Here is a 44,710-nt window from a genome sequence, read left to right as displayed (position 1 = left end):
ATAGCCACTCGCTATGCAAAAAATAGTGCGTCTTTTCTTGCCGCTGTGCAAATCCGTTGCTTTGTTCTTTGGCTGAAAATTTCATGACGACAGCATCTAAGGATAATGAAAATGTTTACTACAGAACGGAATATCAAAATTGAAGTTTCCAAAAACAGTATTACCCTTTTCCCTCTGTTGACACCCTCAAAAGTTCACAAACCATATTCACTTAGCCCCTTATGTTCATCAGGGCGACGCCCCAATGGCCAGTAAAAAAACCTTTCCGTTTCTTTGATTAGCATATCATTGATACATGCGAAACGGTGTGTCATTAAACCCTGTCCATTAAACACCCAGTTTTCATTGCCGAAACTACGGAACCAATTATCTGAGTCATCATGCCATTCATAGGCAAAACGTACAGCAATACGATTTGTATCAAATGCCCATAACTCTTTGATAAGACGATAATCAATCTCCCTATCCCATTTGCGCGTCAAAAAGTCGACAACTGCTTCACGCCCTGCCACAAATTCAGTTCGGTTACGCCACAATGTATCTTTTGTATACACTAGCGAAACCTTTTCTGGGTTCCGAGTGTTCCAAGCGTCTTCTGCCAGACGGACTTTCAATTCAGCAGTTTCAAATGTAAATGGAGGTACAGGTTGTCTGATTTCCATAATGTCTCCCTATTTTATGTAGACAGATTTGTCTACACAAGGTAAATTAAGTAGACTTATCTGTCTACAAAAATAATCATTACATAGAAAGAGATTATGAGTAAAAAAGCATCCGAGGCTCGCGAGCGCATACTAAAAACATCCCATATGTTGTTTTATCGTGATGGTATACGAGCTACGGGTATTGACCGCATCATTAAGGAATCTGAGGTAGCGAAAGTAACGTTCTACCGTCACTTTCCATCCAAAAATGACCTGATATTGGCCTTTCTTGATTATCGCCATGAACTGTGGATTCGGTGGTTTAAAGAATCCCTCCAAGCCAACATAAACCGTTATAACTCACCAATTGAAGCTCTGACAGATACGTTAGCTGAGTGGTTTAACTCTAATGAATTCAGAGGTTGTGCATTCATCAATACAGTCATCGAAATAGGAAAAGAGCAACCACAGATTATCCCCTTGATTCAGGAGCATAAAAAGCAAATGGAACAGGTCATTGCATCTTCTCTACCCTCAGAACTTAACGGAAAACGTCTGGCGCAGAAATTTGCCTTACTTATCGAAGGTGCCATCATTATGATGCAACGCACTGAGCATAGTGATGAAGTTTTGTTACTGTTGCGGGAATGCCTGTCAGATATTGCTATGTCTGAATGACTACAAATCAGTATTACAACAACAATATTGGTAGTGTAATCATCGAAGGATGTCTACATTATTTTATTAGAAAAATTCACTACCAATAAAGAAATCAGATTGAGTATCCTTACTGGATTTGGACGACAAACTCTTTAAATATCAGTGGCTGGGTTCCTCAACAAATTCTGGATCTCATTTATCCTGATAAAGCAATCTGTAAGGAAAACTACACGGCTCACGAGTTAACAGTAAAAGCGGGAGAATCTCTGTCTCTGGATCGAGTATTAAATGGTTGGTATTGGGCATATAAAGAATCAGGGGATGCAGGCTGGATACCTCTGGAATATATAAATTCTAATATACCATAATGATACAGTCATCCCAGTATTAGCCACAATATTGTGATTATACTGCCTCCTTATTATCAAGGTATTCAATAAGTTTGATGAGATATGTTACTGCACGAAGGAGGCCAAAGTAATGAAGTTTATTCCCAATTATAATCATATCCATGAAGCCCATTCTCGTATTAAGCCCTATATCAATAAAACGCCTATATTCACATCAACAACGGTCAATGAACTCTTTGATGCTCAAGTCTATTTCAAGTGTGAAAATTATCAAAAAATGGGTGCATTCAAATTCCGTGGAGCCATGAATGCCCTATGTCAGTTTAGTGATGCGCAGAAAAAAGCAGGGGTTATTGCTTTTTCATCAGGCAATCATGCACAAGCAATTGCACTGGCAGCTAAGTTGCTGAATATTTCTGCCACCATTATCATGCCACACGATGCTCCCCAGGCGAAGATAACAGCAACCAAAGGCTATGGTGGTAAAGTCATTTTTTATGATAGATATACTGAAGATCGCGAAGAAATCGGGCGGCAATTAGCAGAAAAACACGGCATGACACTCATCCCACCTTTTGATCATCCACATATCATTGCTGGTCAAGGCACTGCTGCTAAGGAGTTGCTGGAAGAAATCGGCGAGTTGGATGCGCTATTTGTACCCCTTGGTGGTGGTGGTTTATTATCTGGCTCTGCACTGGCCGCTGCTCATTTAGCTCCTAAATGTCAGGTTTTTGGTGTCGAGCCAGCAGCCGGTAATGATGGTCAGCAATCGTTTAAAAAAGGTGTAATAGTCCATATAGATACCCCAAAAACAATTGCCGATGGTGCTCAAACACAGCACTTGGGGCAACTTACTTTTGCTATCATTCGTCACCTTGTCAAAGACATTCTTATTGCGTCAGAAGACCAATTAATTGATGCTATGTACTTTTTGGCAGAGCGAATGAAAACCATTGTCGAACCTACCGGTTGTTTGGGATTTGCTGCGGCAAAAGCCATGCGGGAACAATTGAAAGGGCAACGTATCGGAATTATCTTGAGTGGCGGAAATATCGATATAAAACGATATGCACATTTGTTAGCAAACAAGATCTAATTAGCATGATAAAAACGTGAAAAATGTTTCTACTTAACTTTTTTCTGCTCCTGCTTTAACCTCCGCCATAACGTCGTGCGGCTAATTCCCAGATATTCTGCTGCCGCACGGCGATTACCAGAAAACCGCGCCACAATATCGTGTACTGAAATATCGTGTACTGAAATATCATGCGCTGGAAATGTGTTTTCGATAAAAGAAACTGTCTCAGTCTGGCGTTCAGGCGAAAGTGACAATATCAATGCAGAGGTTAACGCCTGTTCTGGATGTGCACTCAAATAAAGTGCTACCCGTTCCATTAAGTTACGTAGTTCACGCACATTTCCTGGCCAATGATAGGTGTGCAACACATCATGACACCCAGCCAGTTCCTGTATCCTTAATGCAGAAACGGGTAAGTTAAGTACCGCAAAAGCCCGTTGTAAGTACTCTATCGCCAACAAACCAATATCATTTCCCCTCTCCCTTAATGCGGGTATGTTGATCCGCAATACACTTAAACGGTAGAACAAATCTGCCCGAAAACGCCCTTCCCTGACCCAGGTATCCAAATCACAATGTGTAGCACAGATGATCCGCACATCGACGGCAATTGGACGATATCCACCAACCCTGACAACAGATTTTTCTTCCAATACCCTTAATAACCGCGTTTGCAAAGGTAACGGCATTTCACCGATTTCGTCCAGAAATAACGTTCCCCTGTGTGCAATTTCAAATAACCCCGCACGCCCACCACGCCGTGAACCTGTGAAGGCACCTTCCTCATAACCAAATAGTTCGGCCTCCAGCAAAGACTCGGTAATCGCGCCACAGTTAACCGCCACAAACGGCCGTGGATGTTTACCCGCTAACGGCCCATATCGCAAGGTATATTCATGATGAATAGCCTGCGCCACCAGCTCCTTTCCTGTACCACTTTCTCCCTGAATTAAAACCGTAGCCGTCGAGCGGGAGTACAGCATAATGGTATTGCGCACATGTTCTACCGCAGCAGAATTGCCTCTAATATCGTTGATGGTATGCCGTGTGCGTAATTTGTCTTCTGTAGGATAAGGAGAAATCACAGCCTGATTAAGTTTGCTCATTCGAGCCATCTCCAAAGCATCTTGAAATGCCTGTCGAATCGAATCCGCTGAATAGACAAAAACCCCAACTAACTCAGATTCATAAGTAAGATCGGTAATCAATCCTGCCCCTACAATCACTTTGATACCCATTGCCTTCAAGGCATTGACCTGCGTCCTGGCGTCTTCCTCTGTGACATAACTGCGTTGTTCAATGCGCAAATTGAAACGCTGCTGAAATTCTTCTAATACAGGCAGAGTATTCTGATAGGTGATGACACCAATTCGGGAACTGATTTGGCGGGCACGAGCCAGTGCCTGCATAAAATCAAATCCACTGGCTTTAGCAATAATCACCGGCACCGATAAACGGCTTTTTAAATAAGCTCCATTAGACCCCGCACAAATCACAGCATCACAATGTTCGGTTTCTAGCCGCTTGCGAATATGTTGAACCGCACGCTCAAAACCCAACTGAATCGGTGTGATATTAGCTTGGTGATCAAATTCCGGCGTAATATCACGAAAAAGATCAAAAAGCCGGGACACAGAGACTGTCCAAATGACGGGGTTATTGTTAGCACGTTCCCCTGCGAGTGCTGATGCCATATCTCCTCCCTATTTCTTGTAGGTTGTTTCATCACTAAAAAATGAAACAAAAATGAAACACAGTTGATTCAAAATGAAACAAATATACATTATAGCCAATAGCTAAACAGTAACCACTCATCAACCAAAACCTATCTACCAAATTAATTTAGATAATAAAAACAATACACTTGTTATATCCCCACAGGCTCACCTTGCCACTTTTTAAGTATTGGCATAGACCTTGCTATAAACCTTTCCATAGTAACAATAAAACACAAATCGATTTCATTTTAGTAACAACGAGGTTATGTATGGCATTTTCTTCCGCTGGTTTGGCTTTCCGTCAGGCAATAAAGACTGAATTTCCGTTACAAGTTGTCGGAACCATCAATGCAAACCATGCATTGCTGGCAAAACGGGCAGGCTACAAGGCCATTTACCTTTCAGGCGGGGGGGTTGCTGCGGGTTCGCTGGGGTTACCCGATTTGGGGATCTCTACGCTGGATGATGTGTTGATTGATGTCCGCCGCATTACTGACGTCTGTGATTTACCGCTGCTTGTCGATGCCGATATTGGATTCGGTTCCTCAGCGTTTAATGTCGCTCGCACAATTCGTTCTATGATTAAAGCAGGAGCCGCAGGTGTTCATATTGAAGATCAAGTCGGTGCCAAACGTTGTGGTCATCGTCCAAATAAAGAAATTGTTTCCAAACAGGAAATGGCAGACCGCATCAAGGCTGCTGTTGACGCCCGTACCGATGAGAATTTTGTCATTATGGCTCGCACGGACGCACTGGCGGTAGAAGGATTAAATGCTGCACTAGACAGAGCCGCAGCTTACATCGAAGCCGGCGCCGATATGCTGTTCCCTGAAGCGATCACAGAGCTGCCTATGTATCAGGCATTCGCCGCCAAAACGCAAGTTCCTGTTTTAGCGAATATTACCGAGTTCGGTGCGACACCGCTGTTTACAACCGAAGAATTAAGGAGCGTAAACGTCGCCATTGCCCTTTACCCTCTATCGGCATTTCGGGCTATGAATAAAGCTGCCGAACAGGTCTATACCGCTTTGCGCCGAGATGGCACACAGAAAAATGTCATCAATACGATGCAAACCCGTAATGAACTTTATGAAAGCATCAACTACTACGATTTTGAACGAAAACTGGATGCCCTGTTTTCCCAGAAAACTAGCAGAGGTGATACTCATGAGTAAGCAGAATACGGCAACGAGAGTCTCTGAACCTACACCATTTAAACCCAAAAAATCAGTTGCCCTGTCCGGTGTTACAGCAGGCAATACAGCGCTCTGTACCGTTGGCAAAAATGGCAATGATTTACATTACCGTGGCTATGATATTCTCGATTTGGCTGCCCATTGCGAGTTTGAAGAGGTAGCTTATCTTCTCATCTATGGCAAGCTCCCTTCCCACGCAGAACTAGCCTCCTACAAAAACAAATTGAAATCCTTACGTGGCCTGCCCAGCAGTGTCAAAGCCGCGTTGGAATCACTGCCTGCGATAGCGCATCCTATGGATGTCATGCGTACTGGCGTTTCTGTACTGGGTTGTACGTTGCCAGAAAAAGAAGATCATAACCTGGCCGGTGCCCGCGATATTGCTGATCGCTTACTCGCTTCTCTCGGTTCAATACTGCTTTATTGGTATCACTACAGCCATAATGGCCGCCGCATTGAAGTTGAAACTGATGATGATTCCATTGGCGGGCACTTTCTCCATCTCTTGCATGGTCAAAAGCCACGGGGATCATGGGAAAAAGCCATGCAAACTTCCCTGATCCTGTATGCCGAGCATGAATTTAATGCTTCTACCTTTACCAGCCGAGTAATCTCAGGTACGGGATCGGATATTTACTCCGCCATTATCGGAGGGATTGGTGCCTTGCGTGGACCGAAGCATGGTGGTGCCAATGAAGTTTCATTCGAAATCCAGCAACGCTATGACACCCCTGCGCAAGCTGAGGCCGATATTCTGACCCGTTTGGAAAGAAAAGAAGTCATCATTGGTTTTGGTCATCCGGTTTATACCGTCTCCGATCCCCGCCATAAAGTCATTAAAGAAATTGCCCTGCAACTTTCCCAAGAAGCAGGTACAACCCAAATGTATGACATTGCCGATCGAATTGAATCCGTAATGTGGGATAACAAGAAAATGTTCCCGAATCTCGATTGGTTCTCTGCGGTTTCCTATCACATGATGGGAGTACCTACTGCCATGTTTACCCCACTGTTTGTGATTGCCCGTACTTCTGGTTGGGCAGCCCACATTATTGAACAACGCGTTGATAATAAAATTATCCGTCCATCAGCTAACTATATTGGCCCTGAAAATTTGGCATTTATACCGATTGAACAACGTTAATAGTCCGATTTACAAATAACACGATTTAAGGATTGATTATGTCTACCTCTGCTGTTAACAAACGCCCTGATTACGATCAGGTGATTGTAGATATTGTGGATTATGTCATGGACTACACCATAACATCCCCCATTGCCTACGCCACCGCCCACCACTGCCTGATAGATACCTTGGGTTGTGGATTAGAGGCACTCGAATACCCAGCCTGCACAAAACTGTTAGGGCCAATTGTGTCGGGCACAACAGTGCTTAATGGCGCGCGCGTACCAGGAACCCAATTCCAACTCGATCCTGTTCAGGCTGCATTCAACATTGGTGCCATGATTCGCTGGCTTGATTTCAATGACACCTGGCTAGCAGCTGAATGGGGACATCCTTCTGATAATCTTGGCGGAATACTTGCCACCGCCGACTGGTTGTCAAGAAATGCGATTGCCCGCGGAGAAAAACCCCTTCTCATGTGGGATGTTCTGACAGCAATGATTAAGGCACATGAAATTCAGGGCTGTCTGGCATTGGAAAATGCGTTCAATAAAGTTGGTTTGGATCACGTCGTTTTAGTCAAAGTGGCTTCTACAGCGGTTGTTGCCCAACTGTTAGGGCTGAAACGTGAAGAGATATTAAGTGCGGTTTCATTGGCTTGGGTTGACGGACAATCCTTGAGAACTTATCGCCATGCCCCCAATACCGGCTCTCGCAAATCCTGGGCTGCGGGAGATGCAACTTCCCGTGCTGTACGTCTGGCTCTGATAGCCCAGACAGGCGAAATGGGCTATCCCTCCGTATTGACTGCCAAAACCTGGGGATTTTACGACGTCCTGTTCAATGGTCAGCCCTTCAAATTCCAGCGCCCTTATGGTTCTTATGTCATGGAAAATGTGCTGTTCAAAATCTCTTTTCCAGCAGAATTCCATTCACAAACGGCCGTAGAAGCGGCAATGATCTTGCACCAGCAATTAAAAGAGCACGGCAAGCGTATTGAAGATATTGCCCAAATCACTATCCGTACCCACGAAGCCTGTATCAGAATCATTGATAAACAGGGACCATTGAATAATCCCGCAGACAGGGATCACTGCATCCAATATATGGTTGCCATTCCACTGATTTTTGGTCGTCTGACGGCTGCGGATTATGAAGATGATATCGCTGCCGATCCACGCATTGACGCCTTGCGGGAAAAGGTAGTTTGCGTCGAAGATCCCGATTTCACCCGTGACTATCATGACCCCGAAAAACGCGCCATCGCCAATGCGCTGACTTTGACATTCACCGATGGCACTCAATTGGACGAAGTTAAAATCGAATTCCCGATTGGACACACCCGTCGCCGTAAAGATGGCATTCCGCTATTAGAGGATAAATTCAAAATCAATCTGGCGCGTCGCTTCCCGCAAGAGCAACAACAAAAAATTTTAGCAATATCCCTTGACCTGATGTCATTAAGAGACATCCCCGTAAACGAATACCTCGATTTATATGTTATATAATTTGTATACCCTTGAGAGATGAATGTAGGAGAGATTATGTCATTCCAAAATTTCTATCAGCATTCAATTGATGATCCCGATACTTTCTGGGCAAAACAGGCCAAACGCATTCACTGGCAACAGCCTTTTGAACAGATCTTAGATCATCGCAATCCGCCTTTTACCCGTTGGTTCTGTGGGGGAAAAACCAATCTCTGCTACAACGCACTAGACCGCTGGCTGGAAAGCCAACCCGATGCCAAGGCACTGATTGCCATTTCAACGGAAACTAAAACCAATAGCGAGCGAGTTTTCACCTATAAAGCACTACATCGGGAAGTGAATCGAGCCGCCGCTATCATGTTGTCGCTCGGCGTAAAAAAAGGCGATCGGGTTGTTATTTATATGCCAATGGTGGCCGAAGCCCTGTTTATTTTACTGGCCTGCGCCCGTATTGGCGCCATCCATTCCGTCGTATTTGGGGGTTTTGCTTCCCACAGCCTCGCTACCCGACTGGATAACGCTGAACCGGTTTTAGTCGTCTCAGCGGATGCGGGTTCGCGTGGGGGAAAAATCATCCCCTATAAGCCACTGCTTGATGAAGCGATTGGGTTAGCCAAACACAAGCCACGCCATGTTTTAATGGTCGATCGCGGGCTGTCCGATATTAATTGGGTAAATGGCAGGGACGTCGATTTTGCTACATTACGGCAGAAGCATCTTGATGCAGAAGTTCCTGTCACATGGCTCGAATCCAATGAAACTTCTTGTGTGCTCTATACATCAGGCACAACCGGAACCCCGAAAGGGGTTCAACGTGATGTCGGCGGTTATGCCGTGGCGCTGGCGACATCAATGGACGTTATTTTTGGTGGTAAGGCCGGTGGCGTTTTTTTCTGTACATCGGATATTGGCTGGGTTGTCGGACACTCTTATATTGTCTATGCGCCCTTGATCGCCGGCATGGCAACGATCATGTATGAAGGTCTCCCGATACGCCCAGACGCTGGCATTTGGTGGCAAATTGTCGAAAAATACCGTGTCACCAGAATGTTTTCTGCCCCTACGGCAATCCGCGTCTTGAAAAAATATCCTACGGATTGTATCGCCAAATATGATATCTCATCGCTTGAAACACTCTATTTAGCGGGAGAACCCCTTGATGAGCATACAGCCCGTTGGGTTGCCGAAGCCATTCATGTGCCGGTCATTGATAATTACTGGCAAACTGAAACCGGCTGGCCCATTATGGCAATTGCACGTAGTCTGGATGACAGGCCAAGCCGTTTTGGTAGCACAGGCTTTCCCATGTATGGCTTTAACGTCAAACTGCTCAACGAGCTGACCGGCCAGGAATGTGGTGATAATGAAAAGGGCATGTTGGTCATCAAAGGCCCTTTGCCTCCAGGGTGTATCCAGACTATCTATGGTGACGATCACCGTTTCATTAATACTTACTGGCGTCACTTTGACCAGCAAGTCTATTCGACATTTGACTGGGGAATACGTGACAGCGATGGTTATTATTTTATTCTGGGACGTTCGGATGATGTGATTAATGTTTCCGGCCACCGTTTAGGAACGCGGGAGATTGAAGAGTGCATCGCCAGCCACGCAGATGTTGCCGAAGTGGCCGTCATTGGTATCAAAGATGAAGTCAAAGGGCAAGCCGCAGTAGCTTTTGCTGTCCTCAAAGAAGGACGAGAAATTCAGAGTGCTGACCATTTTGCCACACTGGAAAAGGCATTGATGGAATTGGTCGATAAGAAAATCGGCAGCGTTGGACGTCCGGCACGTGTCTATTTTGTGACGCAATTACCGAAAACCCGCTCAGGGAAAATGTTGCGCCGTACTATGCAAGCCATTTGTGAAGGACGTGAGCCAGGCGATATTGCCCTGATTGAAAACCCTGCTTCATTGGAAGCGATTCGAGATGCAATTTCCCATTAAGCAAAATCATATACTCATCTCTTCTTTGTTTAATCCGTATTTAATGTCGCAGAGTTATGATATTCCTGTACTACATTTTTCTCAGCTACTTTTACCCATTCTCGCTCCGTTCCTACACGGAGCTTTTTTTTATCCAAATAAATAGATTAGCGTTTTTGTTTGTTGATTTTTAAAATGCAATGGTCGTTAAATTTGATTAGACAACGGCTAACATGAATGAACAAAAGGTTAACGACTATGATAGATCTATTAATTATTAAATCAGAATAGTAAATCAGCTAATTTATTTAAATCATTTACCCTTATGGGAATTATGGCCATCCATTATAAATCACCATATCATTAGCATAACACCCCATAAAAAAACAAAATAACACACAAAATAAAGAAATTAATTCACTATGCACTTTAAAAACTCTCGCCTATATTGTAAAAACATCTTTATATTAAAAATAGGGATATAATATGCCACTCAAAAACACTTCCACCAGCTTTGGTCATATTTCTATTTTAATTCATTGGCTAGCAGCACTTGCAGTTTATGGAATGTTTGCACTGGGATTATGGATGGTCACATTAAGTTATTATGATAATTGGTATCATCGTGCCCCTGAATTGCATAAAAGTATAGGTAGTTTACTATTTATTGTCATGGTTATTCGGGTAATATGGCGATTTATTTCACCACCACCAAAACCCTTGGCAAGCTACAGCCTTTTTATACACATCAGTTCACAACTGATGCAATTCACTCTCTATATCGCCTTATTTGGTATTCTATTTAGTGGATATCTCATTTCCACAGCCGATGGGCAACCTATCAGCATTTTTGGCTGGTTTGAAATCCCTGCAATTTTAACAGGTCAGGGCATACAGGCTGATACGGCGGGCGTTATTCATCTTTATCTTGCCTGGACTGTTGTTTTGCTCTCCCTATTACATGGGCTTGCTGCACTGAAACACCACTTTATTGATCGTGATACCACCCTAAAAAGAATGCTTGGTTACAAACCAGATTAAAATGACCTTTGGAGAATTATTATGCTGAAAAAGACGCTAATAGCCCTGACCGTAGGGGGATGGCTTATAAGTACAGGAAGCGCACTCGCCGCTGATTATAAATTCGATAAAATAGGCCAACACGCCTTCATTGAATTTCGTATTCAGCATTTGGGATTTAGCTGGCTTTATGGTGGTTTTAGGGATTTCGATGGTAATTTTACTTTTGACCCGCAAAATCCAGCAAACGATAAAGTGAGTGTAGTCATCAAAACCGATAGTGTAGATACCAAACATGCCGAACGAGATAAGCATTTACGTGGTGCTAACTTTTTGAACAGTAATAAATATCCTGAAGCTAAATTCACATCAACGAATGTTAAGAAAGAAGGTGAACATTACGTTATTACCGGAGATCTCACATTAAATGGTGTGACCAAGCCTGTCACACTGGATGCAAAATTAATCAATGCAGGAAACGACCCGTGGGGTGGATACCGTGCTGGTTTCGAAGCTACAGGTAAACTCAAATTAAAAGACTTTAATATCAAAGAAGATCTAGGGCCAAAATCTCAGGAAGTCGAACTTATCATTTCCGTTGAAGGCGTGCGGGAAAAAGCCTAATCATAAAAGAACGCGGTAAAAAAACGTACCGCGTTCCATTTTATGGCCTTATCTGTTTTAAACAGATTTGTATCTATTGAGTAATTAATTCATTAATGTGGCGCGTTATTGATGCCAAAGCATTATGGGCATCATAATCTGCCTTAATGATCTGTGACTGCTGACGCCATATCGGGGAAGATAATATCCTTGTCACTGCCTGATATAGTTGCTGCTCATTTGGTGTATCAGTATGCAAGCTGATACCACAACGTGACCAGATAACGCGGGCGACAGCTTCCAATTTACCATCACCTGTTCCCGCGACCACCAAAGGTACACCGTGACGAATCGCTGAATTCAGAGAGCCGTAACCGCCATTGGTAATAAAAATTGATGCTCTGGGCAGCCAGTCTTCAAAATTAAGATACTCTACTACCCTGGCATTCTCTGGAAGATCTTCACCCAGGATATTGATAGAACGACCGCCTGTAATTGCCAATACCCGAACCGGCAAAGTTGCCAGCCCCCGCAATGTGGGTAATATCAATTGGTTAAAATCAATATTTGCCAGTGTTCCCTGAGTCACCAGGATCAACGGCAGGCTTTCATCTGGCCAACTGATTTGTGCTTTATCATCTTCAACTTTTACCGGCAGCGAGCCGATAAAATCCACCGTCTCAGGTAAATCATCACGAATAAATTCAAATGATTGAGTTGCCAGTTGCAAGAAACGATCAACCCGACTCATCAAAACATCATTGTGATCCCCTGTCAGTGGGGGATAACCCACGGCAGCAAGCGACCGATTGAATGCTTCCCTAACCTGTTCAATTAACTGGTGCGTTTCCTTATCTATCAATTGATCACGGGTTAAATCAGCAGGCAATAATTCAGGTGGAATTCTAGCCCCCCAGAATATGGCATCCTTTGTTGACCACGCCAGTGGAGTAACACCAATAGCAATGACAGGGATACGTTTTTCAGCCGGTTTCTGCAATAACGGCAGTGCCATCTGGGCATTCCCCGGCGGAAGTTCTGCCCGTTCAGGAAAATATTTTTCCAGACAGCGATAATCAATATCCACTTGCTTATCAAAGGGAACAAAATTAGCCCCCAATGTTTCCGCTTGCTGTTGAAACAAAGAACCACTAAATATTGTGACATCATGTCCCTGCCCTATTAAATGTTCCGCAATAGTGAACATGGGAAAAACATGGACAGGAGTTGCAACAGCCGCCAAAACAATACGAGACATTAATCAAGCCTCCTTCAAGGCAACTTCTACTCAATCGGCACTGGAAACAGAAATAGTACGGAAACTGTGATTGTTACACACAGGCACGCCGTGGATATGCACCCGTTGAATATGGCGAGGAGAACGGGAAATAAAAGCTTCACGGCCATGTAATAGAGTGAAATTATCGCAAATCGCAATATCACCAGACTGCCATTGATGAGCGTAGAAATAACGCGGATCATACAATCGGTTATACAGTGTTTCCTCAAGAACTTGTTGCTCTTCCTGCGACATACCTTCTATCTTCAAAGCGTGATGATCAGCATATTTCACATCTTCTTTTCCCATCGGTTCGTTGTAACGCATCACCCATTTTTTGCCGTCTGGGTGAGAACAAACCAATGGTGAAGTCACTTCCCCGCCATAATGTGTCACTCGGCTTGTTCGGTAGGTAATGGTGGTATTTTTCCATGTATTACGCTCTTCATCACTGGCATCGATAATTAATTGTTCCGTGTTGACAAACGTAGTGCGCCCCCCTTGAGCCGCTTCAGGGGCAGAAACACAGTGAAATAGCTGAAATTCAGGGATGGTTTCTCTATACATTCCATCCCAATGCAACGGCAAATGACCACTGTCCATAACATGATCAGACGGTTCTGGGTGCTCCATAACATCCAATACAGCACCAAATGGCCACATCATGATTTCACCCCAACGACCAGAATATTCCGCTAATTTTTCTTTATCGGTAAAACCGGATTGAAAGCCTCGCAATACAACCAGCAGGTGAGTACGAGCTAATTCACGCAAAGCATCAACAGGCAGTGTAGTAATATCCTGATTAGGGTAATTGGGAGTAATAAATACACCAAAAGGTTTCATCACCTCAATATGACAATCAAGTTCATAGGTATTCATGATTTTTCTCTCCAAGATACGTATACCACGTGGTTATTCTGTTTATGCTGTCACCGTCTGGAATTCTGTTTGCGGATTTTTCTCTGATGGTATTTCAATCAAGTAATGGCTTGGAACACCCCGAATTTCGATCAGCTTTCCATTCCTTTTTTTCACTTCATCACTTTTCATCAATACGAACTGACCGTTAATGTTGGCCGCCACACCGTGCCACGGCGTCAGCCAATCATCCCTAGTTGGCATCATATGAATACCAATTTTGATACTGTCCACGGGCTGCGGGTGAATAGAAAGGCGGATCGCCAATGGGAACTGCTCTGCCAGCAAATTACCCCACGCCCAACTACGTTGGATAACCCCAGCCGAGCGCTGGCGGGCATCTTTTTGCAACGCATTTTTCGAACCTGTATATTCGGGCAATAAGCTATCTTCATAAAGAAAACGAGTAATCGCCCGATATAATTGAACACCTTCTTCGGTTTTTTTGAGTTCTTCCTTGATCTCCTCAATTGAAGAGGCATAACGGCTGACCAATAATTCCCGCAGTTGATCATAATCATTGGTATATTGGGTGAGTGATTCAACGTTACCAAGATTAAAAACTGAAAGATGAGTCGCACCCAGTTCATGCAACAACTTTTCAATTTCTAATTGATAATGGGTAATTGTGTCATCATCGACAAGAATAAGATCACTAAAAACATGCCCATCAGAACAAATAACAATATTTGCCCCAGGTGGATAATAAAGCTGAATTCGCTGGCAAAGAGAATTTAGAAAAATCAGTGATAATTTTTCTGCCATATCCGGTATTTTACCCAATACTTTCCTGGGATTGGGGGATTTTGTCGGAAATGCAGGTAAAATACATTCGATAGGTTTCCCCTGTTCCACAAATGCACGAATACGTGGCAATTGAACCTCAGAAACCTTTTTTTCTTCATATTGAACTGTATGTTCAGACTCAGGAAAACGACGTCGATACTGCAATAATTCATGTAGAATTTTGTTAGACACTTCTTCTATGTCAAAACGTTCCATAATTCATTCCTAATCTATTACATTTACATCACAACCAATTAATACAATTAGCAATTTCCAGATATTGCTGAGTATAAAAACATTAACTCACATACTTTTGGATATATAAAAACATTGAAATAAAACTTACAGCAGGAAAGTGACAATATACAACCAAACCCAACTATAAATATACTGAGTTTTTCATTGTATCTTATTTTATTATACATAACACAAAACCCAAAAAAATCATGAACATAAATATACGCCATTATATTCCCACAAAGAAATTAAGTTTTTTTAAAAAAATAATTCAATTTTTTTGATGGTGTTACAAAACCGAAATAAAGTTCAAAGTTTTTAGAAAATATTATCTTTAAAGCTATATTATTTATACATCCAACATTATTTATTACAGAAGAAAAATAATGTATCGGCGAATTTACAAATAAATTCGACAAAAAAGTGATAATAATCTCATATACTCAAAATCAACTCATTAAATCACGATCCGTCATTATTGACGATGAAATTAATCAGCAACTTGCTGAAAATGTCATGACACAACTGATAATTTTGCAAGAAGGAGATATTCAAGGACGCGCTTCTGATATCGAAATCGAAGCCAAAGAAATAATAAAAATTCGCAACCGGATAAACCGGCTGATCAGTCAAGCAACCAATCAATCCCTTGATAAGGTTGCAAAAGATACTAATCGGAATTACTGGATGGAGCCAGAAGAAGCCCATGATTACGGTATTGTTGGGCAGATCATTCATCATTGGGATGAATTGCAATAATTACTCTATAGATTTATTTTTATCAGGTTGCAATATTTTTGACATCAATTAATTTAAGAAGATATTGCAGCCATCGCCGGCTCAATCAAACTCATAAGCTCATCTTTTGACACACCATCACGTGCCTGCAATGAAATAGCCTGCATAATCCCCAAAAAAAATGATGCCAATTTTCCAACATTAGTATCAGTGGGTAATTCACCATCCTTTACTCCCTTTTCTATTCGATTATAAATTAATGCCAGTGTATTTTTGCGTACAGTTTTAAGATAGTCATGAACATCTTTATTTTCTTGCGAATTGTTAACTATTCCTAAAATAAGCAAACATCCACCGGATCGGTTCGAAGTCGCCACATCGACAGAACATGCTAACATTGCTCGCACACCTTCCCTTACATTACTAGCCTCATTAAGCCTGTCCATAGTCTTAACCCCGACTGTTTTAATATAGAGTTCAACCGCCGCATAAAAGGCTTTTTTCTTGCTGCCAAATGCCGAATAAAAACTCGGTGGATTAATATTCATCGCAACCGTGAGATCAACAAGTTGTGTACCTTCATAACCTTTAGCCCAAAACAACTCCATTGCTTGTTGCAGAGCAGTATCACGATCAAAGCTTAAAGGGCGTCCTCGTTGTGCCATCATATGTACCATCGTTATTTTTGTAGTGACTATAACATAAATATATTGATCTATTTTCGCAAGTCAGATAATTTTGTAATCATGACTACAAAAATAATCAGTGAATAAAAGGCACTAATTATGGAAAACTTAAGCACCAATACTGCTAATCATGGCCATACTACGGCAAAGCATAAATCGATTCCCCTGGCCATTTACATACTAACCATCGGTATCTTCGCTATAGTAACTAGTGAATTTCAAGTTACAGGTATGATACCAATTATGGCTTACGATCTAGGCGTATCCATTTCTCAAATTGGTTATCTTGTTTCCTTATATGCTCTGGCTATGGCGTTTGGTGGCCCACTTCTCGCTATAGGATTATTAAAAACACCACCCAAAACGGCACTAATTATCCTATACGTGACTTTCATTACCGGTGAAATCATTGGTGCACTTGCAAATTCATATCCCATGTTAATGATCGCAAGGATTATCACCGGTGCGGTTTCGGGAGCCTTCTTTGGTGTTGCATTGGCTATCTGTGTGGAAATCGTAAAGGAACAGCAGCGAGCATGGGCAATTTCTATTGTGCTTTTCGGCATTATGTTAGGAACGATTTTAGGATTACCTATGGCTAATTTGATAGGCACACATGTCGGTTGGCGAGAAAGTTTTTGGACAACTGGTATATTAGCTACAATAGCGAGTGTTATCAGTATATTTTACCTTCCCTCTATTCCAAAGATCCCTACTATTAGTTTACGTGCGGAACTGGGAGAGCTAAAAAATCTGGAATTATGGCGTGTTTTTTCCACCAGCCTGCTGATTATAGGAGCAACTTTTGCGGCATTTACTTATTTCACACCAATCTTAAAAGAGATAACCGGTTATAGTGATAACATGATCGCCAGTTTACTGATTCTCTATGGTGCCGCCACAATAGTGGGTAATGCCGTAGTCGGCAAACTAGCGGATCGCCATACAATCATAACCTTAACCATTGGCTTAATTTCTCTTACCCTATTTCTCCTGCTCTTTGGCTTGTTTGCAGATAAGAAATTACTTTCTGCCTTATCCCTCATCGGTATCGGATTGGTCGGAGTAACTATGAACCCAGCTATGGTGACTCGAGTTATGCGAACGGCTAACGGTCGTCCACTGGTTAATACGATTCACACCTCCGTAATTACTCTTGGTGTAGTTATAGGCTCTTTTCTTGGTGGATTTTGTATTAATTTAGGCTGGGGATTGCGGGCACCATTATGGGTTGGCGGACTTATGGCTTTCATTGGCTTAATAACTTTACTACCTGATATTTGTACTTTGTATAAAAAAAATAATACTTCTAATAGATAATGATATTTAGTTTCAGCTTGAATTTTTATTTTTCTTTCTAATGAGTAAATATAAACAACGCGGGCGGAATTATCCAAATACTAATAATAACCGCCTGCTTTCTCAGCATTTATTGAGGTACTCTAAGTATTTTCTCTTTGTCTAATGTCCATACAAAATCCTGCTCTACGACAGGTGAAAATCCCAGTTTCTGATAAAACCAGCCTGCATTAGAAGTCACCAACATCACATGTTTTACTTTCCTATTGCAGTTTTGACTTTATCAAACCCAACACCACGCGCCCAAAATAATTGCGTTAATTCACTATGCACAAAATGAATATCAATTTTACTCTTATCCGTTGTAACCCAATATTCACCTCGTTCCCATGTTATATTTTGCTCCATCATTTTTCCTTTTAAGAAGGGATTGAAATGTGAATAAATCTACCATAAAAAGGAGTAAAAAAAGCCATGCTATAACATGGCTTATCAAAATGAGGGAAATATTAATTAACGGATGAATCATCTTTCTGTAAGAGTGTCCGGTATAACAACCCACCGATAGCACCACCAATTAACGGAATCAACCAAAATACCCAAAGCTGCTCCAAGGCCCAGGTCCCCTGGAAAATAGCGACCGCAGTACTTCTTGCTGGGTTAACCGATGTATTGGTTACCGGAATACTGATTAAGTGAATAAGTGTCAATGCCAAACCGATAGCCAATGGTGCAAAACCTGCTGGTGCATTTTTATCTGTTGCGCCAAGAATGACAATCAAGAAAAATCCGGTTAATACTAATTCAATAATAATTGCAGCTCGTAATGAAAAACCACCAGGAGAGTGTTCACCATAGCCATTAGACGCAAAACCACTTGCCGTGGCATCAAAACCACTTTTACCGCTGGCAATGAGGTAAAGTACCGCTGCCGCCGCAATTCCGCCAATCACTTGGGCAATAATATAAGGAATAACCTCTTTAGCAGGAATACGCCCGCCAGCGAACAACCCTAATGTGACTGCCGGATTAAAATGCCCTCCTGAAATATGCCCGACCGCATAGGCCATCGTTACTACAGTTAAACCAAAAGCCAGGGATACCCCCACAAAACCAATCCCTAACTGTGGAAATGCCGCAGCTAAAACAGCACTACCACATCCACCAAATACCAACCAAAAAGTACCCAAAAACTCTGCCGATAATTTTTTAAACATGCTACGATTCCTCAATGATATTTGCATGAATGCAAAAGAATCCAAAAACAGTTTAGTTAATATTTTTAATTATGGGCAAGGAATCATAGACAGAAAATTAAAGAAAAGCTATATCCACCAATATAAACTGGTTTATTACAGATTATTTTATTATTAACTTAACAATAACAACAAAGAAATGATTCCTTAAACAACCTGAGTTTAATATAAAACTCAGGCTGCTGGTTTATTTAACCAATAACTTATTTAATAACTGCTTTATTTACCTCATCCGAAGCTTGCCAAATACGATATTTAACTGTCATCGATTTTGGCGTATATACTACGATAGGTAATTTACTGTTATAACGTATAAAAGCCTCTTTACCTAACTGAACCTGAACAAAACGCACGGTTTCTTCTTGATTTGGACAAGCCATTTTCGTTGAAACGGGACCAGTCACATTATTGAGGACATAATAGTCATATCCCCATCCTTCCAGCGTTTTAGTCTCCAACTTACCGCCAAACCAATGATGGTTGCAATCCACTTTCATATCCTTACCAACCACCAACTCAACCATGTAATTGTTTTCATGTTCTTTCTGAGGCAATTCAATCACGCTACGAGCCATGTTCTCAGAAGGCGCAGGATAAGGCGCAATATCTTCAAGTTTTTTGTCCGCAAAAACCGAAGTCGATACCATCAATGCAGCTAAAGGGAATAAATACTTTTTCATATATCACCTCTGAATATAATTAAAAAGGAGACTAGATAATAACAATAAAAAAATTGGGGTAAATTATGTTTTTTGGCAATGCACTGATTCTTAAAAACATTAGATAGGAAAAAATCTATTCACTCATCATCAATGTTAATTTTTATTAATAGCTCACCATTGAACAGGTTCTACCAGTTCTTTTTTATGTGATATTTCTCAAATCTGATATTAAAATGACCTGCTACACTCACTAAGTGTGGTAGTGAATTTCGTATAGGAGGTCTTATGTTTCCAGAATATCGTGACTTAGTATCCAACCTGAAAGAATCTCATCCCCGCTTCCAATCCCTGTTTGAAAAACATAACCGACTTGACCACGAGATAACCCAACTTGAAGGCCCAAATGGGGCGGGTTACAACGATAAAGTTATACGCCTGAAAAAAGAAAAACTATACATCAAAGATGAAATGCAAAGGATTTTGCAGGAACAATATCAGAACCAGAAGTAAATCAGCCAAATGGTTTTGACGCCTACTTTGTTGACGAGTGGGCGTCACAAGAAGTTCTCAAATAGAGAACCCCCTTCAATTCAACATCCAAAAAAAACCACCATAACGGTGGCAAAAACTGGAGCAATGATTTTCTCGTTATTTATTGTACAGCAGCCACTTTCTGGCGAGGTTGTCTCTTGGTTTTTGCCCTTGGATGTGGCGTCACATTCTGGACTTCACCTGGCTTAGAAATGAAACGGACAAAGGTTTCATGGCTGACGAACGTTGCTCCACAATTGATATTCTGACATTGGTTATAGCGCTCCTTTGTTTGGCTTGAATGCTCAAAGCTGCTGCGAGTATGCGCTGACTGACCACACAGAGGACACTTAATCATATTTTGTTCACCTTTCTGAAATCGTTATCTTGAAATAACTGTCTTGAAATAACATCATCTCGTCTGGTGAACAATATACCAAAGATCTCACATCAAGATCAACAGCTCGTTTAAAATTCGTCGATTTTTATTTCGAGATCTAATGATGTCGTAAAACCACTGTTATTGAGCGTGTGCGTGACTTTGACCAAGGTCCAGTCAGTTTCATCAATTTCTGGCTTAAACCCCTCTAATTGGATGGGAGTTTCAGGATAAATATCAGCACGCCCCAATGCTAATGTGATAGAAAATTGTGCAGCTCCTCGTTGCATTTTTTTCCACACGGCGATAGCAGCACGCTCTGCACTTTCTTTGTTAGAATAAATGCGCGAAAGCGTCAGAATATTCTCCTGAGTTCCCACCAAATAGCTGGCAGATTCTTGCTGTTCCGTAGTTGTTTGATGATGTTCAACCGTTGATTCACGCTGTTCTTCATACGATAAGCTGGCTTCAATATTGAGATCTGCTTCTATCTCGATACTGCCATTACCTTTGTTTTTGTTTTTGTTTTTATTCCCCTTTTTAATATAAGCCGGCTTTCCACGGCCTTTAGTGTTTGGGTTTTTCTTCGCCAAATTAACTTTGCCAGGTGCAGGTGGTTTAGGTTTAAGATCTTTTTCCTTTTTAGAGGATTGTGGTTGCTTTTTCCCGGAAGAAGCATCCTCTTTTTTAGTGGTTTTTTTGTTTGTTTGAGAAGAATTCTTGTCTGATGATTGGCTACTACCACTTTCATATTCAACGGCAAGTTCAACTTTTCCTTCCTCTGATGCCATTCGCTTCAATTTAACTGTCTGTTTAGTTGCTGTACGTGTGTCCATCCATTGAGCAACAACACCAGTATAGGCCTCACGATCGGAAAGAGAGAATCTGTGATTATCCCCTGATTTACGCGTAATCAGTACAGGCGAAATATGCTTACCATTCACCGTCTTATTCTGCCCCTGCTGAACAAACAATAATTCGCCATTTTTGACTGACGCGATTGCGCCTTCTTGTTTTGCCAGTCGGGTCAAAAAGCTGACGTCAGATTCATTTGTTTGATCGATATGCATAGCAATATTTTCTAACTCTGAGCTTATCTTAAACGCCAATTTATTTCTGGCAGCGATGGTACTGACAATACTGCCTAAAGTGCATTTATGGTAAGACGCCTCCCGTTTCACATTCAGATCACCACGAAAATCTGCACTGCGGGCACGAATGGTCAATCGATCTGGCGCACCGACATGTTCAATTTCATCAACAACAAATTTTCCTTTCGGCGTTAGGGAGTGGCCATGCCACCCCAGTTCTAATGTAAGAATATTGCCACGACGGGGCATCACCAGCATGCCATCCGCATCATCCAACTCAATATCGAGCTGGTCTGATTCCAGACCACGATTATCCGTCAATGTTAATGACATCAGGCGTGATTGGATCTTCCCACTGATATCCTTATTGTTGATTTCAAAACGAAAAGCGGGTTTATTGACTTTTCCAATGACCAAATCAAATTGGGGAACCCAATCCGTGTCGGGTATCCACTTTTCAAAATCGCTCATGAGAATACTCCCCTGACTTTACCGACAACATCGTCTTTGATATCAGAAAGCTGATCCTGCAAGTCGCCCAACATTTCGAGTAAATTATTGTCAACCCGTCGCAAAGTCAGCGTGAAACTGATTTTTCTGGCTGCACCGCCTGACATAAATTCTGTTTTAGTTTCATCAATGCTTTCGATAATGAACATACCGTAAATGACACCACTGCCATCAATAAAAGACCATGCCTTGCCACTATCTGCCATCAATTTCAACGCAGTTAATGAAAGTGAACCACCTGTCAATTCAGGGTAAAGCTCCCCTGATAGCGTGATCGTATCATTGTCTGAACCGACAAACTGCCAGGCAGGCCGCGCTCCCACGCGGCTGTTGAAGGCATGTCGCCAACTCTGTTTATATTGAAAAGTCTGATAGGGCGTTGTTTTCAGCCTAAAAACAAACAAACCAAGTGCAGCCATCATGAGAAATCTTCTCCTCTGTCTGAAAGTGAGCTACGCATACGCGCCTGGTGCATACGTTCTCTTTGTTCCAATTCCTGCCTGACCACACGGGCAATATCCTGCGCGGATTGTCCCTGGGCGCCATAGACATAGATGTTATATTGCGGTGCTGCGCCACCGTATTGCTGTGGCTGGCTCCGCTCTCGTTTCGCCTGCACTTCCTCATAAGCGTGGGCAGGTAAACTCTGCGCGTGTAATGGTGCATCCTGCGCCGCAATCGGCAGTGACATTGAGCTAACGGCAAGACCCAAAGCAGCGAATTTCGCGGTATTTTTCCGGCTGGTAACATTAGCTGGGCCATTGATAATTTCAGGGCCATATTCTCCTACAAGGCCTTGTTTTCCAGCAGGAATAAATCCTCCTTTATCATGTTGAGTAATCTGTTTTGCCTGCTGAGATGTGTCACTCTTGGTAATTTCCTGGGATGTTTTTACGGTAACTTCCTTGTTATCATCACCAGACCACCACGATTTAAACCAATCAGTAATAGAGGCGAATTTATTTTTCAGGCTTTCCCATTTTTCCTGAATACCAATTAGCAAACTATCGATCATTGCTGAGCCAGCCGCTTTTAATTTTTCAGGAATAGCCTGAACATCAGCAACAATTTCATTCCATTTATCTGAAATTGATTTTTTTACGCTCTCCCAAATTTCTAAGGTATTCTGTTTAACGGATCCCCAAACTTCACCTATTTTAGCTTTAACGGATTCCCAAGCTTCTGAGGTGCTTTGTTTAATCGTGTCCCAATTTTGGTAAATAAGGCCGATTAATCCCCCATTCATGAAATAACTTTTAATACCTTCCCAAGCAGCACTGACTCGGTCTTTAATTCCCTGCCATGCATTGCTACAAACATTTTTGATGTTTTCCCACAGCGCAGTAAATTTAGGTCCTAATGTTTCCCAATTCTGCCAAATATAAATAGCAGCCATTGCGATAACACCAATAATGGCAAGAATAGGATTCGCCATCATAGCTCGGCCAATAAACAGTATTGCTTTACCTAATACACTAAAAGCACTACTTAAAAAAGACAGGCCTTTTACACCAACACTTGCCAGAATATTTATGCCATTACCCAAAACACCAAAAACTTTTTGACCAATATTCCCTAATGCCCCCAAGCCCTTTCGTTGTCTTCCAAAAGTATCTTTACCTCCTTTATTAGACAGCAAATCAGCTCCATCATTAAGTGAGCCAAAAACCTTGTTTCCGGTTTTACCAAAAAAGTCCATGGCAGCTCTTAGCGCTTCCAAAGCCTCGGTTCCGAATTGTGCAAATGCCTTCAAGCCATCTCTTAAATTCTCCATGGCCTGAATACCCACCTGCGCAAATCTATTCAGATTGGCTCTTAATTCTTCCAGTCCCTGAACTCCAATCTGAGTAAATATATCCAGACTCGATTTTAATTTGTCCAGTGCCTGAACACCCAACTGTGCAAAGAAATTCAGACTGGATTTTAACTCTTCGAAAGCCTGCATACCCAATTTAGCAAATACATCTAGGGGAGATGTTAATTTATTCAGGGCCTGAACACCCAATTGCACAAATGCATCCAGCGTGGACTTTAATTTATCCAATGCCTGAGTTCCCAATTGGGCAAATATATCCAAAGGCGCCGTTAATTTATTCAGGGCCTGAATACCCAATTGTACAAATGCATCCAGCGTGGATTTTAATTTATCCAGTGCCTGAACCCCTATTTGGGCAAAAAAATTCAGGCTGGCTTTTAACTCTTCAAAAGCATTAAGCCCTAATTGCACGAACGCATCCAAGGTGGATTTTAATTTATCTAACGCCTGAATTCCCAATTGGGAAAATATATCCAAAGGTGCCGTTAATTTATTCAGAGCCTGAACACCCAATTGCACAAATGCATCCAAAGTGGATTTTAATTTATCCAGTGCCTGAACCCCTATTTGGGCAAAGAAATTCAGGCTGGCTTTTAACTCTTCAAAAGCATTAAGCCCCAATTGCACAAATGCATCCAAGGTGGATTTTAATTTGTCCAGTGCCTGAACCCCTATTTGGGCAAAGAGACTCAGACTGGATTTTAATTCTTCAAAAGCATTAAGCCCTAATTGCACAAATGCATCCAGGTTGGATTTTAATTTATCCAGCGCCTGAACCCCTATTTGGGCAAAGAAATTCAGACTGGCTTTTAATGCATCCAAAGCTTGAATACCCAACTGTGCAAATGCATTCAGGCTGGATTTTAATGTTTCCAAAGCTCGACGACCCAGCTCAGCAAATGCACCAAAACTGACTTTTAGCTGAATAAAAACTTGGATCCCAACCTGAGCAAAAATATTCAGACTGGCTCTTAGCTCAACAAAAGCCCGAACGCCCAACTGCACAAAGAAGTTCAGGCTGGCTCTCAATTCAACAAAAGCCCGTACGCCCAACTGCACAAAGAAGTTCAGACTGGCTCTTAGCGCTACAAAAGCCCGAACGCCCAACTGCACAAAAAAGTTCAGGCTGGCTCTCAATTCAACAAAAGCTCGAACTCCCAATTGCACAAAGAAGTTCAGGCTGGCTCTTAGCTCAACAAAAGCCCTAACTCCCAATTGCACAAAGAAGTTCAGGCTGGCTCTTAGCTCAACAAAAGCCCTAATTCCCAACTGTACAAAAAAGTTCAGGCTGGCTCTTAGCGCTACAAAAGCTCGAACTCCCAGTTGCACAAAGAAGTTCAGGCTGGCTCTCAATTCAACAAAAGCCCTAATTCCCAATTGCACAAAAAAGTTCAGGCTGGCTCTTAGCTCAATAAAAGCTCGAACTCCCAATTGCACAAAAAAGTTCAGGCTGGCTCTCAATTCAATAAAAGCTTGAATTCCTAATAAGGCAAATATATTTAATTTAACTCTTAAAGAATCAAATGTTTTTATACCAACATTGCCAAATACTTGTGTATGATTAATTAAAGTCTGGAATGTGACTTTTACAAAACCAGCAGTTAAATTCAAAACCCCATTAATTTTATTCAGCATACTAAATAAAATTGTTATCTGAGGATTAATATTAATAACCAATTTATCTAACAATTTAAAATTGTTAGTCATATTACCCGTCACACCAAGATTAAATTCATTCTTTTTACTGGATGAGTTTTCCTGTCTGACATTCTGGTTTATTTGAACAATATTATCTGATTGGCTGGCAGCACCTACCTGCATTATTTTTGAGGGATTCTGCCGCGCAGAGAAAGATTGTTTAATGGTTTGATTATAGGCCTTAAGATCGGCACGCATACGCGCAGTTTCCTGCGCATAACCTACAATGGGTTTTAATCCTTCAACAGTCTTATTAAGTTTTTTAAACTGGTTATAAATTTTATCAACTGAACCTACCAGTTTTTTCTGATGCTGTTGAAAAGATTTAAAGGAACTGGTCAGCTTACCAACAGTACTCAGTACCTTGTTAAGCTGTGACTGTATATTACTCATTTTCTGCACCACTTCTTAAAATGGCCCGATGTCGCCAGTCCAATAATTCCGGCAGTGACATTGCGTCTGTGTCTGCCGGAGTCCAGTGAAAAACGGTGGCGATATCTGCCACCAATTCATCAACGGTTAATCGTTCTGGGAATCGGACTTGACCGACTTCGGCAACAAAAAATTGACCACCTCCACACTGAGATTAATCAGATCACCAGGTGACATCATTATCAGGTCATTTTTGGTCAATGCAGGGGTGGTAACACGCGGCAGGACAAGCAGCATAGAATCCACATCCATTTCCAGCAGTGCCTGTAAACGTGCACCGCGCAACGCACCGCTGTTAGGTTTGCGTACCATCACTTCCGTGATTTCGCCGTTGCCTCGCGCCAGTGGTGCTTCCAATTCAATGGTGCGCAGATCGTCATTTTGAGTATTCAGTGTTTCTGTCATGGTTCAACCTTGTTTATCCGATTAGAGACCTGTCTCAACAGGCACGATTAATACACTGATGAGACAGGAAATAAGTTTTAAAAAAGTTAATTGCTAAAAGAAGCGATTAAAAAAGACCGATAGCGCGGCGATGCTGCTCCAGACGATCTTCCCCACCTACTTTTTCAACCATGTTGATGGTGTCGATTTCAATCAGTTCTTCACCATTCCATGTCAGTTTGAAATAAGTATTTTTGGCAGTGATTTTGGTCTGGGTGTTATCACCTTGTTTATAAGTGCCGTGATCGAACTCCTGGAAACGACCACGCATCACAACTTCGACTGCAACCACTTCACCGTTATCTTCACTCTCAAACGAACCGGCAAAGCGCAGCATGACACCATCGGCTTTCGCGATGCCCCACTGTTTGTACAGTTGAGCTTCAACGCCACCCAGAGTGAATTCAGCATCCAGTGCGCCTTCATCCAGACCTAAATCCACCATTGCGCTGCCATTCATGCCAGCACCGCGATAGGCTTCCAGCTTGCGGCTCAACTTAGGAAGCGTCAGTTCTTCCACGATCCCCTGATAGTTGTTGCCATCATTGAACAAGTTCAGGTATTTAAGTTTGCGAGGTAATGCCATCAGTTAGCCCCTTATTTATTGATACTTTTCGCGAAATCCATCAGGTAACTATCTGTAATGCGCTGGCGTAACATCATGTTTTCCAGTGGCGGTACAGGTGTATAGTCATAATCGATGGTCAGTTTGCCGGCTTTCAAGGTGTCTTTATCGTTGATTTTGTCGTCATACCAACAACGACCATCAATGATGTAACCACCGGCTTTCAGCTCGCGGAACTTGGCATTGATACCTTCAATAATGTCGCGCACCAGTGATGGAGTCAGCGGTTTATCGATAGCCCACATGTGTGCTTCAGCCATAGTGTCAGCCAGAACCTGAGCGGTACGGGTGTAGCTTTCGAACTGGAACAGTGGATCATCAGAACAAGTGCGTGAACCCCAGAAACGGAAGCCGTTTTTACGGATCAGAGTTGTGATGCTTGCTTTGTTCAGCAGATCAGCGTCGGTTCCAGTCGCTTGTAGATCCCAGAAGACATCGGCAGACAGACCCGTTACGCCGTTAACACCCACATTGGACAGGGTTTTGTGCCAGCCGGTTTCTTCGTCGATTTTGGCACGCAAGCCCAGTGCATAAGCAGTTGCGAAAGCAGTCGCTTCGCTGTTGGTGACGGTATCCCAGCTCAGGAAGTCAGGCCAAATCAGCATCAGCTCACGATGCTTGAAGTTTTCACGATATTTGATGACTTCTTCGATTTTTTTACAGCCATAAGCACTGACATACGCCATTGCTTTCAGCTTCTCGGCAATAGAGGCCAATTCAGTAGCCACAGCTTTTGAATCCAGACCCGGAACACCCAGAATACGTGGTTTAACACCGAGCTGGCTTTGTGCAGCGAGCAGTGCCTGCATACCGGTTTTCTTGCCTTCTGGCGTAACCCCACCGATGATGTTGCTACTGGTTTTTTCTTCAGTTTCTCCCTCAGCCACACGAACCACGACAGTGACAGGTTGTGCCTGTGCTGCGATTGCTTTCAGTGATGCGGCCAAAGTACCTTTTTCACCAGCTTTACCAATGGCGCTCATAACGTCAGTCAGTAATACCGGTGTGTCTAATGGAAATGTTTTTTCGTCTGCGTCAGGTGCAGTACAGACCATACCAACGATAGCGGTGCTAACGGTAGTGATGGTACGTGTACCTTCGTTAATTTCCTGTACACGGACTCCGTGATGATAATCTTGTGCCATATTAGCGTTCTCTCCTGTTAAGGTGTGCTGATATATTGGCGGATTAGACGGGGGAAATCATTCGATTGGCGGTGTATGGGGGGTGGTACAAATGTGGTTTTATATTTTCCTTTATAATCAATTTGTTGAATTTGTTTTTAATTGATTTTTGGTTAGGTTGGGGAAATTAGGTAGTTTGGTTGGAGCGAATCCACTTAGGTTAAATAATAAGCCATAACTGATTATTTATCGGGCTTTATTTTGGTTAAAATTTATCCTTTTCGGTATTATTCAGTATGATTCTGGTTTTTGGTTATTTTTTGATATCTTAAAATGGCTTGTTTTTGTCATTGGGTTTTGGTTTTCAGGGTTTAAGGAGTGGGATCCTGACTTGGATCGTAAGGATCCATGTATTGTGAAAAACCTCGGTTTGGTGGGAACCGTAGATCTCGCAAAAAATGCCGTGCCAAAATCCTCTATTACCCAATATTCAGGGAATTCGGATAAGCTGCTCATGAGCCAGCAGGTTGTAACATCTTTGATCGATGAACGAGTTACTAAAACTGAGTTTCAAAAATTACTTAATACAAAAGTTGAAACTGGTTGGATAAACAAAAACTTTTTAGAAAAAAATCCAAAAGAGTTAGAAGACATAAATCTTCAAGATGTTTTGGAACAAGGATGGTACTGTCAAAGGTGGTCTGTAAACTCTACTCCTGAGAGGAACTATCCAATTCAAGAGTTTGGAATGTTAGAAGTTCTGCCCAGTGATAGCTACGACACTTGGTTTGTTCAACGATTTACAGCTGGGCATAGTTTAAATACGTATGTTAGAAAAATTATAAAAAATGATCAGAGCAAAGATCTGGTTGCTGCTACTGAATGGAAACGTTATTTGATGACTTCCGAAAATATCAGCGGGGTTATTTCTGATGTTAACGGAAATTTAAGACAATCTTCACCAATTATTCAAGTATATCCTACAGGTACATTTATCACCAATGACGAATCAGAGGGGGCAAGTGTTTCAAGAATAGATATTGGCCAATACAAAGTTACTGGAATTATGGGATATAATTCTGATGGTGCTTGGGGAATTCATGGTGGTATTTCATCACCAAAGAATAATAATGGATTAGAGTTAATTTACATTTCTGACAAAGTGCAAAAAGATGGTAGTATTATAATTGAAACTTTCCATAGGCAACATTTACATCTACCTGAACAATTCCAAAATAAGCGAATAAAAACCATGTTTGAAGGTAAGTTGATTTATTATGCAGAGGGTGAGCCTTGCGATATTCCTGACGGTTGTCGCTTGGACGTTCGTGTACAGATGCCTAAAGATTCCGTTTGGAATTTAAAACAAAATAAATTGCATAAAAAAATAGAAAATTCTGAGGAATAATCCATTAACTGATATAATAGATTAATATCTGTTTTATAAAAATTGTAAAATATAAATAATTACAGGGGCATAATGCCCCTGATTATTATTCTGGTTTTTGGGGCCAATCATTTTTTTTGATGTCTGAAATATCAAGTTCAACTAACTTAACACTATAGATTTCCCATTCACGTAATAGTGAAACTTCCTCTTTTGAAGCCATCTCAAGCCGAACTTTACGCTCTAATTGAATAATTTTTCGTTCAGCTTCATGTAACAGAGATTGTTTTTGGCTTTCTACTTGTTGTAAATCATATTTTTTTTGTTCATCAAAATCTGTTACCCATTGTTTCCCATCCCATTTATCAAATGAAGTCTTAGGTTCTAATAAAGTCAATTCAGAAGATAATTCACCAATTGATTGTATTTTTCGAGATTCTCGGGTTTTAATATGATAAGCAATTTTTCCACGATAATCTGGTATATGAACCCATGACTTTTCATCCTCACTACGACAAACAGCAATATCAAAAGAATCGGGTAATTCAGGTGCATCTAAATAAGCCCCGGCAGACAGACTAACACCAATAACAGTGCGTTCCATATCTGCACAAATATATTCTCTTGTCTCGGTATTAGCCCGATAAACCATCACCCAACTATTAGAAGTTGCAAAGCCATTTTCATTAAATTTTGGTGTTTTAATATCTGTTGTATATTTCATTATGCTGCTCTCACTATATATAAAAATGCTACGTTACGGGGACGGGCCGATACATAAGCCCACCAGTTATAGCGTTCCGCCATACCCTGGCTATTCCAATATATCCATCTTTTATCTTTAGTATTTTCCCATTGTATATTTGTCATTGGATCACCAAATGCACAGCTTGGTTCGCCAAGAAAGCTTATATCGCCTGTATCGTTATCATCAAATCCCGATATTATTGTTCCCTCTTGATGTGTTAATATTTTCCTATTTGGATCCACTCCGCGCCCGTTATCTAGCCCACGAATAAATTCACCACGTAGATCTGGTATAATACCGGAGGGATACGCCATTGCTAATTTTGGATATTTATATTTATCAAATTTTTGTCCATTACATTCAAAATAACCATCAGGTGGGTTTGAATGGGGCCAAGGTAATGGTACACCTACAGGGATATTTTGTTGATTATGCTGTAGGTAGCGATTGTCGAAATTATTATAATTGTTAGGCAACATTTTTCCATTTACTGCAAAAGATACCTCTCCATTGTCTATCCTTTGGCTATACCACAACCATCCTTGATTGTCCCCAGCTTCCAATACCGTGTATCTATTCCCACCTTGTATAGCATTACCCCATGTTTGAATATGGACTGGTGATACTGCTGATCCATTAGAACTAAATTTCATGACTGAATTATCGTTGTTGCCTACAATAATGTTTTTGTCAAAACGGACATGCTCATGAAATGTTCCTCCATGTAATGAAGAAACAGCATCAACATCAACAGCTGTTGGTCTATTTTTAGTGGTATAAAACTCTGTCCACGGCTCTTCAAATCCATATCTATCTCTGGCTGAACGATAAGCAATGCCATTGTTCCGATACATAGTCTTTAATTGTAAAGCTGGGGTACTACCAGCATCCACATTAAAATGTATGACAAGCTGGGAGTCTCCATTTCTTTGGGCAATATAAGAACCGGATGCTGCATCCCACGGCACGCCATTTTCTCCTTGAACAGAAGTGGTAGCTCCTCTGGAAAATGCGCCAACATCCTCTGAATTTATGGTTACATCCCCCGTTAACACCTTGCCATTAATTTTCCGTGAATTCGGCACGGCATTTTTTGCGAGATCTACGGTTCCCACCAAACCGAGGTTTTTCACAAACTCATCTTTGTTTGGAATATCCGCACCGTTCTTATTTTTCTCCAAACGAGTGTTGGCATTATTATTTGCATTAGCCGCATTTTGGTTCGCAGTGTTAGCTAAGGATCTAACCTCATTCACTTTAGCGTCAGTTTGGGCTGTGTTATACGCACCAACATCACCTGCATTCAGAGCAATATCCGCCGACAGCGCCTTACCATTTACCTTACGCCCTGCTGGAACGCGGCCATTGGCATTATTATCCGCCGCCTTAGCCAAATCATATGCCGTCTTCACCGCCTTCGGTGTTGCCGCATGAATTTCGCTATTGCTGTCCACCGCGCTGCTCAGGATCACAAATCCCTTCTCTTTCAGCGTTGCGTCAGGATGGTTACGGCTATTGGCATGTTTCTTAATAGAATCATCAACATACTCACGCGTCGCCAAAACTACTGACGGGTCAACTTTCAGTGTCACCGCGTTAGCGCTGCTGACAATCAGGATCATACGGATTGTCTGGGTACGGCCGGAACCTTCCTGCAATTGGGGTTTGTAGGTTTCCGCACAGTTACCCACTGCGATCAAAACACCGTCTTTGTCATACAGGCCGATTTCACGGATCCACCAGCCACCTTCGTTTTCAGGAATAACCTGTTCCGCAATGATTTGGTTGGTGTTTTTCGGATCAATGCTCAGCGTGTTAATCGCTGCACGACGCTTTTCATTAATCAATTTGGCTTGTTTAGTGTCCGGTGTCGGCAACTTGCCACCACCATCACCAACGGCCATATGGGTAATTTCAATTTTAGTACCCAATGCCGCAGCATTTGCTAATTTATCTGCGCCTAACTGCGTCAGCAGCGCAAAATATTTGGTACTCATGATCTAATCCTCATGTCATCAATAATATGTATGCCCGCGCCCACAACTTCTGAGCCGGAGATTGTTACTTGTTCCGGGAAATAAGGGTAAACCGTCAGTTCGTCACCACTGTAAGTCGCCGCCGAGTAGTGATATTCGCCACGTGTATCCAAATTGATGTCCAACCCAATCAAATGTCGGCTTACTGGCTTGGCATCAAAGATCAGGTTTTCCAGCTCCTCGAACATTTCATGGGTGATGCCGTTTTCCAGTACACCGATATCCAGCCGGAAAGTGCCTGGGGTATCGTTGGTTTGCCACCACTCTTTTACACGGATGAGATAACCCAATGGTTCGACAACTCGCCGAATCGCACCAATTGTTCCTTTATGTTTATGCAGGAATAGCGAGCTTTTGATCACTTCCCTTTTGGTGCTCTCAGACCAACGTTCGTCCCAGCGATCGACTGACCACGCCCAGGCCAGATAAGGCAGCAGTGATGCCGGACAAGTATCTGGGTTCCACAGCTCGCGTAACGGAACCTTGACCTTCTGTAATTCAGCGCAGGCTTTGGCCGCCGCAAGTTCTAGCTGAGTCGAGCCCATCGGTAGGAGACGATCACTCATCCGAACCTCCCATCGTCAGGGTGGTTTTAGTGCAGTAAGATGCCTGAGTTTTATCCAAAACAACGTCTTTCAACGGCGCTTTCAATTCCACACGCTGGACACCTTCCACATGCAGTGCGGCATAAATTGCTGACAAACGAATGTCACGCCCCAGACGGTGCTGCGCTTCAACATAGTGTTTCAGGCGCTGTTCTGCTGCCTTGCGGATAGGTTCTGATTCTGGTGTTGGGAAGATGTACAGCACCGCATCAATCTCATATTCCACAATGTTCGCAGACTGGACTTTCAGACGATCCGCCACTGGACGCACGTTTTCGTCGTTCAGCGCTTTTTCAACGAGTTCCAGCAACTCTTTGGAAGCAACACCTTTATCTTCCCGCGACATAATGGTCACGGTAACGTTAGCTGGCGACGGGCTGATTGCCGAAGCGTCAGCGACACGACCATCCGCACTGCGGGCATGGTATTCATACGCACCGACTGGACCGGCAACACTCAAGCCTTCAAAAGCCTGTGGAATGCGCACGCGGTAGTCGTTGTCAGATTCCATCACCGCCGGTGTCGGTGGCACGGTAGAATTATCCGCAGGATGTAGAACCATACGGGATACGTTGTTGTTCGCTCCCAACTGATCCAAATCTCTGCCTGTTGAATAGGCTACCATCACCGCCCGTGCAGCTTCGTTAACCCGTTGACGTAAGAGCAATTCGCGATAAACATTCTCTTCCAGCAACTTGACCAAAGGTTCAGATTCCAGTTGCAAAGTACGGGCAATGGCTTCTTGTTGATCTTCTGGATAGAGCGATATCAGACCTTTTTTGCGCTCTTCCAGCAGTTGTTCATAATCCAGTAACTCAACCACATCCGGTGGCGGCAACTGGCTTAAATCGATTGTTGGCATGACTTATTACCTCACCGGGAATGGCTCACCGGAATAGAAAGTGAAAATTCCTTGGCGGATTGATGATAAGCACCCGTAATATCCACCACCATCTTGCCATCCGGTAGGGTATCCATCGTGATGGCGATCAGCGTCACACGTGGCTCCCAACGGCTGATGGCGGTATAGCAGGCCGCCATGACCTGAAGCCGAAGCGCTGAGTTTTGTGGCCAATCAATCAGTTCTGGCAGTAAAGAGCCGTAGGTACGACGCGCGATACGGCTGCCCACGGGGGTTAACAAAATATCGCTGACGGATTGCCGGATATGCGCCAAATCTGTCAACTCTCGTCCCGTTTGCCGATTCATTCCCAGATATATCATACGGGGCCTCCTGATGTGTCACCGCCTGACCTGATGCCGGTGTGTTTATGGGAATCCACGACCACGCCGTTGGAACTGAATGTGCCTCCGGTGTGTTCAATATTGCCCGTCATTTTGCCGCCGTTGCGCACAATTAAGTTGCCTGTGCTCATTAGCTGCGTACAGATGACTTCCGGTGTATCCAGCGTAATTCGGGTACTGGCGACACAGGTGATTTCCGGCGCGGTAATATGGACGAAATCCGAAGCAGTCACTGTCGCGGTTTTGATGCCAGTCACAGTTAATGCGCCAGATTGCGGTTCATACTCCATCACAGCACCATCCGAAAACGTAATATGTGTTGCTTCTGGTGATGTTGATGGCGCCGGAAACTCATCTGAAAAAATCGCAGGCAATACAAAGGCGGTGGTCAGCTCTCCGCCTATGGACAGTAATAAAACCTGCTCACCGACACTGGGCGCCCACCATGTGCGGGAATTTCCCGCTCTGGATGTCAACCAGTGCAGCCAGTTGGTTTCAAGATTGCCTGTCGCGACCCGACACATTCCTTTTGTGGTATCCACTTGGGTAATGACGCCTGTTCGGATCAGGTTGCGCAATAAGCGCATCAGTTCAGTGAGTTGTATGTTCATGCCGTAAGAATGCCATGAAACAGCAGGCCGGACATTAAACGGGGTTTGTAGGAAACAGTATACAAATCCAGAATAAAAATCCTTTTTAATCAAAGAAATAAAAAGGCCTTCTCAGGAATAAAAGAAGGCCTTTGATGGTTTTTTGTATCGTGTTAAACAGCATTGCAATAACAAGCCATTATTCTGATTTACACTGCCGAACCACACCACGGACATAGTGTTGTAAATAGTCTAATTTGGCTTGATCTTTGATGATGCCGGTTCGGATATCGTAAATAGCGCGTCCAGCTTTTGCAGTGAGTTCGATTTGGGTTCCATTGCCCATGCGGCGGGGGGCGGTATCTCGGTTTTGGGTGAGCTGACAGGTAGCAAGGTTGGCGGCGGCGATTTGCACCCGCCGATGACCAGCAATAATGTCAGTACGCAAAGCTGCATTTTCTTCGGTGACATGAGCTAATTTTCCTGAATAGTATTCATCTAATTGTGCAGCCCGATTTTGTGCATCTTTCATTTGCTGAATAGTCGCCAACATTTCTGAACGGGCTTTTTGGTTGATGACAACAAGCTGTGCAGCATGTTGCTGTTTCAAACTCGCCACTTCGCTGAGAGACAGAGAACGATGTCCCCACCAACCAAGGCTTCCGCCAACGACCAAGCTCACAATTAACGACATCTTTTTTATTGCATTAATTCCCAACAATCCCGCTCAGCCTCCCTTTAATCCCACAGTTGGATAATAGGTTTGCTGGCGGCAGGCATAAATTCAGGCATTTCAACTTTCGTTCCATGAGGCAGTACCGCGCCAAAATCAGCTAATCCAGGGTTTGCCTGCAACACACGCTCAGTCATTCCCAATGTACGGCCATAATGACGCCAGCAAATAGCATCTACGGTCTCATTTTGTTGTGTGATAATTTGCATACACTCTCCTTTTTCTTTGCAAAAGTCAGTTAATAAATTGGAGAGTTATGATCAAATAATTAGCGAAATGCCTCAATGGGGTGAGATTGTGAGGTAAGTAGTACAAATGAAGAACAATTTAATCCAAATAAGCCAAGGGCAGGAAACCATTTCCTGCCCTTGGCTATTATCTCTTATTACAATGAAATGCTACTACTAATTCCAATGCTAAAATTTGTATCAGGATAGTGTGGTAATATTCTTTTTTTTAGTTCACTTTCTAATGAAGATATGACTGATTCAGAAACCTTAGCTTGTTTATCGAAAAGTATCTCTACTCGCATCCTTTTCCCCCGCCAAACCTATTCTTCTATTGAACCCGAATTCCCTAATATTTTGTTGCCGCTCACCTCATTACCTAACAGATTGCTCTCCTGTTTACTCTGGTAACTGTTAAACCTTTTTTCATAAGGTGCAGATAGCTCTGCTATCCAAACCAGTGCCAGCTCTTTGTCTTCTGCATGATTGCATTCGCAACTTGTTGCCATCCGAGCAATGAAATTGATACGTTGCGCTACCAATGATTCTATAAGAGATTCCACTGATCTATCTGCCTCCATATAAGAAACTGTATATATATACAGTACACGTAATAAGACTAAAATTAAAGTAGTTTTTACCTGTTTTAGTCATTAAATTTGCTAGTTAGTCACTATTGCCTGTTGTTTTAGCAGAAATATTTGCTAATTTGATTGATTTTCATGCTATGGCAATTCTACAGTCTGTAGAATACGGTATCTTGCTACTTTCCTGTTCATCCGTACAGTTATTGACAGAACTCCAAGAGGGAAATTTCCTGCTCATTTTATAAGCAATTTGTTCGGATGTAATAGCGGGGTCTGATTTCGGCACAATGCTCCACTGATGGATTCGTGTACAAATAAATTCCGCATAGGGCAAAAATGGTGAAGTCACGCCTTGTATGGATTGAACATCTTCGCCATAAGGGCTGCCAAAAGGGATATTTTTGTAAGATAAGCGAATAACTAAATCACAACGTGAAACCCAAGGTCCGCCCTGTGCTTGGGTATAAGCAGCCCAATTTCCCTCATCTGCCGCCTGCAACACTGCGTTTATTTTTTGGTCAGACAGGCGTGTTTGCCTGAGCCGACGCAATTCGCGCCAAACCGAAACGGGAGCGCCACCAATTTGTTGAAACTGACGAATACGCCAGCGACTCGCCCAAGCAGTTACTGATTTTGCCATATCGCGCAGGGATTCACCGGTTTCATGGTCTTTTTCCTCTTCCAGCGCATATCCATCAATATTTTTGGAAATGTACTTGGCAATATAACCGGTTGCACTGCCTTTATTGGGATCGATCGCCCGATAATGAAAACGCGCTTTTTTGGCTTCATCATCCTGCAATTCTCCCTGCTCTTCCTGACAGGCATAATGCCCAAGGATTTTTCTGACTTGCTGCAAATGCTCCGGCAACATAAACAGCACCAGATGCCAATGAGGAGTGCCATCATGATGTGGTTCCACCACACGGAAACCAAATAGGTCAATTTCCGCCCGTGCCAACGCAGCCCTGGCTTTTGCCCAAACACGACATAAATAACGCTGGGTATCACGTGGCGTTGCGCCATTCCAGGATTTGACAAACCCACCCTTGTGCTGGACAGCATGATATTTTGCAGGAGCCGTGATGGTATAAAATTCCCCAACACAACCCATCTTGTCGGCAATATCTTCGAAACCGCGCATTCTGACCATCAATTCACAACGTCGGATCGCTGGATTCGCGTTGCTATGAATCACGGTCTCTGCCAGTGAAATTCGTTCCCCTTTTTCATTTTCCAACTCGAAATGCTTGAAAAATTCACGATTGCGCCGTTTTTGTTCCAGCCATTCCCGCAATGCCTGACGTGAAACATAAGGAGAAGCAACTTGCTGTACCTGCCCAACGGCAATGGCCATATGTTCAGATTGGATATCCCGTAAATGCTTTAAACGAAAATACCACCAACGGGCAGACATCATGCGCAACATACCCGAACAGAGTTGATCAACAGATAGCATTTTGCGGCCACGATTAAAACGCTGCCAATAAGGGGGATGAGTGCCACATTGCAAAGTCAGCTTTGCCAGTAATTGGTACAATTTAGCGACACGGGAAAATGACTCATCTTTGCAACCAACAGAAGTTGATGAATGTTTTTGGGAAACTTGCAAAGAATAGTGCTCATAATTATCAGAAATAAAAACGGAAATGTCGTGGGCAAGTTGCAAAAGTTGTTTGCGATCATACGTTGCCATATTTTCCAATTGTTCAATAAAAGGAAAAGGCGTCATACCAGAAATATAATGACTAAACTGATATCTTTCTTTTACTAACTGCAATCTTGGCAAGACATTCCGTCCAACCGTTTTTCTTAAAAAAGAATTTGCATCACGGCGACCTGAGCGATTAAAGATATCGATATAACGTCGGCTAAAGTATTTCGCCAGAAAATCCGGCATTTGTCCTATATATTGGTGACGCCATTGATGATCTTCCGCATTAACTTTCCATAACAGGCGTTCCGCCATTGAAACACCTTGCGGCATGTTTTGTTCATAAGTAATAACGTTACTATTCATCAATTTCACCATATAAAAGACGAGCAAGAGCCTGGCGTATTCATGCCATTTATTCAAAAAAAGAGATAACGTGTTTAGAAAACTACCATTAATTAGGCAGTGTCAGGTACTTCGGAAATTGGCTAACAACAACCTTGATATGATTCATCGCCTTGATCAGCGCCTGTTTTTCCTCTTGGGTAAAATGGTTGAATTCACTATCGTGGCGCGCACGCGGGATATTCGCCAAATAAAAAATGGCAGATAACGCTCGTTTATTCTCTTCGTAGTAAGCATCTCTTTTATCACGCATATCAGCAAAAAACCGATTTAACTCCTTTTCATTGTCACCCCAATATGTCGCCCTAATCTTCGACAGGTGATTCAATCCTGCCAGCCGCTGACCGAGGTTAATTTGGGCAAACTTTTCGTTCTCAGTATTCGCCATATTTTCCCTCAATAGTATTCTTGAAATATTTCGATATCAGGCATAAAGATTGAAATCTGGGCGTTCATGATGCAATATCTCTCAATGGTTTTCAGCTTAACCAGTTCGGGCTCATCAGTGATCTCACATCGAGAACTTTGATGGGATACTAATAGCTCTTATCTGTACTGTCAATGAAAAATACCAATATTGAGATCAAAATGGGGGCCGATAGTGGGGGAAGACCTGCTATTGAACGTCTTGTCCGCGCATATGGATTTAAATCACGTCAGGCCCTAAGTGACCATTTGGGCGTTTCCAAAAGCACGATGGCAAACCGCTACCTTCGTGATAGCTTTCCAGCGGATTGGATCATCCAGTGCAATCTCGAAACTGGTGCTTCACTGCTGTGGCTGAGCACGGGTCAGGGAGAAATATTTCCAGATGGAGAAAGCAGCAAAAAAGCGGAACGGTTGGCAGATATCATTGCCCCATCCATCTCTCGTGTAAAACTGTCGGGTGGTAAGCTCAATGAAGCTAACCCTGTGATTTTGGACAGTGAATTGGTTTCCAAAGAACTGAAAAATCCGCTGATTATTGATGATGGTGCTTCATGGTATCTGCTGGATACTCAGGAAGGTAATATTCAAGATGGCTTATGGCTGGTGGATATTGAAGGTATGCACAGTATCAAAAAGATTGCCAAAATCCCAATCAGCAAGATTCGGGTCAGCGATAGCGACGTCACTTTTGATTGTGCTATCAGTGACATCAGGTTTATCGGCCGCGTTGCTCTGGTCATATCCAGACAATAGTAATTCGGCATAAAACAGTTTCCATCAAGGTTATCTCCATCCATTAGGATAACCTTGATGGTGTTTAACCATTATCATACAAAATCTGAACGCTTAAGCCGGTACAGAACATGTTCCCTTAATGGGTGATCTGCTTCCAGCCCAGGATGGAGAAATGTTTTTTCATCCCTGACCATATCCAATTTTTTCATGACCCTTTCAGAGCGGTAATTAGAAACCGTAGTAAAAGCGACAATCTCCTCCAACCCGATTTCTGTAAATGCGCAGTCAAAAATTCTGTGGGCGGCTTCACAAGTATAGCCTTGTCCCCAAAATGGCTTATCCAAACGCCAGCCAATTTCAACAAAAGGCGAGAATGGAAGGCACGGAGCCACAACCTTTCTGTTTCCAATTCGATAACCACAACGCCTCCTTGATTCTCAAGCGTTGCTTTTCACTTTTGGTTTATCACCCTGATTTTCTTTAATGGAAACAACGCGTTCCATTTCTGACTTTTTCTTATTATCAACCTGTTCAGACTGACCAAAAAACAATCCACCACGTCGAATTGACATACTGCCGCAACGGCTAATGCCCCGTAACTCACCATGTTCCAGGATATCTAGTGTTTCCGCACAGCACGTGCCTTCAACATGGCCATCAATGATAATTTCAGGTGCATTCAGCTCACCTTCCACTTTTCCAGCATGCATAATCCGAATGGCACCACCTTTTACACGGATATTGCCAATGACTTTCCCCCAGATTTGGATATCCCCTTCCATTTCGACATCCCCCTTAAAGACAGAGTTTTTTGCAATAATAGTATTAGGGCGGATCTCAGCTTCAGGTAATTTTTTCTCTTCAGGCTTGACACTCATAGCAGGTATCGTAGAGCTGGCAATAGCTGCCTCGGTTGTTTTTTTTCCAAACATAGCGTTGATTCTCAATTTCATTTTCATAAAGTAAAACACTAAAGCTAAAAGAGATAAAATTGCTGTTATGGTGCAACTAAAATGAGCACCATACAGATATAGTCCCAATGCAATTCCCCAAAGGAGCCATACACTGCATAAAAAAGTGTTGTCTGAAAAACGATACATTTTCATATGTGTTCTCGTTTTTGTGGTTTTTTCTTATATATCATCAGCAAAATATATCTATACATATGCCTTAGCAGGTAATAGAAACAGGCAGTGGAAACACATCCTACCATTGTACAAGTATAAAAAACAATCTACGAAGCTATAACGAAGGGATTTATAGCGTTATTACACGGATAAAGCATTTCATATTATACCAATCACGCAAATTCACAATCCATTAACAATAAGAAAAATCTATAAACAAAAATACATTATATTTAGAATCATGAAAACACATTATGCTTCATAGCTATTTGAATTATGGATATTTAATCTATAAGTTATGTAATAACCAAAACTAAATGGGTTAATCTCACATTATTTAAATTATATAGATCAACCGGAATTGATATTTTTTAATACGGAATTTCTATTTCAATAGCAGTATTCATTTGCATAATGAGTCAACGTTTCATCTCTCATTAATGAACAATGATTCCATCATATTATAATACAAACAATTAAATAAAATGACATTTGCAAATAAAAATAATAAAAAACAAACCTATAGTATTGTTGATATTTTTAATAACAAGTACTTTAATAAATACAATCATAGATAAATATAAATCACTTCAATATTAACAAAACCTTAAAAACAATCATACAAATATCAATCAAATTAAGGTAAAAAACAGACAAATAATTTTCAGTCGTAAAAAAAACACACTTAAATCTAACACAAATATTTATTTAGCTATATAATGCCAGCGGTTATTTAATAATAAAAACACTTCATGCACTCATCAAAAAATGATTACTCACGATACGGAAAATTAGGAGTATTAAATGAAAAGGACGACGGGCTTAAATCAAAAGAATATTTGCACGATCCCATTAACTATGCCGGATTTCAATATTCTGGAACATAAACAAAGAGGGCTATATATTTTACTCGATGGCGAAATGGTGTGGAAAGATTGTATAAACACTCATCACATTAAATCGAATCAGATCCTTTTTACCCACCCCGGAAGTTATGCAGCTAAAACCAATACGGAAAATTGTCAGCTATTATGGTTACCCTTACACATGGAGTTTTTACGTAGTTTTTTACAGCGTTTCGGATCATTATTAAGTCAGTTAGAGCGACAGGCATTTCCTGCTTATCGGTTGATTCCATTTGACCAGTTTCCCTTGTTAACAGAAAGCATTCGCGGGCTGGCGAACTTACTGGCGCATGATTCCCCGCCTGCGTTGGTTCAACTAAGGGTTGAGGAGTTACTATTGCTGCTTTCCTTGGGTAAACAGGGAACATTGTTAATGTCTATTCTACGAAAATTAAGTAACCGTCAGGTAGAACGCCTGCAAACATTTATGGAGGCTCACTACCTCAAAGAATGGAAATTGAATGACTTCGCCCGTGAATTCGGTATGGGATTAACTTCTTTTAAGGAGCTTTTTAGCAGTGTCTATGGCACTTCACCCAAAGCCTGGATCAGTGAACAGCGTATTCTTTATGCACATCAATTATTACTAAATAGCGAAATGAATATCGCCGATATTTCATTGGAATCGGGTTTTTCCAGCCAATCCTATTTCACCCAAAGCTATCGCCGACGCTTTGGCTGTACACCGAACCGCTCCAGATACGGCAAAGATTAATCATTCATTTAATAACTAATAGTTAGTACTATATCCCATAAATCAAGGCTTTCCAGTTTTAAATCAAACTGAAAAGCCGCAACCACAATTAGCCTAAGATATCACCCAAATCATGTATGATCGTTTTTATCGATCAATCTCTCCTTATTGATCTGTGCAATCCATTGGACGGCGGTATCTCATCTCACTTATAGTCATGGTGACTCATCACTGTTTAGAGCTAATCCGACTAAGCTCTAAGTCACCACCAGGGATTTTTATATTTGCCGTATCTTTAGCCTGCCTTCCGTGCAGGCTTTTTTTATTCTTTTTTCTTGCTATCTGCACTATAAAAGACTGTACCTAATTTAATTCTTTCACGGCCGGTAGCCAGGCGATGGCGATTAGTATCCCGCAGCGAGTAGATACAGCCACAATATTCCTGCTGATAGAACTCTTCACGTTTACTGATTTCTATCATACGAGCAGAGCCGCCCCCTTTGCGCCAGTTATATTCCCAATACATTAAGCCAGGATAGCGGGAAGCGGCACGAACCCCACATTCATTGATCTGTTGCATATTTTTCCAACGTGAAATACCGAGTGAACTGGTAATCACAGGGAAACCATGTTCGTAGGCATAAAGTGCTGTTCGTTCGAAACGCATATCAAAACACATTGTGCAACGAATGCCACGTTCAGGCTCATTTTCCATTCCCTTTGCACGTTCAAACCAATTATCACGGTCGTAGTCTGCATCAATAAAAGGAATGCCCATTTCCTGCGCAAAACGGATATTTTCATCTTTACGCAGTTCGTATTCTTTCAGGGGATGAATATTGGGGTTATAGAAAAATATTGTGAAATCAATTCCTGAAGCCAACATTGCTTCCATCACTTCCCCAGAACATGGCGCACAACATGAGTGCAATAGCACTTTTGTGTGTCCGCTTGGCAGTGGAAGAGATTTACGTTCATAATTCAGTGACATAATATTTCTTACCTGATTCAGACAATAAAAAATCAGGAAGAGAACAAATCCCCCTCCCTGTGTTTACTGGATTGATATTTTACCTTTTTCTACAGCCTTACGACAATCTTTGCAAAATAATCAGGCTTCCTGTACTTCTGGCAAAACCTGCCCACCATCAACGACAATCGTTTGTCCGGTAATATATTTCGCTTCATCGGAAGCCAGGAAACAGGCAGCATAGCCAATATCTTCAGGCGTACCCAAAGCCCGCATTGGCGTAATATCTTGCGCATAACTGAGGAATTCATCACCAAACGACTTTAAGCCTTCCGTCATGATCATGCCTGGCATAACCGCATTAATGGTGATACCTTGCCCCGCATATTCCAACGCAGCACTACGCATAAACCCGAGTTGCCCAGCTTTACTGGCACCATAGTGACTGTATCCCTGAATGCCCGTTATCTCACCCGTTATTGACGAAGTGATAACAACACGCCCGTAACGCTGTTTTTCCATAACACTCAGCGCAGCTTGCACCAGGAAAAATGTCCCTTTAAGGTTGACGGTGTGCACTAAATCCCAATCTTCCGCAGTCATATCTTTCAAATAATGCTGTGGAAAAATACCTGCATTGGAACAAAGAATATCGAGCCTGCCGTATTTTTCAACAATCTGACCAACCCCGTTTTTACATGCAGCCTGATCAGTCACATCAAGAGGTATGAAATCAACATCCAGCTCTTTGGCAATGGCTTCCCCTCTCACCTTATCTGTACCTGCAATGATGGTAATAGCACCAGCTTGCTTCAATACCTTGGCAATTCCCGTGCCAATACCTTTGGTTCCACCTGAAATAAAAGCAATTTTTCCTGCTAAATTGAACATAGCTTTTCCTTTTGTATTAGTGGTGAACGTTTTTTATTATCTTAGTACTACAGCCGTAATTGCTCTGTCACCATAGGGTTATTCCGACGACGGTAATGACATTGTTGTGCATAGTATTGGTGTCGTCGTCGCCAGTCTGACCAATGTAAAATTTGTTCGACTGCCTCTCCCGTTTTTTCCATCAATTTTGACAACAGCTTACGCAGTTCCGGGATACTCAGGGCTACCCATCCTGTCGGTGTTTTTTTTCTCCCGTATCCGCAAGACCGCCAGCACCGCATGAGCTAGTAGCGATAAGGTAATGTGCCGATACCAACTGTGCCATTGCCGCACTTCATAATGATCCAGGCCACATTCCCCCTTCGTTTCCTCAAAACCACTTTCAATTTCCCAGCGATGCCCTGCCACCTGAAC

The 44,710-nt window shown here is 42.2% G+C and carries 48 protein-coding genes and 2 pseudogenes; 16 read left to right on the top strand and 34 right to left on the bottom strand.

What is annotated here, in order from left to right; genetic code table 11:
• Positions 1-87 (top strand): annotated as a pseudogene (locus Xedl_RS25800) (IS5/IS1182 family transposase); the annotation flags it as partial.
• A 107-nt stretch (positions 88-194) separates the two neighbouring features.
• Here the strand turns inward: Xedl_RS25800 and Xedl_RS14820 are convergent.
• Positions 195-662: a nuclear transport factor 2 family protein gene (locus tag Xedl_RS14820; RefSeq protein WP_074024597.1), complete on the bottom strand. Its 468-nt coding sequence runs from the start codon at positions 660-662 to the stop codon at positions 195-197.
• Positions 663-758: 96 nt separating this feature from the next.
• Here Xedl_RS14820 and Xedl_RS14815 point away from each other — a divergent pair, with 96 nt between their 5' ends.
• From Xedl_RS14815 to Xedl_RS14810, 3 genes are all read left to right on the top strand, one after another.
• Positions 759-1,322 (top strand): TetR/AcrR family transcriptional regulator, encoded by a 564-nt coding sequence (locus Xedl_RS14815; RefSeq protein ID WP_074024596.1) that lies wholly within the window; start codon positions 759-761, stop codon positions 1,320-1,322.
• A gap of 98 nt (positions 1,323-1,420) precedes the next feature.
• Positions 1,421-1,672 (top strand): SH3 domain-containing protein, encoded by a 252-nt coding sequence (locus Xedl_RS37530; protein WP_339373748.1) that lies wholly within the window; start codon positions 1,421-1,423, stop codon positions 1,670-1,672.
• A 112-nt stretch (positions 1,673-1,784) separates the two neighbouring features.
• Positions 1,785-2,753, top strand: coding sequence for a threo-3-hydroxy-L-aspartate ammonia-lyase (locus Xedl_RS14810; RefSeq protein ID WP_074024595.1), 969 nt, complete (start codon positions 1,785-1,787; stop codon positions 2,751-2,753).
• 29 nt (positions 2,754-2,782) lie between these two features.
• Here the strand turns inward: Xedl_RS14810 and prpR are convergent, their stop codons facing one another.
• Positions 2,783-4,429 (bottom strand): propionate catabolism operon regulatory protein PrpR, encoded by a 1,647-nt coding sequence (gene prpR / locus Xedl_RS14805; protein ID WP_074024594.1) that lies wholly within the window; start codon positions 4,427-4,429, stop codon positions 2,783-2,785.
• A gap of 293 nt (positions 4,430-4,722) precedes the next feature.
• On the opposite strand from prpR, the gene prpB reads away from it, so the two are divergent.
• The 6 genes from prpB to Xedl_RS14775 all read left to right on the top strand — a co-directional run bounded on the left by prpB (position 4,723) and on the right by Xedl_RS14775 (position 11,835).
• Positions 4,723-5,628, top strand: a complete 906-nt coding sequence (gene prpB / locus Xedl_RS14800; protein ID WP_074024593.1) for a methylisocitrate lyase — start codon at positions 4,723-4,725, stop codon at positions 5,626-5,628.
• Complete coding sequence (prpC, locus tag Xedl_RS14795; RefSeq protein WP_074024592.1) at positions 5,621-6,793, top strand: bifunctional 2-methylcitrate synthase/citrate synthase; 1,173 nt, start codon at positions 5,621-5,623, stop codon at positions 6,791-6,793. The genes prpB and prpC overlap by 8 nt, the downstream gene beginning before the upstream one ends.
• 38 nt (positions 6,794-6,831) lie before the next feature.
• Positions 6,832-8,283: a bifunctional 2-methylcitrate dehydratase/aconitate hydratase gene (locus Xedl_RS14790; RefSeq protein WP_074024591.1), complete on the top strand. Its 1,452-nt coding sequence runs from the start codon at positions 6,832-6,834 to the stop codon at positions 8,281-8,283.
• A gap of 36 nt (positions 8,284-8,319) precedes the next feature.
• Positions 8,320-10,212 (top strand): propionate--CoA ligase, encoded by a 1,893-nt coding sequence (locus tag Xedl_RS14785; RefSeq protein ID WP_074024590.1) that lies wholly within the window; start codon positions 8,320-8,322, stop codon positions 10,210-10,212.
• A gap of 465 nt (positions 10,213-10,677) precedes the next feature.
• Positions 10,678-11,232, top strand: coding sequence for a cytochrome b (locus Xedl_RS14780; protein WP_074024589.1), 555 nt, complete (start codon positions 10,678-10,680; stop codon positions 11,230-11,232).
• A gap of 21 nt (positions 11,233-11,253) precedes the next feature.
• On the top strand, positions 11,254-11,835 hold the full coding sequence (locus Xedl_RS14775; protein WP_074024588.1) for a YceI family protein: 582 nt from the start codon (positions 11,254-11,256) through the stop codon (positions 11,833-11,835).
• Positions 11,836-11,908: 73 nt separating this feature from the next.
• On the opposite strand, the gene Xedl_RS14770 is transcribed toward Xedl_RS14775, so the two are convergent.
• The 3 genes from Xedl_RS14770 to pvcA are packed head-to-tail and all read right to left on the bottom strand — an operon-like array spanning position 11,909 to position 15,016.
• On the bottom strand, positions 11,909-13,072 hold the full coding sequence (locus tag Xedl_RS14770) for a glycosyltransferase (protein ID WP_074024587.1): 1,164 nt from the start codon (positions 13,070-13,072) through the stop codon (positions 11,909-11,911).
• Between the two features lie 30 nt (positions 13,073-13,102).
• Positions 13,103-13,975, bottom strand: coding sequence for a tyrosine isonitrile desaturase/decarboxylase (pvcB, locus tag Xedl_RS14765; protein WP_074024586.1), 873 nt, complete (start codon positions 13,973-13,975; stop codon positions 13,103-13,105).
• A 42-nt stretch (positions 13,976-14,017) separates the two neighbouring features.
• A complete protein-coding gene (gene pvcA, locus Xedl_RS14760) occupies positions 14,018-15,016 on the bottom strand; it encodes an L-tyrosine isonitrile synthase (protein ID WP_074024585.1) in 999 nt (332 codons plus the stop codon).
• 537 nt (positions 15,017-15,553) lie between these two features.
• On the opposite strand from pvcA, the gene Xedl_RS14755 reads away from it, so the two are divergent.
• Complete coding sequence (locus tag Xedl_RS14755; protein ID WP_083600358.1) at positions 15,554-15,796, top strand: ATP-dependent Clp protease proteolytic subunit; 243 nt, start codon at positions 15,554-15,556, stop codon at positions 15,794-15,796.
• Positions 15,797-15,849: 53 nt separating this feature from the next.
• On the opposite strand, the gene Xedl_RS14750 is transcribed toward Xedl_RS14755, so the two are convergent.
• On the bottom strand, positions 15,850-16,443 hold the full coding sequence (locus Xedl_RS14750) for a TetR/AcrR family transcriptional regulator (RefSeq protein WP_244149727.1): 594 nt from the start codon (positions 16,441-16,443) through the stop codon (positions 15,850-15,852).
• Positions 16,444-16,560: 117 nt separating this feature from the next.
• On the opposite strand from Xedl_RS14750, the gene Xedl_RS14745 reads away from it, so the two are divergent.
• A complete protein-coding gene (locus Xedl_RS14745) occupies positions 16,561-17,781 on the top strand; it encodes an MFS transporter (RefSeq protein WP_074024582.1) in 1,221 nt (406 codons plus the stop codon).
• A 234-nt stretch (positions 17,782-18,015) separates the two neighbouring features.
• Here the strand turns inward: Xedl_RS14745 and Xedl_RS27890 are convergent, their stop codons facing one another.
• From Xedl_RS27890 to eco, 3 genes are all read right to left on the bottom strand, one after another.
• Positions 18,016-18,171 carry a hypothetical protein gene (locus tag Xedl_RS27890; protein ID WP_158024386.1) on the bottom strand — a complete coding sequence of 52 codons (156 nt, stop codon included), beginning with the start codon at positions 18,169-18,171 and terminating at the stop codon, positions 18,016-18,018.
• A gap of 98 nt (positions 18,172-18,269) precedes the next feature.
• Positions 18,270-18,977: an aquaporin Z gene (gene aqpZ / locus Xedl_RS14740; RefSeq protein WP_074024581.1), complete on the bottom strand. Its 708-nt coding sequence runs from the start codon at positions 18,975-18,977 to the stop codon at positions 18,270-18,272.
• 242 nt (positions 18,978-19,219) lie between these two features.
• Entirely contained in the window at positions 19,220-19,696 is a 477-nt protein-coding gene (gene eco / locus Xedl_RS14735) for a serine protease inhibitor ecotin (protein ID WP_074024580.1), read from the bottom strand.
• Positions 19,697-19,963: 267 nt separating this feature from the next.
• On the opposite strand from eco, the gene Xedl_RS14730 reads away from it, so the two are divergent.
• Entirely contained in the window at positions 19,964-20,188 is a 225-nt protein-coding gene (locus Xedl_RS14730) for an HP1242/YdcH family protein (protein WP_074024579.1), read from the top strand.
• 142 nt (positions 20,189-20,330) lie between these two features.
• On the opposite strand, the gene Xedl_RS14725 is transcribed toward Xedl_RS14730, so the two are convergent.
• The 8 genes from Xedl_RS14725 to Xedl_RS14690 form a co-directional block, all read right to left on the bottom strand.
• Entirely contained in the window at positions 20,331-20,567 is a 237-nt protein-coding gene (locus tag Xedl_RS14725) for an ogr/Delta-like zinc finger family protein (protein ID WP_074024578.1), read from the bottom strand.
• A gap of 110 nt (positions 20,568-20,677) precedes the next feature.
• Positions 20,678-22,150 (bottom strand): phage late control D family protein, encoded by a 1,473-nt coding sequence (locus tag Xedl_RS14720; protein ID WP_074024577.1) that lies wholly within the window; start codon positions 22,148-22,150, stop codon positions 20,678-20,680.
• Positions 22,147-22,611 (bottom strand): phage tail protein, encoded by a 465-nt coding sequence (locus tag Xedl_RS14715; RefSeq protein WP_074024576.1) that lies wholly within the window; start codon positions 22,609-22,611, stop codon positions 22,147-22,149. Before Xedl_RS14715 ends, Xedl_RS14720 begins: the two co-directional genes overlap by 4 nt.
• A complete protein-coding gene (locus tag Xedl_RS14710) occupies positions 22,608-26,096 on the bottom strand; it encodes a phage tail tape measure protein (protein WP_074024575.1) in 3,489 nt (1,162 codons plus the stop codon). Before Xedl_RS14710 ends, Xedl_RS14715 begins: the two co-directional genes overlap by 4 nt.
• Positions 26,089-26,208: a GpE family phage tail protein gene (locus Xedl_RS14705; protein ID WP_208605066.1), complete on the bottom strand. Its 120-nt coding sequence runs from the start codon at positions 26,206-26,208 to the stop codon at positions 26,089-26,091. Before Xedl_RS14705 ends, Xedl_RS14710 begins: the two co-directional genes overlap by 8 nt.
• A 14-nt stretch (positions 26,209-26,222) precedes the next feature.
• Positions 26,223-26,540: a phage tail assembly protein gene (locus tag Xedl_RS14700; protein ID WP_074024573.1), complete on the bottom strand. Its 318-nt coding sequence runs from the start codon at positions 26,538-26,540 to the stop codon at positions 26,223-26,225.
• Between the two features lie 106 nt (positions 26,541-26,646).
• Complete coding sequence (locus Xedl_RS14695; RefSeq protein WP_074020972.1) at positions 26,647-27,165, bottom strand: phage major tail tube protein; 519 nt, start codon at positions 27,163-27,165, stop codon at positions 26,647-26,649.
• Positions 27,166-27,176: 11 nt separating this feature from the next.
• A complete protein-coding gene (locus tag Xedl_RS14690) occupies positions 27,177-28,349 on the bottom strand; it encodes a phage tail sheath protein (RefSeq protein ID WP_074024572.1) in 1,173 nt (390 codons plus the stop codon).
• Positions 28,350-28,743: 394 nt separating this feature from the next.
• Between Xedl_RS14690 and Xedl_RS33680 the strand changes: the two genes are divergently transcribed.
• Positions 28,744-29,736, top strand: a complete 993-nt coding sequence (locus Xedl_RS33680; RefSeq protein ID WP_244149726.1) for a pyocin knob domain-containing protein — start codon at positions 28,744-28,746, stop codon at positions 29,734-29,736.
• Between the two features lie 85 nt (positions 29,737-29,821).
• Here Xedl_RS33680 and Xedl_RS14680 read toward each other — a convergent pair whose 3' ends face one another.
• The 11 genes from Xedl_RS14680 to Xedl_RS14620 form a co-directional block, all read right to left on the bottom strand.
• Positions 29,822-30,439, bottom strand: a complete 618-nt coding sequence (locus Xedl_RS14680) for a tail fiber assembly protein (protein WP_074024571.1) — start codon at positions 30,437-30,439, stop codon at positions 29,822-29,824.
• The gene (locus Xedl_RS37525; protein WP_083600356.1) at positions 30,439-32,460 is read right to left on the bottom strand and encodes a phage tail protein; all 2,022 of its coding nucleotides are present in this window, start codon (positions 32,458-32,460) and stop codon (positions 30,439-30,441) included. Before Xedl_RS37525 ends, Xedl_RS14680 begins: the two co-directional genes overlap by 1 nt.
• On the bottom strand, positions 32,457-33,065 hold the full coding sequence (locus tag Xedl_RS14665; RefSeq protein WP_074024570.1) for a phage tail protein I: 609 nt from the start codon (positions 33,063-33,065) through the stop codon (positions 32,457-32,459). The genes Xedl_RS37525 and Xedl_RS14665 overlap by 4 nt, the downstream gene beginning before the upstream one ends.
• Entirely contained in the window at positions 33,058-33,966 is a 909-nt protein-coding gene (locus Xedl_RS14660) for a baseplate assembly protein (RefSeq protein ID WP_074024569.1), read from the bottom strand. The genes Xedl_RS14665 and Xedl_RS14660 overlap by 8 nt, the downstream gene beginning before the upstream one ends.
• Before the next feature lie 11 nt (positions 33,967-33,977).
• Positions 33,978-34,328, bottom strand: a complete 351-nt coding sequence (locus Xedl_RS14655; protein ID WP_074024568.1) for a GPW/gp25 family protein — start codon at positions 34,326-34,328, stop codon at positions 33,978-33,980.
• Positions 34,325-34,960 (bottom strand): phage baseplate assembly protein V, encoded by a 636-nt coding sequence (locus Xedl_RS14650; protein ID WP_074024567.1) that lies wholly within the window; start codon positions 34,958-34,960, stop codon positions 34,325-34,327. Before Xedl_RS14650 ends, Xedl_RS14655 begins: the two co-directional genes overlap by 4 nt.
• Positions 34,961-35,138: 178 nt before the next feature.
• Positions 35,139-35,633 carry a lysis system i-spanin subunit Rz gene (locus tag Xedl_RS14645; RefSeq protein ID WP_074024566.1) on the bottom strand — a complete coding sequence of 165 codons (495 nt, stop codon included), beginning with the start codon at positions 35,631-35,633 and terminating at the stop codon, positions 35,139-35,141.
• A gap of 44 nt (positions 35,634-35,677) precedes the next feature.
• Positions 35,678-35,881, bottom strand: coding sequence for a tail protein X (locus Xedl_RS14640; RefSeq protein WP_074024565.1), 204 nt, complete (start codon positions 35,879-35,881; stop codon positions 35,678-35,680).
• 341 nt (positions 35,882-36,222) lie between these two features.
• The gene (locus Xedl_RS14630) at positions 36,223-36,462 is read right to left on the bottom strand and encodes a hypothetical protein (protein WP_244149725.1); all 240 of its coding nucleotides are present in this window, start codon (positions 36,460-36,462) and stop codon (positions 36,223-36,225) included.
• Between the two features lie 157 nt (positions 36,463-36,619).
• Positions 36,620-38,506, bottom strand: a complete 1,887-nt coding sequence (locus Xedl_RS14625) for a replication endonuclease (protein ID WP_083600354.1) — start codon at positions 38,504-38,506, stop codon at positions 36,620-36,622.
• Between the two features lie 88 nt (positions 38,507-38,594).
• Positions 38,595-38,933, bottom strand: a complete 339-nt coding sequence (locus Xedl_RS14620; protein ID WP_074024563.1) for a DUF5347 family protein — start codon at positions 38,931-38,933, stop codon at positions 38,595-38,597.
• A 173-nt stretch (positions 38,934-39,106) separates the two neighbouring features.
• On the opposite strand from Xedl_RS14620, the gene Xedl_RS14615 reads away from it, so the two are divergent.
• Entirely contained in the window at positions 39,107-39,727 is a 621-nt protein-coding gene (locus tag Xedl_RS14615; RefSeq protein WP_074024562.1) for a phage repressor protein CI, read from the top strand.
• 74 nt (positions 39,728-39,801) lie between these two features.
• Here Xedl_RS14615 and Xedl_RS14610 read toward each other — a convergent pair whose 3' ends face one another.
• Complete coding sequence (locus Xedl_RS14610) at positions 39,802-40,101, bottom strand: GNAT family N-acetyltransferase (protein WP_339373746.1); 300 nt, start codon at positions 40,099-40,101, stop codon at positions 39,802-39,804.
• Between the two features lie 45 nt (positions 40,102-40,146).
• Entirely contained in the window at positions 40,147-40,641 is a 495-nt protein-coding gene (locus Xedl_RS14605; protein WP_074024561.1) for a bactofilin family protein, read from the bottom strand.
• Between the two features lie 999 nt (positions 40,642-41,640).
• On the opposite strand from Xedl_RS14605, the gene Xedl_RS14600 reads away from it, so the two are divergent.
• The gene (locus Xedl_RS14600) at positions 41,641-42,456 is read left to right on the top strand and encodes a helix-turn-helix transcriptional regulator (protein ID WP_074024560.1); all 816 of its coding nucleotides are present in this window, start codon (positions 41,641-41,643) and stop codon (positions 42,454-42,456) included.
• Between the two features lie 301 nt (positions 42,457-42,757).
• On the opposite strand, the gene Xedl_RS14595 is transcribed toward Xedl_RS14600, so the two are convergent.
• From Xedl_RS14595 to Xedl_RS14580, 4 genes and pseudogenes are all read right to left on the bottom strand, one after another.
• Positions 42,758-43,426 carry an epoxyqueuosine reductase QueH gene (locus Xedl_RS14595; RefSeq protein ID WP_074024559.1) on the bottom strand — a complete coding sequence of 223 codons (669 nt, stop codon included), beginning with the start codon at positions 43,424-43,426 and terminating at the stop codon, positions 42,758-42,760.
• Positions 43,427-43,546: 120 nt separating this feature from the next.
• The gene (locus tag Xedl_RS14590; protein WP_074024558.1) at positions 43,547-44,296 is read right to left on the bottom strand and encodes an SDR family NAD(P)-dependent oxidoreductase; all 750 of its coding nucleotides are present in this window, start codon (positions 44,294-44,296) and stop codon (positions 43,547-43,549) included.
• A 47-nt stretch (positions 44,297-44,343) separates the two neighbouring features.
• Positions 44,344-44,490 (bottom strand): hypothetical protein, encoded by a 147-nt coding sequence (locus Xedl_RS31635; protein WP_167450507.1) that lies wholly within the window; start codon positions 44,488-44,490, stop codon positions 44,344-44,346.
• Between the two features lie 4 nt (positions 44,491-44,494).
• Positions 44,495-44,710, bottom strand: a pseudogene (locus Xedl_RS14580) (IS701 family transposase); the annotation flags it as partial.

The organism is Xenorhabdus eapokensis (assembly GCF_001908105.1).
Note: the sequence above shows the minus strand (reverse complement) of the source record. Positions and strands in the feature narration are given on the sequence as shown.

Excerpts from the sequence above, each read along its gene's own strand:
- Xedl_RS14650 (WP_074024567.1), bottom strand. The coding sequence starts at position 34,960 with ATGAACATACAACTCACTGAACTGATGCGCTTATTGCGCAACCTGATC.
- Xedl_RS14690 (WP_074024572.1), bottom strand. The coding sequence starts at position 28,349 with ATGGCACAAGATTATCATCACGGAGTCCGTGTACAGGAAATTAACGAA.
- Xedl_RS14665 (WP_074024570.1), bottom strand. The coding sequence starts at position 33,065 with ATGAGTGATCGTCTCCTACCGATGGGCTCGACTCAGCTAGAACTTGCG.
- Xedl_RS14725 (WP_074024578.1), bottom strand. The coding sequence starts at position 20,567 with ATGATTAAGTGTCCTCTGTGTGGTCAGTCAGCGCATACTCGCAGCAGC.
- prpC (WP_074024592.1), top strand. The coding sequence starts at position 5,621 with ATGAGTAAGCAGAATACGGCAACGAGAGTCTCTGAACCTACACCATTT.
- eco (WP_074024580.1), bottom strand. The coding sequence starts at position 19,696 with ATGAAAAAGTATTTATTCCCTTTAGCTGCATTGATGGTATCGACTTCG.
- Xedl_RS14790 (WP_074024591.1), top strand. The coding sequence starts at position 6,832 with ATGTCTACCTCTGCTGTTAACAAACGCCCTGATTACGATCAGGTGATT.
- pvcA (WP_074024585.1), bottom strand. The coding sequence starts at position 15,016 with ATGGAACGTTTTGACATAGAAGAAGTGTCTAACAAAATTCTACATGAA.
- Xedl_RS14710 (WP_074024575.1), bottom strand. The coding sequence starts at position 26,096 with ATGAGTAATATACAGTCACAGCTTAACAAGGTACTGAGTACTGTTGGT.
- Xedl_RS14815 (WP_074024596.1), top strand. The coding sequence starts at position 759 with ATGAGTAAAAAAGCATCCGAGGCTCGCGAGCGCATACTAAAAACATCC.
- Xedl_RS14820 (WP_074024597.1), bottom strand. The coding sequence starts at position 662 with ATGGAAATCAGACAACCTGTACCTCCATTTACATTTGAAACTGCTGAA.
- Xedl_RS27890 (WP_158024386.1), bottom strand. The coding sequence starts at position 18,171 with ATGATGGAGCAAAATATAACATGGGAACGAGGTGAATATTGGGTTACA.
- Xedl_RS14645 (WP_074024566.1), bottom strand. The coding sequence starts at position 35,633 with ATGTCGTTAATTGTGAGCTTGGTCGTTGGCGGAAGCCTTGGTTGGTGG.
- Xedl_RS14745 (WP_074024582.1), top strand. The coding sequence starts at position 16,561 with ATGGAAAACTTAAGCACCAATACTGCTAATCATGGCCATACTACGGCA.
- Xedl_RS14625 (WP_083600354.1), bottom strand. The coding sequence starts at position 38,506 with ATGAATAGTAACGTTATTACTTATGAACAAAACATGCCGCAAGGTGTT.
- Xedl_RS14640 (WP_074024565.1), bottom strand. The coding sequence starts at position 35,881 with ATGCAAATTATCACACAACAAAATGAGACCGTAGATGCTATTTGCTGG.
- Xedl_RS14680 (WP_074024571.1), bottom strand. The coding sequence starts at position 30,439 with ATGAAATATACAACAGATATTAAAACACCAAAATTTAATGAAAATGGC.
- Xedl_RS14715 (WP_074024576.1), bottom strand. The coding sequence starts at position 22,611 with ATGATGGCTGCACTTGGTTTGTTTGTTTTTAGGCTGAAAACAACGCCC.
- Xedl_RS14590 (WP_074024558.1), bottom strand. The coding sequence starts at position 44,296 with ATGTTCAATTTAGCAGGAAAAATTGCTTTTATTTCAGGTGGAACCAAA.
- Xedl_RS14700 (WP_074024573.1), bottom strand. The coding sequence starts at position 26,540 with ATGACAGAAACACTGAATACTCAAAATGACGATCTGCGCACCATTGAA.
- Xedl_RS14600 (WP_074024560.1), top strand. The coding sequence starts at position 41,641 with ATGAAAAGGACGACGGGCTTAAATCAAAAGAATATTTGCACGATCCCA.
- Xedl_RS14755 (WP_083600358.1), top strand. The coding sequence starts at position 15,554 with ATGACACAACTGATAATTTTGCAAGAAGGAGATATTCAAGGACGCGCT.
- Xedl_RS37525 (WP_083600356.1), bottom strand. The coding sequence starts at position 32,460 with ATGAGTACCAAATATTTTGCGCTGCTGACGCAGTTAGGCGCAGATAAA.
- Xedl_RS14595 (WP_074024559.1), bottom strand. The coding sequence starts at position 43,426 with ATGTCACTGAATTATGAACGTAAATCTCTTCCACTGCCAAGCGGACAC.
- Xedl_RS14660 (WP_074024569.1), bottom strand. The coding sequence starts at position 33,966 with ATGCCAACAATCGATTTAAGCCAGTTGCCGCCACCGGATGTGGTTGAG.
- Xedl_RS14770 (WP_074024587.1), bottom strand. The coding sequence starts at position 13,072 with ATGTCTCGTATTGTTTTGGCGGCTGTTGCAACTCCTGTCCATGTTTTT.
- Xedl_RS14620 (WP_074024563.1), bottom strand. The coding sequence starts at position 38,933 with ATGGCGAATACTGAGAACGAAAAGTTTGCCCAAATTAACCTCGGTCAG.
- Xedl_RS14695 (WP_074020972.1), bottom strand. The coding sequence starts at position 27,165 with ATGGCATTACCTCGCAAACTTAAATACCTGAACTTGTTCAATGATGGC.
- Xedl_RS14780 (WP_074024589.1), top strand. The coding sequence starts at position 10,678 with ATGCCACTCAAAAACACTTCCACCAGCTTTGGTCATATTTCTATTTTA.
- Xedl_RS14750 (WP_244149727.1), bottom strand. The coding sequence starts at position 16,443 with ATGATGGCACAACGAGGACGCCCTTTAAGCTTTGATCGTGATACTGCT.
- Xedl_RS14720 (WP_074024577.1), bottom strand. The coding sequence starts at position 22,150 with ATGAGCGATTTTGAAAAGTGGATACCCGACACGGATTGGGTTCCCCAA.
- Xedl_RS14810 (WP_074024595.1), top strand. The coding sequence starts at position 1,785 with ATGAAGTTTATTCCCAATTATAATCATATCCATGAAGCCCATTCTCGT.
- Xedl_RS14605 (WP_074024561.1), bottom strand. The coding sequence starts at position 40,641 with ATGTTTGGAAAAAAAACAACCGAGGCAGCTATTGCCAGCTCTACGATA.
- Xedl_RS14655 (WP_074024568.1), bottom strand. The coding sequence starts at position 34,328 with ATGATATATCTGGGAATGAATCGGCAAACGGGACGAGAGTTGACAGAT.
- pvcB (WP_074024586.1), bottom strand. The coding sequence starts at position 13,975 with ATGAATACCTATGAACTTGATTGTCATATTGAGGTGATGAAACCTTTT.
- Xedl_RS14615 (WP_074024562.1), top strand. The coding sequence starts at position 39,107 with ATGAAAAATACCAATATTGAGATCAAAATGGGGGCCGATAGTGGGGGA.
- prpB (WP_074024593.1), top strand. The coding sequence starts at position 4,723 with ATGGCATTTTCTTCCGCTGGTTTGGCTTTCCGTCAGGCAATAAAGACT.
- Xedl_RS14785 (WP_074024590.1), top strand. The coding sequence starts at position 8,320 with ATGTCATTCCAAAATTTCTATCAGCATTCAATTGATGATCCCGATACT.
- Xedl_RS14775 (WP_074024588.1), top strand. The coding sequence starts at position 11,254 with ATGCTGAAAAAGACGCTAATAGCCCTGACCGTAGGGGGATGGCTTATA.
- prpR (WP_074024594.1), bottom strand. The coding sequence starts at position 4,429 with ATGGCATCAGCACTCGCAGGGGAACGTGCTAACAATAACCCCGTCATT.
- aqpZ (WP_074024581.1), bottom strand. The coding sequence starts at position 18,977 with ATGTTTAAAAAATTATCGGCAGAGTTTTTGGGTACTTTTTGGTTGGTA.
- Xedl_RS14730 (WP_074024579.1), top strand. The coding sequence starts at position 19,964 with ATGTTTCCAGAATATCGTGACTTAGTATCCAACCTGAAAGAATCTCAT.